We start from the raw sequence: 57,671 nt of genomic DNA, 5'->3' as shown, positions 1-57,671 counted from the left end.
GACGCCACTGCCCGGCGCAGCAATGATCGGCTCATCGAGCAGGTCATGCACGCTGACGCGGCTTTCGCCCGCGAGTCGATGGCTGGATGCCAGGCAGGCCACGCAAGGCTCGGCGACCAACGTGTGCAACTCGATTGCCGGCAGCCCCAACGGTGGGCGCAGCACCGCGACGTCCATGCCGGCATCGATGCCGGCCAGAGGTGAAGCGAAGTCGTACTCGCGCACCACCAGTTCGACCTCGGGGTAGCGCTTGGCGAACACGCTGAGGATCTGCGGCATCAGGTCGACCCCGGCGCCGATCAGGAAGCCCACGTTCAAGCAACCGCGCACACCGCGCGCGTGCTCGCGGGCGGTTTGCACCAAGCGGCCGACGCCATTCACAACTTCCCGCGCCTCCAGCAACAGCGCCTGGCCGGCGCCGGTCAGCGCAACGTTGCGGGTATTGCGTTCGAACAGTTGCACATCCAGCAGCGCCTCGAACTGGCGAATGGTCTGCGACAAGGCCGGTTGCGACACATGCAGGCGCGTGGCGGCGCGCACGAAGCTGAGCTCTTCGGCCACCACCACAAAGGCCTTGAGTTGACGGATGTCCACGCCGGAAGTCTGCATCGGCTCTCCTGTTGATCAGTTCGATGGCCCAGGTCGAGAATGGCACGAGTCAGGCGTCGGCGGATACGGCTTGCAGCCAGCCCTTGAACGCCAGCATCGCCGAGGTTTCGGCCCGCGACTGCAGACGCGTCAGCCAATAACTGCCGGTGGTAATGCCAACGTTGAACGGCTGGCGAATCACATCCGTCGCCAATTGCCGCGAGAACATCATCGCCGGGGCCAGCGCCACGCCGATGCCTTGCAGCGCCGCTTCCATCATTGCCAGCGACGAATCGAAGACGATGCTGCGCGGCACGACGGTGTCGGCGGGCAGGCCTGCGGCCTGGAACCATTGGGTCCACTCATCGGCGCGGTAGGAGCGCAGCAGCGTGTGTTTCAACAGGTCGGCCGGCGTGCGCAATTGCTCGGCCAGCGTGGGTGTACACAGCACGGTCAACGGCGCCGCCAGCAATTCACAGGCGTCGGTGCCGTGCCAGGCGCCGGCGCCGAAGCGGATCGCGTAATCCAGGCCTTCGGCGGCCACGTCGACACGGTTGTTGTGGGTGGACAGGCGCAGGTCGATAAACGGGTAGCGCGCCTGAAAGTCCGGCAGGCGTGGCAGCAGCCAACCCACGGTAAAGGTGCCCACCGCGCCTACGGTGAGCACTTCGCGGTAATGCCCGCCTTCGAACTGGCTGAGCGTCTGGGCAATGCGGTCAAACGATTCGCGCACCACTGGCAGCAGGGTCTCGCCCTCACGGGTGAGCATCAAGCCGCGTGGCAGGCGCTTGAACAAGGTGACATTGAGTTGAGTTTCAAGGCTTTTCACCTGATGGCTGACCGCCGCCTGGGTCACGCACAGCTCAATGGCGGCCCGGGTAAAGCTCAAGTGGCGGGCCGACGCCTCGAAGGCGCGCAAGGCATTGAGCGGCAGATGGGAACGCAGCATGCTTGACCCCAGATTTTCTAATGGCTGGTGCGAGATATGATCGTTTGATCGCGGCCGGCAAACTGCCTACATTTGCCCCGCCTGCGCAGGCTTTCTATTTAATCGATCACCTCATGGAAGCGACATCATGCCCCAACTTTCTCTGTTTGGAGTGCGTAAACTAACCGCCCTGGCCGTATTCATCGCTGCCGGCAACTGCGTTGCGGCAACTGACCTGCAGGCCGTGGTAGACGCCCGCGTAAAACCGTTGATGCAACAACAGGCCATTCCGGGCCTGGCGGTCGCCGTGGTCCAGAACGGCAAGGTGCAATACTTTAACTACGGCACGGCCTCAAAAGAGACCCAGCAGCCGGTCAGCGAAAACACCCTGTTTGAAGTCGGCTCGGTGAGTAAAACCTTCACCGCCACCCTCGGCGGTTACGCCCAGGCGACCGGCAAGCTCAAGCTCTCGGACACCGCCAGCCAGCACTTGCCCGCATTGGCCGGCAGCGCCTTCGACAAGATCAGCCTGCTGCAGCTGGCAACCTACACCGCCGGCGGCCTGCCCCTGCAATTCCCGGACGCGGCCGACAGCGCCGAGACCATGCTCGGCTACTTCCAGCACTGGAAACCGACTTACACACCGGGCGCACAACGCCTGTATTCAAACCCGAGCATCGGGTTGTTCGGCTATCTGGCGGCGCAAAGCCTGGGCCAGCCGTTCAACGTGGCCATGGAAAAAACCCTGCTGCCCAAGCTGGGCTTGACCAACACCCACGTCAGCGTGCCCGCGGACAAATCCGCGCTGTACGCCCAAGGCTACGACAACAACCAGAAGCCCGTACGCGTCAGCCCCGGCGCGCTGGACAGCGAAGCCTACGGCATCAAGACCAGCGCCCACGACCTGGCTCACTACGTGATGGTCAACCTGCACCCGCAAACCCTGGAAAAGCCGCTGCAACAGGCGATTGCCACCACCCACGCGGGCTACTACACCGTGAACGGCATGACCCAGGGCCTGGGCTGGGAGCGCTACCCTTACCCGGTCACGCTGCAAGACTTGCTGGAGGGCAACTCCACGCCTATGGCAATGGAGCCGCACAAGGTCAACTGGCTGTCGCCCGCACAGCCGCAACCGGCCAATGTGCTGTACAACAAAACCGGCTCGACTGGCGGTTTCGGGGCGTACGTGGTGTACGTGCCGAGCAAGGACATGGGCGTGGTGATGCTGGCGAACAAGAATTACCCCAACGCTGAACGGGTCAAGGTGGCGCACGCGATCTTGAGCGCGATGGATCACTAAAGCCTCGCACACATCAACTGTGGGAGCGGGCTTGCCCGCGATAGCGGTGTGTCAGTCGCCATATGCAGCGTCTGGCACGCCCTCATCGCGGGCAAGCCCGGCTCCCACAAAGTATTACTGTGTTGTTGAGTGTTACATCCCCAGCCAGTGCGGCAACGCCAGCGAAATGAACGGCAGGTAAGTCACCATAATCAGGAACACCAGCAGGATCATCAGCCACGGCAACGCCGCGCGGATGGTCTGCCCCAGGGTCAGGCCGGTCACCGCCGAGGTCACGAACAGGTTCAATCCCACGGGTGGGTGCACCAGGCCGATTTCCATATTCACCACCATCACGATCCCCAGGTGAATCGGGTCGATGCCCAACTTCATGGCAATCGGGAAGAAGATCGGCGCCAGGATCAACACGATGGCCGAGGGCTCCATAAAGCTGCCCGCCACCAGCAACACAATATTGACCATGATCAGAAAGCCGATCGGCGTGAGGCCTTCAGAGATCACCCAGGCCGTGATTTCCTGCGGGATCTGCTCGGTGGTCAGCACGTGGGCGAACAGCATGGCGTTGGCGATGATAAACATCAGCATGATCGCCAGGCGCCCCGACTCCAGCAACACCTTGGGGCAGTCGCGAAATTTCATGTCCTTGTAGATGAACAACGCCACGAACGCCGAGTACACCGCCGCCACCGCCGCGGCCTCCGTCGGGGTGAACATGCCGCTGTAGATGCCGCCGAGGATGATCACCAGCAACAGCAAGCCCCAGAATGCGCGGCGCGCGCAGGTCAGCCACTCACGAAAGGTCGCACGCGGTTGAGCCGGCAGTTTTTTGATGCGCGCAACGATGTAGATCGCGACCATCAACATCAAGCCCAGCAGCAAGCCCGGAATGACACCGGCCATAAACAGCTTGCCCACCGAGGTTTCGGTGGCCGCCGAGTACACCACCATCACAATCGAGGGCGGAATCAGAATGCCCAGGGTGCCGGCATTGCAGATGATCCCCGCGCCGAATTCCTTCGGGTAACCGGAGCGCACCATGCCCGCCACGGCAATCGAACCCACCGCTGCCACCGTCGCCGGCGATGAGCCCGACAGCGCGGCAAACAGCATGCACGCCAACACCGCCGCAATCGCCAGGCCGCCGCGGATGTGGCCGACACAGGCGTTGGCAAAGTCGATCAAACGCTGCGCCACGCCGCCGGTTGTCATGAACGCACCGGACAACAGGAAGAACGGAATCGCCAGAAAGGTGTAGGCGTCGGAGGTTTCAAACAGTTTGATCGCCAGCGAACTCACCGAGTCCTGGCTGAACATCAGGATCGACACCGCGCCGGACAGCCCGAGGGAAATCGCGATCGGCACGCCGAGGAACATGAACACGAACAGCAGCAAAAACAGACAGAGCACGGCCATCAGTGACGCTCCTCATGGCTGCCGGCCAACTTGCTGGCCTCGCCGGCCTCGTCGGCCAGGCCCAACCCGACCTGACGGTGGGTAAAGATGCGGTAGAAAATTTCCAGGTAGCGGATAAACACCAGGGCAAAACCGATGGGCACGATGATCACGATGTCGCCGACGTCCACGCCATATTGGTCGAGGTCTTCGGCGCCAATATGGGCGGTCATTACCGCGCTCACCCACTTGTAGCTGGCGACCATGAACAGCCCCGCGTAGGCCAGGCAGCACAGGCACGCGAGCATGCCGAGCAAGCGTTGCACCGGGCGCCTGGTCAGCTTGACCAGCGCGTCCACGCCAAGGTGGCCGGCGGTGCGCACACCGTAGGAGATGCCGAAGAAAATCAGCCAGCCGAACATGGCCTTGGTCAGCGCCACGCTCCAGGTCATGTCCTGGGCCCAGGTCATGGTGTGGTCGCCCAGGGCGTTGAAGAAGTTGCTGCTCCACGCCCACTTGTCCGCCAGGGAAAAGAACAGCGTGTAGATGTTGTTGAGCATGACGTAGACAAATGTCACCAGGGTCATGGCGGCCAGCAGGAAGGCGATAAAACCTTCCTCCAGGTGCTCCCAGACGCGCCTTAGCGTTTGCATGGCAAAACCTCGCGAAGCGGGAATGATGTCGGGGTGGAAATCGGCTCAACCTGTGAGAGCCGGGCTTGCCCGCGATAGGAGCAGCTCGGTTTTTCAGATACACCGAGTTGCCTGCATCGCAGGCAAGCCAGCTCCCACATAAAGCCCTTTGCACCGTGAGTCCGGGTGCTCGCCCAACTACTGGTTGGACGCGTCCGCCGCCTTGATCAGGTCGGCGCCAATCTCGCCTTCAAACTTCTGCCACACCGGGCGCATGGCTTCGCGCCAGAGCTGGCGTTGCTCGGGGGTCAGTTCGATGATTTCGCTGGTCTTGGCGTCGATGATCTTCTGCTTGGCCGACTGGTTCAGCGCCTCGGCCTGCTTGTTCACCTCCACAGTGACCTCGAGCATGATCTGGTCCAGGGTGGTGCGGATGTCCGGCGGCAGGCCGTTCCAGAACGTGGCGTTGGTGATCACCATGTAGTCGATCAGGCCGTGGTTGGACTCGGTGAAGTACTTCTGCACCTCGTTGACCTTTTGGCTTTCATAGTTCGACCAGGTGTTCTCGGTGCCATTCACAGTGCCGGTCTGCAGGCCTTGGTAGACCTCGGCAAAGCTCATCTTGCGCGGGTTGGCGCGGATCGCCTTGAACTGCTCCTCAAGCACGCTGGAGGCTTGCACACGGAACTTCAGTCCACGGGCGTCCTTGGGTTCGTGCAGGGCTTTGTTGGAGGAGAGTTGCTTGAGGCCGTTGTGCCAATACGCCAGGCCGAGGATGTTTTTGTCTTGCATCGAGGTCAGCAGGGCTTTGCCCTGCGCGGCCTGGAAGCGGTCGACGGCGGCCAGGTCGTTGAACAAAAACGGCAGGTCGTATATCTGCACTTGCTTGGTGTACTGCTCGAACTTGGCCAGGGACGGCGCCAGCATCTGCACATCGCCCAGCAGCAGCGCTTCCATCTCCTTGCCATCGCCGAACAGCGACGAGTTGGGGTACACCTCAACCTTGACGCGGCCCGGCAGGCGCTCTTCGGCGAGCTTCTTGAACAGCAGCGCGCCCTGGCCTTTGGGGGTGTTTTCGGCGACCACGTGGGCGAACTTGATCACAATCGGGTCCGCCGCCTGGGCCAGGCCCGCGGCAAACAACGTGGCGGCGCACAGCAGCGCCCGAGAAAGCTTGAGCATGGACAATCACCTTCTTATTGTTGTGTTGTAGGGCAAGGTGCCTGATGTCACGTGTGTAGTGAATTTCGAATTTTAGATACCTGCGTTCGGCTAGGACGAACGCCAATCTTCAGAACAATAAAGATCAAGTGTGGGAGCTGGCTTGCCTGCGATAGCGGTGTGTCAGGCAGTGGATTTATTAGCTGAACCACCGCAATCGCAGGCAAGCCAGCTCCCACAGTTTTTGATTCGGTTTCGTCAGCTATATCTTGGCCGCCAGCAACCTCTGCGCGCGCAGCAGCACCGGCGCATCCACCATCTGCCCATCAATCTGATAGGCCCCTGCCCCGTGTGCGCCGGCATCCACCACGCGTTTGGCCCAGGCCAAATCATCGGCGCTCGGCGCCAGGGCCTCATGGATCACCGCCACCTGCCTGGGATGAATACACAGCGCGCCGGCAAAGCCCATCTCGTAGGCGTGCCGGATCGAACGCCGTAAACCTTCAGGGTCATCGATAGCCGGGTGCACGCCATCCAGCGGCGCGACCAGCCCTGCTGCACGCGAATGCACGATCAACGCCAGGCGTGCCTGGTCGAGGGCGAACTGCGCGGCCGCGGAATGGCTGCTCAGGTTCAAGTCCAGCGCCAGGTCCAGGCCCCCGAACGACAGGCGCTCCACCTGCGGCGCCCGAGCGATTTCAGCCACCGCCAACAAACCCCGCGCACTTTCGATAATCGGCCAGATCATTTTGCCGGTGGCCGCCACCACCGCCACCTGCGCCGCGCTCTCGACTTTGGGCAATAGCACGCCTGCCACATTTGCATGGGCTTTGCAGAACGCCACGTCTTCGAAATGCTCGGCATGCTCCGGCGCGTTGATACGCACCCACACCTGCGCCTCGGGATGGCCTTGCAGAAACGCCCCAAGATTATCCCGCGCCTGGCGTTTGAGCGGCTCTTCGACCGCGTCTTCAAAATCGACAATCACCGCATCGGCGCCACTGGCCAACGCTTTGGCAAACCGCTCCGGGCGACTGCCGGGCACAAACAAGGCCGAACGAACCAAAGGCTTTGGCATCACTTGAATTCCTTATTAGATAACGCCGCGCGCACGCAGAGTGTCGATGGCTTCACCCGAATAGCCGAGCTGATCAAGGATGCTCTGGCTGTGCTGCCCGAGTGCCGGCACAGCGTCCATTCGCGGCGTGAACGCGGCATTACGCGCCGGTGGCAGCAGCGACGGCAACGGCCCGGCCGGGCTCTGGACTTCACGCCAGCTGTCGCGCGCCTTGAGCTGGGGATGGTCCCACACGCCCTGCATGTCGTTGACACGCGCACTGGCAATCTGCGCGTCTTCCAAACGCTGGATCACCGCCTCGGCGTCCAGCTGCGCAAAGCTATCGACAATGATCTGGCGCAGCACTTCACGGTTGGCCGAACGCTTGAAGTTGGCCGAGAAACGCTCATCGGTGGCCAATTGCGGCGTGAGCAGCACCTTGTCGCAGAACGCCGCCCATTCGCGTTCGTTCTGCAAACCAAGCATTACCGTGCCGCCGTCGCCGGTGGGAAACGGCCCATACGGGTAAATCGTCGAGTGCGCCGCCCCGGCGCGCGGGGGTTGCGGCGCGCCGTCGAACGCGTAATACATCGGGTAGCCCATCCACTCCACCAGGCTTTCCAGCATGCTCACATCGATGCGGCTGCCCTTGCCCGTTTTGCCGCGCAGCAGCAGCGCCGAGAGGATGCCGCTGTAGGCGTACATGCCCGCAGAGATATCGGCGATGGAGCAACCGGCCTTGGCCATCTGGTCGTCACCGGGGCCGCCGGTCACCGATAGAAAGCCGCCCTCGCTCTGGATCAGCAAGTCATAGGCCTTTTTCTTCTCGTAAGGCCCGCCTTCGCCATAGCCGGAAATATCGCAGACGATCAGCCGTGGGAAACGCGCGTGCAGCGCTTCAAACGACAAGCCCATGCGCGCCGCCGCGCCGGGTGCGAGGTTCTGCACCAGTACATCGGCGTCGGCCAGCAGGGTGTCGAGGATGGCGCCCGCCTCGTCCTGCTTGAGGTCCAGGGTCAGGCTTTCCTTGGAGCGGTTGGTCCACACGAAATGCGAGGCCAGGCCGCGCACGCGCTCGTCGTAGCCGCGGGCAAAATCACCGGCGCCAGGGCGTTCGATCTTGATGACGCGGGCGCCCAAATCGGCCAGTTGCCGCGTGCAGAATGGCGCGGCAATCGCGTGTTCCAGGCTGACGACAGTGATGCCGTCCAGCGGTCGTTGATTATTCATCACAAATCCTCAAAGCCAGTGGGCCATGGACGCGGCGTTACGCAGGTTCCAGGCCTTGTCGATCAGTGCATCCGCCTGGGCCGGCGTGCGGGCGCCGCTGAAGTGGGTCAGGCGCTGAAACTTGTCCGCCAGCGCCTCACGGCTCAAGGTGTTGCCCGGGTCGCCCTTGGGCTCATCGATGGCGCCGTGCAGCGTGCGCCCGTCGACCGTGGTGACGGTGACGCGGCCCAGCCAGCGTTGCGGGTAGGCGTCGTCCACTTCAGGGTCCAGCGTCATGCTGACCTTGTCGCGAAAGCTCGCAACGGCAGGATCGGTCAGCGCCAGTTGGTGAAACTCGGTGAGCCCGGCCTTGCCATGCACGGCGATCAGGCCGAGCACCGTGCCCATGGAAAACTTGGCCTGGTGCACGGTCGCGGGCACTGCCACGCGGCCCAGAACATCGATGGCGCCCTGGTGCACACGGGTTTGCACGCGGGCGATCTGCTCAGCCCCCAGCCCTTCGCGCTGCATCAAGTCCAACAGCGCATCGGCGGCAGGATGGGTGTGGCGGCACGAGGCGTGAAACTTGAACGAGGTTTCCAGCAGCGCCCAGCGCGTGCCCAGGTCAGCCGACAATTTGCTCGGCTGCGCATCACTGGACATGCCCGCCGCCAACCCTTGGTCGCCTTCAAGAATATTGCGCGCGCCGGTCAGGCCGTCTGCGGTCAGGTACGCGGCGAGCAAGCCATCGGCGGCAGCCTTGGCGGTGTGCAGTTGCTTGGAGTCGGCGGCATCGCGCAGGAACTCCCAAAGGCCGGCGGCCTGAGTGCCGGCGCTGCCGAGCAGGTTGATGAATTGTTCTTCGTTGAAATCCAGCAGCTTGCCCACCGCAACGGCCGCGGCCAGGGTGCCGACAGTCGCCGTGGTGTGGAAGATGCGGTAATGAGAACGCCCCATGAATTCGCCGATGCGAATCCCGGCTTCATAACCGGCCACCGACGCCAGCAGTAACTCGCGGCCGGATTTGCCGAGGTCTTGCGCGGCGGCCAAGGCAGCCGGAAACACCACGGTGGCCGGGTGCAGCACCGAGCTGTTGTGCAGGTCATCCTGCTCCACCAGATGGGACGCGGCGCCGTTGACCAGCGCGGCGAAATACGCGCTGCTGCTGGCGCCACTGACGATGATCTGCGCCGGGCCGCTGCTCGGGCCCATCTTGTGCGCATAGCGCTCGAACAAAGAAATCGGGTGCGCGCCCTTGCTCGCCAACGCAGAGGCGAGCCAATCCAGATACAGGTCTTCGGTGCGCGCCAGCACGTTGTCGGGCAACTGTTCGTAGTTCAACTCGGCGAGGAACCGACACAGGGCTTGGGTATGGCTCATGGTCAGGCCCTCAGAAGCTGCGTGGCAGTTCGAGCAAATGCTCGGCCACGTAGGACAGGATCAGGTTGGTGGAGATCGGCGCCACCTGGTACAGGCGGGTTTCGCGGAATTTGCGCTCCACGTCGTACTCGCAGGCAAACCCGAAACCGCCGTGGGTTTGCAGGCAGGCGTTGGCCGCTTCCCACGATGCCTTGGCTGCCAGGTACTTGGCCATGTTGGCGCTGGCCCCGGCATTCTGGCCGCTGTCGTACTCCGCGCACGCGCGCCAGCGCATCAGGTCTGCCGCTTCGATCTCGATGTGCGCTTCGGCAATCGGGAACTGCACGCCCTGGTTCTGCCCGATAGGTCGGCCAAATACCACGCGGTCGCGGGCATAAGCGCTGGCCTTCTCGATAAACCAGCGGCCGTCGCCGATGCATTCGGCGGCAATCAGCGTGCGCTCGGCATTCAGGCCGTCGAGGATGTATTTGAAGCCCTTGCCCTCCTCGCCGATCAGGCTGCCCTTGGGCAGCTCCAGGTTGTCGAAGAACAGCTCGTTGGTTTCGTGGTTGACCATGTTGGCGATGGGCTGCACGGTCAGGCCGTTGCCGATGGCTTCGCGCAGGTCCACCAGGAAGATCGACATGCCCTCGGACTTTTTCTTCACCTCGGTCAGTGGCGTGGTGCGCGCCAGCAGGATCATCAGGTCGGAATGCTGCACGCGTGAGATCCAGACTTTCTGGCCATTGATCACGTATTTGTCGCCGCGCTGAATCGCAGTGGTCTTGATCTTGGTGGTGTCGGTGCCGGTGGTGGGCTCGGTGACACCCATCGATTGCAGACGCAGTTCGCCGCTGGCGAGCTTGGGCAGGTAGAAGCTTTTCTGCGCGTCGCTGCCATGGCGCAGCAAGGTGAACATGTTGTACATCTGGCCGTGAACGGTGCCGGAATTGCCGCCACAGCGGTTCACTTCCTCAAGAATAACCGAGGCTTCGGCCAGGCCCAGGCCGGAGCCGCCGTATTCTTCCGGGATCATCGCCGACAGCCAGCCGGCGTCGGTCAGGGCTTTGACGAAGGCTTCGGGGAAGCCTTTTTGTTCGTCGACCTTGCGCCAGTAAGCGGCATCGAATTCGGCGCACAGGGCGCGCACGCCTTCGCGGATGGCATTGAGTTCTTCGTTGTCATTGGGGTTCATTAACGGCTCTCCGCCTGTTGTTCTGGTGTTATTCGAAATGCAGTTCGGCTGTTTGCGCCACGCCCTCGGCATTGCCGGCCCACAACTGCGCCACGCCGGGTGCCGTCACGCGCCCGCTCAGCGCAAACGGCTGCGGCGCGATCAACGGGCGCACGCCGCGATAGGCCAACCGGCGCAGGCTGGCTTGCGGATGGGCGCGGCAAAACGCGCGCAGGCTCAAGGTGGCGATCAACGGCCCATGCACCACCAGGCCCGAGTAGCCTTCGGTGCCGGTGACGTAGGGGTAGTCGTAATGGATGCGGTGGCCGTTGAAGGTCACGGCGCTGTAGCGAAACAGCAGGGTTGGCGTGGGGTCGACGGTCTCCTGCCATTCACCCTGGGCCAGTGCCTCGCCGCTGCCCTGCTTGGGTGGCGTGGGTTCGCGGTAGACAATGTCCTGTTCTTCGCGAATCGCCAGGCGACCGCCCTGGGAATAGTCATGGCGCACGGTGACAAACAGCAGCGAACCGGTGCGGCCGGTCTTTTCTTCGACCTGAGTGATGGTTGATTCGCGGGTGGCCGCCTCACCGGCGCGCAAGGCGTGCAGGAACTCGATGCGCCCACCGGCCCACATGCGATTGCGGTTGTCCGCCGGCGGCAGGAAGCCGCCACGCGCCGGGTGGCCGTCGGTGCCCAGGGCCGATTCGGGCAACGGGTCTTGAAAAAAACACCACTGCCACAACGGTGGAACGGCCTCGCCATCCTGGGGCACCGCTTCGCCGAAGGTCGCGGCAATACGCTTGAGCAGGTTATGGCTCAGGTGGTCGTGGGCGGTTTCACTTCGGCCGATCCAATCGGTGGCGCTCATCGGGTACACATCCTCTGGCAGTGGTGGTCTGCACCGGATCATGCAAGCGCCTGCCCGTTCTGAGAATTTGCATTTCAATAAACCAGCGTTCGGTTATGCTGAACGCCGACAATTTGATGCACACCCCCTATCCCTGTGGGAGCTGGCTTGCCTGCGATGGCGATGTATCAGGTTGCACATGCATTGCCCGATCCACCGCCATCGCAGGCAAGCCAGCTCCCACAATTGATCTTCACCGTTGCCGAATAGGTGTTCTGCATGCACTTCGATCTCGCCGACCTGCGCCTGTTTATCCATATCGCCGAATCCCCCAGCCTGACCCAAGGCGCGAAACGCGCGTTTCTCTCGCCCGCTGCCGCCAGTGCGCGGATCAAGGCGCTGGAAGGCCAGCTCGACACGCGCCTGCTGTACCGCGACAGTCGGGGCGTGGAGATCACCCCGGCGGGCGAACGCTTGCTGCACCATGCGCGGCTGATCATGCGCCAGGTGGATTACCTCAAGAGCGAGTTCACCCAATACGGCGTGGATTCGGCCGGGCATATCCGCATCTTCGCTAACACCACGGCGGTCACCGAGTTTCTGCCGGAGGTGCTGGCGGGCTTTCTGTCCCAGCGCCCCGGCGTGACCGTCGACCTGCAAGAGCGCCTGTCGCGCGATATCGTGCGCGGTGTGCTCGATGGCACCAGCGACATGGGCATCATCGCCGGGCCGGTTGAAGCGGCAGGTTTGCAGGTGCTGCATTTCAGCACCGATGAACTGGTGCTGATGGTGCCCGTGGGTCATCCGTTGGCTGACCAGCCTTCAGTGACGCTAGAACAAACCCTTGCCTACCAACATATCGGCCTGCACGAAGGCAGCACGCTGTTAACCTTTTTGCGCGAGCACGTGGAACGGCTCGGCAAGCATTTGTCGCTGCGTATCCAGGTGTCGAGCTTTGAGGCGATCTGCCGGATGGTCGAGGCTGGCGTGGGCATCGGCATCATTCCCGAGTCTGCCGCCGTGCGGCACAGCCGGACCATGCAGTTGGTGGCGGTCAAACTGGATGAACCCTGGGCCATTCGCGAGCGCAGTATTCTGGTGCGTGAACTGGAAGCACTGCCGGGCACCATTCGGGCGCTGATTGCTACCTTGATGCCGCAAAGCGCCTAAGCTGAACATTCACCTTGCCAGAGGAGACTGCCATGCAACTCGAAGGGTCCTGCCATTGCGGCGCCGTGACGTTCAGTCTGACCAGCCAGCACCCGTACCCCTACCAGCGTTGCTACTGCTCGATCTGCCGCAAAACCCAAGGCGGCGGCGGTTATGCGATCAACCTTGCCGGTGATACGCAAAGCCTGAAGGTTCAGGGGCGCAAACAGATTTCGATCTACCACGCCAGGCTCAAGCCCGGGGGCGCCAGCCGTGCACATGCGAGCACCGCCGAACGGCATTTCTGCTCGCAATGCGGCAGCGCACTGTGGCTGTTCAGCCCGCAGTGGCCGGAGCTGATTCATCCGTTCGCTTCAGCCATCGACACGCCGTTGCCGGTGCCGCCGGAACACACGCACTTGATGCTCGGCTCCAGGGCGCCCTGGGTTGAAGTCAGCGTGCGCAAAGGCGACCTGCAGTTCGACGAATACCCCGAAGAATCCATCGCCCAATGGCATGAGCGCCTCGGGTTGACCCGTTAACAGTCTTTAACCGTTTCCCAACAAAGCGCCCAAAGATTGTTGGCCCGCGCAGCCCTAGCATTCGAAGTGCATCAGGTAGATAGGTGTGCTGCTCGTTTGTACTCGGTCAAAGGTGGGAGCTGAACTCGGTCAAATTGTGGGAGCGGGCTTGCTCGCGAAAGCGGTATGTCAGTGACACATGAGCTGACTGAACCACCGCCTTCGCGAGCAAGCCCGCTCCCACAGTTGGATCTCTGTGCATCAGGTAGATGGGTGTGCTGCTCGTTTATACTCGGTCAAATGTGGGAGCTGGCTTGCCTGCGATGGCATCAACCCGGTGTACCTGATACACCGAGGTGCCTGCATCGCAGGCAAGCCAGCTCCCACAGAAAAGCAAAGCCGTGCGGTGATGGCAGCTGAACGCGGTGAACTTGTGGGAGCTGGCAAGGCCTCTCCCACATGGGCATTGCTGAATCCACGCCAAGCCTTACTCGGCATACGCCCAGGTCATTCGAAACGACGCTCCGCCCCACTCCGAATCCAGCACTTCCACTTGGCCGCCATGCCACTGGCTGACCCGTTTTACCAAGGCCAGGCCCAGGCCGAAGCCGCCTGTGCGGCGGTCGCGGCTGGCGTCGAGGCGCAGGAAGGGTTCGAAGATCTTTGCCCGCCCTTCCATCGGCACACCCGGGCCGTCGTCATTGACGCGCACTTCGTAACCGCTGCCAAAACTGATCAACGACACTTCAACACGGCGCTCGGCGTAGCGAATGGCGTTGCGCAGCAGATTGATCACGGCGCGCGCCATAAAGCGCGGTTCGATTTGGATAAAGTCGACCTCACAAGTACGCAGCGACAGCTGCACACCCGCCGCTTCAGCCTCCAGGGCTACGCTGCCGATCACGCTGTCGAGCCAACTGTGGGCCTCGATGTTTTCACGGGTAACCTGGGTGGCGCCGCGCTCCAGGCTGGCGTAGGTCAACAGTTCGGAAACCATTTCCTCCAGTTCGCCCAGGTCGGCGTACATGTCGGCGATCAGTTCACGGCTCTGGCGCGGGTCGGCCTGCTGCCTGAGTTGATCAAGCTCGAACGACAAGCGCGCAATCGGTGTGCGCAGTTCGTGGGAAACGGCGTTGGTCAGTTCGCGCTGGTTGGCGATCAGGCTTTCGATGCGTTCGGCCATCTGGTTGAAGTGCCCGGCCAGCTCACGCACGGTGGAACGGCGCGGCAGCAGGATGCGCGACGCCAGGTCGTTGTCGCCAAAGCGTTGCGCGGCCAGCCGGATATGCTCCAGGTCGCGCCAGTGCGGGCGAACCCAGAAATACAGGACGATGGCCAGGCACAAGCCGAGAAAACCATAGGCCCACAGGTACAGCCACTTGGGCTCTTCCGGCAGTTTGATTTCCAGCAGTTGCGGCCCGCCGTCGATATTGGTCAGGAACTCCATGAAATCCCCGCGCACCACCAGCAAGCCGTCGGCCAACAGCTGCTGTTCGCGCTCGGTCAGCGCCTGGGTGTCGCTCTGCACCAGTTTGAGGCGCAAACCATAATGAGGCTGCAGTTCGGCCAGGCGCGCCTGCCGGGCCTCGCCTTGCAAGGGCCGCAACTGCTCCACCAGGCCATAGGCCGGACCGCGCAGCGCCTCGCGGTTATAGGTTTCGTTGGCCTCGGGCAGTAACTCGTCGAAGGTGTAGTTGACCAGCCAGATCGCGCCCGCCAACCCCAGCGCCAGGATCACATACAGGCGCAGAAACAGCCGCAGCATCTAAACCTCCCACGCAAATGGATTGAACAGATAGCCCTTGCCCCAGATGGTCTTGATGCACACCGGCTCACGCGGGTTGTCATTGAGTTTGCTGCGCAGTTTGCTGATGTACACGTCGACGCTGCGGTTCAGACCATCGAAGGCAATGCCGCGCATGCGGTTAAGAATGTCGTCGCGCGAGAGGATCTTGCCCGCGCTGCTGGCCAGCAGCCAAAGCAGTTCGAATTCCATGGTGGTGAGGTCGATCTTTTCACCGGCCAGGCTGACCACCCGGCAACTGCGGTCAATCGCCAGCCGGCCAAACTCCAGCGAGCCGCGCACGGTGGGTTCGGGCACCTGGCGACGTTGCAGCGCACGCAATCGCGCCAGCAGCACCGGAGGTTTTATGGGTTTGATGACGTAGTCGTCGGCACCGGACTCAAGGCCGAGGATATGGTCCAGGTCGTCTTCCTTGGCGGTCAGGATCACGATGGGCGTGTCGGACAGGTTACGAATCCCGCGACACACGTGCAGGCCGCTCTGGCCGGGCAGCATCAGGTCGAGCACGACGATTTTCGGCTTGAAGTCGAGAAACGCGGCCAGGGCTTCATCACCGCGGTGCACCACATGCACCTCGAAACCGTGCTGCGACAGGAAGTGCGCGATCAGCCCTGCCAGCTTTTCATCGTCCTCAACGAGCAAGACCTTGCTCAGACCCAGGTTTTCCATAAATTCTCAGTGTGGCTGCGCGGATTGAAGTGCGGGCATTATAGGTGGCAAGCTGCTCAACAGAAGCCGCTGGCCATCAGTGGCCGACCAAGCTTCATGCTTTTAAGAGTTTTTAACAAATAGCCTGCAATCTTTAACGCCATTCACAGGGAGTTGTATGCGCAAGGATTACCTGGCGTTCTTTGTTTCGCTGTTTCTGTCGCGGCTGGCGGACCAGATTCTGTTGTTTATCGTGCCACTGATCGTGTTCCAGACCACCCAGAGTGTGTCCTGGGCCGGCCTGGCGTTTTTTGTCGAGTCGCTGCCGCGTTACCTGGCCTTCCCGGTGTGTGGCGCGGTGTGCGACAAGATTTCACCAGTGCGCATCCTGCATATCAGCCAGGTTTACCGGGCGCTGGCCTGCGTAGTGGCCGTAGCCTTGTACAGCGTGTTCGACGGCATTTACTGGATCGTCATGCTCTCGGCGCTGTGCGGCGTGCTGACCACCCAGGGCATCATGGCGCGTGAAGTGTTGATGCCGCATATTTTCAAGCAGTACACCTACGCCAAGACCCTTTCCTATTCACAAATCGCCGACCAGAGTGGCCTGGTGCTCGGCCCGCTGCTGGCGGCGCTGATGCTTGAAGTATGGGCCTGGCATTGGGTGGTGCTGGGGGTTGCCGGGCTGTTTGTGCTGGCGGACCTGGCCATGCTGCTGTGGCAGCACACCAGCGCGGTGAGCCTGCCAACCTTCGAGCAGCACCGGGACATCTGGCTGCAACCGCTGCGCATTGCCTTCGGGCATATCCGCACGCTCGCCGAATTGAAGCGGATCATCACCCTGGCGGTGGGCGTGAACCTGATTATTGGCGTGACGCTGGCCACGTCGGCGGCGATGGTCACCGGCCACTACGGCGCCGGCAAGGATACTTACGCCCTGCTGCAAGCTGCGGGCGCGGTGGTGACGATCGGGATTCTGTTTTACCTGGCGCGCGCAACCTTGCCGTTGAAAGTGCTGGGCGGCCTGTCGTATTCGATGATCGGCGTGGGCGCACTGATCACGGCCATCAGCCCCAGCGTATGGGCCTACACCTTTGGGTTCCTGCTGATCACCGGCTTCGACAAGATGTTTAACCTGTACCTGCGCAGCACCCGTCAGCGCGTGATTCCGGTACAGGATTTTGGCAAAACCGTGGGCGTGATCACGCTGCTCAACAACCTGTCGCAGCCGTTGGCGGGTTTGTTGATTGGCGTGCTGGCGGCGCCGCTGGGCACACAAACGGTGATCCTGCTGCTGACCGGGATCACCGCACTGCTGGGCGTGGCCGTCGCCTCAGGCTGGCACGCCACTGTGAAAGCGGAACTCGATGTCGGGTGATTCGATCAGCGCCTGCTCGGTCGCCCTGACCCGCTCGATCACCTGGGCGATGTCTTTGGCGTCGCCGTACTGGTAGGCCAGTTTCAAATAACCCTGGAAGTGCCGCGCCTCGCTTTTGAGCAAACCGAAATAGAACTTGCCGAGTTCTTCGTCCAAATGCGGCACCAGTGCTTCGAAACGCTCGCAACTGCGCGCTTCAATGAAGGCGCCGACCACCAGGGTGTCCACCAGTTTGACCGGTTCATGGCTGCGCACCACTTTGCGCAAACCCGAGGCATAACGGCCGGCGTGCAGTTGGCGCAGCTCGACTTTGCGCTTTTTGATCAGGCGCATGACTTGCTCGTGGTGCACCAGTTCTTCGCGCGCCAAGCGCGACATCATATTGATCAGGTCAACATGCGCGTGGTACTTGGCAATCAGGCTCAAGGCGGTGCTGGCGGCTTTGAATTCGCAGTTCTTGTGGTCGATCAGCAGGGTTGCCTGATCGGCCAAGGCAGCCTGGACCCAGGCGTCGGGGGTGCGGCAGCCGAGGAATTCGTGGATTTCGGGCAGGTTCATCGGGCTCACGGGCAAATAGATCACAAAAGGGCGCCGATTATACCGACCCCGCCGCAGACCACCAGCCACTGGCTTTGATGTGCATCAACATGACGTCTGGCGGGCAGCAACTATAGTTGTGCAAGGCCCCTTTTTTGCGTCTCTGGAGATCCGTCCATGCAAGCTATCCGCAGCATCCTGGTGGTCATCGAGCCCGAGCACTCGGAAAGCCTGGCGCTCAAGCGCGCCAAGCTGATCGCCGGGGTCACCGGCGCGCACCTGCATTTGCTGGTCTGCGACAAGAAACACGAGCATTCGGCGCTGCTGAGCCTGCTCAAGTCCGGCCTGCATGAAGACGGCTACAGCGTGACCACCGAGCAGGCGTGGAATGAGAGCCTGCATGAAACCATCATCGATGTGCAGCAAGCCGAGGGCTGTGGGCTGGTGATCAAGCAGCACTTCGCCGACAGCCCGCTGAAAAAGGCCTTGTTGACGCCGGCCGACTGGAAGCTGCTGCGCTATTGCCCAACGCCTGTGCTGCTGGTGAAAACCTCGACGCCGTGGGCCGACAAGGTGGTGCTGGCGGCAATCGATGTGGGCAACCACGACAGTGAACATCTGGCGCTGCACAACACCATCATTGATCACGGCTTCGAAATTGCGAGCCTGGCCAAGGCGCAATTGCACGTGATCAGCGCCCATCCCTCGCCGATGCTGTCGGCCAGTGACCCGACGTTTCAGCTCAAGGAAACCATCGAGGCGCGCTATCGCGAGCAGTGCAAGGCGTTCCAGGCCGAGTTCGATATCGACGACACCCATCTGCACATCGAAGAAGGCCCGGCGGATGTGCTGATTCCCCATGCGGCGCATAAGTGGCAGGCGGCGGTGACGATTATTGGCACCGTGGCACGCACGGGGATTTCCGGGGCGCTTATTGGCAATACGGCGGAAGTGGTGCTGGATGCGGTGGAAAGCGATGTGCTGGTGCTCAAGCCGCAGGAACTGATGGATCACCTGGAAGAACTGGCGACCAAAGCCTGACCCAAACCTTTCAGGCGACCAAGATCATGGTGGGAGCTGGCTTGCCTGCGATAGCGGTAGATCAGACAACGGTGTATCGACTGACAGGTCGCCATCGCAGGCAAGCCAGCTCCCACATTGCCCGCTACCGTCAGTGCCCCAACGCGTCTTTCAGGAAACCCGGGGCAATATAGCGCTGATAGTGCGCCTCCGAGAGGATAAAAAACTCCCGATCAATCGCATCGCGCAGCTCCGGCAACGCCCAGTCGCGAAACTCTGGCAGCAGCACCATGCCATAGGCTTCCAGGTTGGAAATCACCCGCGCGCCACGGGCGATCAATTGGTAGGCCCAGCAGTACTCGGACTGGTGCGGCACAAAGCGAATCTTGCGCTGCTCCAACTGCCCGCGCAGCATCTTGGGGTCGAACACTTCAAGTTTACCGGCCATCACCTGCACCAGCAGTTGCTCGAGCCGCAGCCAGACCGCGCGTTTTTCTTCCTCGTTATAGCCATTCCACAGGATCACTTCGTGGTGGAAGCGCTTGCAGCCACGGCACACGAGGTCGCCGTAAACCGTGGAGCACAGGCCGACGCAGGGGGTCTTGATGGTTTGGTTGGGCATAGGCAATGACACACAAATCCGCGAAACAATGCCGCATGTTAGCCCTTTGTCTAAGGTTGATCACCCAGCAAACTTGGTTAGGCAACTTACCTTTAGATTTTTTTTGCCGTAGAATCATCCGGCCTTGTAAGGCGCCAATAATCCGCTGGAAGCTGTTTTCAAAGCGTCACGAGCACAGTCGTTCCTTCAGAACGGTGTTGGCGATGGTTATTACCCGGTAGGTAAATGCCAGCGCCAACCCTCATCAGCTCCGTTCTGCAGGCGTAAAACTTTGAAAGCAGCTTCTGTGAGGAATGCCGGCAGCGCTGGCTTTGCGGCCCAAAAAGCCCCCGAGCGCATGCGTGCCGTTCATTTCTGGATGAGCGTCCCGTGGGACCACTGATGAGGGTAATAACTGTGCTTGAAGCCTACCGCAAACATATCGAAGAGCGTGCAGCACTGGGTATCGTTCCCCAGCCGCTTAACGCCGAACAAACCGCAGGCCTGGTCGAGCTGCTGAAAAATCCCCCGGCTGGCGAAGAAGAATTCCTCGTTGACCTGATCACCAACCGCATTCCACCAGGCGTTGACGAAGCTGCCTACGTCAAGGCCGGTTTCCTGTCTGCCCTGGCCAAGGGCGAAGCCACTTCTCCCCTGATCGACAAAAAACGCGCGGTTGAACTGCTTGGCACCATGCAAGGCGGCTACAACATCGTGACGTTGGTCGAGCTGCTGGACGACGCCGAGTTGGCGCCTGTCGCTGCCGCCCAACTCAAGCACACCCTGCTGATGTTCGATGCGTTCCACGACGTGGCTGAAAAAGCCAAGAACGGCAACGAGCACGCCAAAGCCGTGCTGCAATCCTGGGCTGATGGCGAGTGGTTCAAGAACCGCCCTACCCTGGCCGACAAGATCAGCCTGCGCGTGTTCAAGGTCACCGGCGAAACCAACACCGACGACCTGTCCCCTGCCCCGGACGCCTGGTCCCGCCCTGACATCCCGCTGCACGCCCTGGCCATGCTGAAAATGGCTCGCGAAGGCATCGTGCCGGACGAGCAAGGCAAGACCGGCCCAATGAAGCAGATCGAAGAGATGCGTGGCCAAGGCTTCCCGATCGCCTACGTCGGTGACGTGGTCGGTACCGGTTCGTCGCGTAAATCGGCGACCAACTCCGTACTGTGGTTCTTCGGCGACGACGTTCCTTACGTGCCAAACAAGCGCGCTGGCGGCTTCTGCTTCGGCAGCAAGATCGCTCCCATCTTCTACAACACCATGGAAGATGCCGGCGCACTGCCAATCGAATTCGACGTCACCAACATGAACATGGGCGACGTGATCGACCTGTACCCGCATGCTGGCAAAGTCTGCAAACACGGCACCGATGAAGTCCTGACCACCTTCGAAATGAAGACGCCGGTGCTGTTGGACGAAGTCCGTGCCGGCGGCCGTATCCCGCTGATCATCGGCCGTGGCCTGACCGAGAAGGCACGTGCCGAACTCGGCCTGCCGCCTTCGACCCTGTTCAAACTGCCGGAAGCGCCGGCTGAAAGCGACAAGGGCTTCACCCTGGCGCAAAAAATGGTGGGTCGCGCCTGCGGTCTGGCAGAAGGCAAAGGCGTTCGTCCTGGCACCTACTGCGAACCGAAGATGACTACCGTCGGTTCCCAGGACACCACCGGTCCCATGACCCGTGACGAACTCAAAGACCTGGCGTGCCTGGGCTTCTCGACCGATCTGGTGATGCAGTCGTTCTGCCACACCGCGGCTTACCCCAAGCCGATCGACGTGACCACCCACCACACCCTGCCTGACTTCATCATGACCCGTGGCGGTGTATCGCTGCGTCCTGGTGACGGCATCATCCACAGCTGGCTGAACCGTATGCTGCTGCCGGACACCGTCGGCACCGGTGGCGACTCCCACACCCGTTTCCCGATGGGCATCTCGTTCCCGGCCGGTTCCGGTCTGGTCGCGTTCGCCGCAGCCACTGGCGTCATGCCGCTGGACATGCCGGAATCGATCCTGGTGCGCTTCAAAGGCAAAATGCAACCAGGCATCACCCTGCGTGACCTGGTTCACGCCATTCCTTACTACGCGATCCAGGCTGGCCTGTTGACCGTAGAGAAGAAAGGCAAGAAGAACGCCTTCTCCGGCCGCATCCTGGAGATCGAAGGCCTGAACGACCTGACGCTGGAACAGGCTTTCGAGCTGTCCGACGCCTCGGCCGAACGTTCGGCTGCCGGTTGCACCATCAAGCTGTCGAAAGACTCCGTCACCGAGTACCTGAACTCCAACATCACCCTGCTGCGCTGGATGATCGGCGAAGGCTACGGCGATGCACGTACCCTGGAACGTCGCGCCCAAGCGATGGAAGCCTGGGTTGCCAACCCTGAGCTGATGGAAGCCGATGCCGACGCGGAATACGCCGAAATCATCGAAATCGACCTGGCTGAAATCAACGAGCCGATCCTCTGCGCACCCAACGACCCGGACGATGCCCGTCTGTTGTCCAGCGTTGCCGGCGAGAAGATCGACGAAGTGTTCATCGGTTCGTGCATGACCAACATCGGTCACTTCCGCGCGGCCGGTAAGTTGCTGGAACAGGTCAAGGGTCAGCTGCCAACCCGTCTGTGGCTGTCGCCGCCGACCAAGATGGACGCTCACCAACTGACCGAAGAAGGCTACTACGGCATCTACGGCAAGGCTGGCGCGCGCATGGAAATGCCGGGCTGCTCGCTGTGCATGGGTAACCAGGCACGCGTAGAACCGAACTCGACCGTTGTGTCGACTTCGACCCGTAACTTCCCGAACCGTCTGGGTGATGGTGCCAACGTCTACCTGGCCTCGGCTGAGCTGGCGGCAGTGGCCTCCACGCTGGGTCGCCTGCCGACCGTCGAAGAGTACATGGGCTACGCGGCCAAACTGGACACCATGGCCAGTGACGTCTACCGCTACCTGAACTTCGACCAGATCGCCGAGTTCCGCAAAATCGCAGCGAGCGCCAACATCCCGGTGATTCAAGCCTAAGGTGTGTTGACATAAAGGACGCCGCGTATCGCAAGGTACGCGGCGTTTTTTTATGCCTGGAATACAACCTCGACACCACCACAAAATACCTGTGGGAGCTGGCTTGCCTGCGATAGCTGTCCGTCAGTTGATGCATCTTTGGCTGACCTACCGCTATCGCAGGCAAGCCCGCTCCCACAGTTGACGTATTGCACACTCAGGACTGGTGCCGCAGCGCCAACTGCACCGCACCGTCGACGCTCAAGCCACTGAGCAAGACCTGTGGCGCAAGCGCCTCCGGCAAGGCTTGCAGCACGTCCAACGCCTCATGCCGCACGCGCGCCAGCACCAAGCGCTTGCCCTCCCCGCGCACCTGCGCGAAAAACGCCGCCAGCGCCTCGATACTGGTGCCATCCAGATCCGGAGATTCTTCCAGGCTCAGCACCACCGCCTCCACCGGCGACTGGCGCATCAAGCGCAATGCCGCACCCAGAATGCGTTCGGCATTGGCAAAAAACAGCGCCTCGCTGGGCCGCACGATCAGCAAGCCCGGCACTTCCACTGCATCGGCGTGGTGTTGACGATCGACAAAATCATGGCTGTCACCCAAGCGCCCCAGCACCTGGATATCAGCCGATGACATCTGGCGCAGCATCAGCACCACGCTGATCGCTACCGACACCAGCAAGCCATCCAGCACGCCTAGCACCAGCACTGCCGCCACGGCACAGATCACCAGCAGACGATCGCGCCGCCAGAAAAAGTAACGCCCCAGCGGCTGCAGGCTCAAGCCACGGCCCAGTGCGTAGATGACGATGGCGGCAAGCACCGGTTCCGGGGTCAGCGCGACATAGGGCAGCACGGTCAGCACGATCAACAGCACCACCAGCGCGGCAACGATTCCGGCCAGGCGTGAACCGGCACCGGCGGCCTCATTGGCCGAGGTTGCGGAATAGCCGGCACCGGCCGGCATGCCGTGAAACAGCCCGGAGATCAGGTTGGCCGCACCCAGCGCAAGCAAGTCGCGGTTGGATGTCACGCGGTCGCCGTGTTTAAGCGCGAACGAGCTGATGGAGCCGTAGGACTCCGCATACAGGATCATGACCAAGGCAAACGCCAGCTCACCCAGGCGCAGCCAATCGGCGAACGGCAGCACCGGCAAATGCCCGAACTCCAAGCGCAAGTCGATCAGACCGATCAACGCCACACCATGGGCCTGTAAATCCAGGTACTGCCCGGCAACAATGCCCAGGATCACCACCAGCAGCCCGCCCGGCAGGCGCGGAATACGCGCGCACAACCAAAGCACTCCCAACGCAATCGCCGCGACCAGCGCCGCCGGCCAGTTCCACCGGGGCAGCTGCTCCATCAGTTGCGGCAGGAAGCGGATCAAGTTGTTGTCGGTCAAGTGCACACCGACTACGTTGGCCAGCTGCTTGAGAATGATGGTCAGCGCCAGACCGAAGGCAAACCCGCGCAACACCGGTTTAGCGATAAACGAAGTAACACCGCCAAGCTTGAACAGCCCGGCCAGCAAGAACAACACCCCGGTGATCAACACCAACCCGAACGCCAGCGCCAGCCTCAGCGCCGAGTCACCGCCCGCCAGGCTGGCGGTGGCGGCGGCCAGTACTGCTGCCGAAGACGAGGTGGCCGAGACAATCGCAAAGCGGCTGGTGCCGAACAGGCCGTAACACACCAGCCCGGCAAACAGCGCAATCACCCCGGCCTGGGGCGGCAGCGCAGCGATGCTGGAATAGGCCACAGCCTCCGGCAGCAGCAAACCGGCAATGGATAACCCGGCGAGCAGGTCCTGGGTACGACTGGACGACGTCACATCAATTGCAGTTTTCAATCAGCCCATCCTGGCAAATAAAACCTGCGTCAGCTTAGCCTCCATTGCCCGTCAGCGGTTGAGCCAGGACAGGGTTTCCAGGCACAAAAAAAAGCCGATTCACGCAATGCGCGAATCGGCCTTGGGGTGTACAGCTCGGTGTCAGGACAGCAGCGAGTAGATCAGCGCGGTAATCGCGACCAGACCAACTGCGGTAACAAACACGTTGGACGCCTGCCCGCGGTACTTGGCCATGGCCGGTACCTTGCGGATCGCATACATCGGCATCAGGAACAGGATCGACGCAATGATCGGCCCGCCCAGCGTCTCGATCATGCCGAGGATGCTCGGGTTCAGCGTGGCGACGAGCCAGCACACCACCAGCATGAAGGCGGCGGTCATGCGGTCCAGGGACTTGGCCGCCGGGCGGCGACCGGTCTTGAGCACCAGGCCTTTGAGGCCTTCGCTGGCGCCGATGTAGTGGCCCAGGAACGACTTGGCAATCGCCACGAACGCAATCAACGGCGCGGCGAAGGCGATGGTCGGGTTGTCGAAGTGGTTGGCCAGGTACGACAGGATCGACAGGTTCTGTGCTTTCGCTTCGGCCAATTGCGCCGGCGTCAGGGTCAGCACACAGCTGAACACGAAGAACAGCACCATCACCACCATCAACAGGTGCGCGCGGCACAGGATCTGCGAGCTGCGCTCATCCGCGTTGGCGCCGTACTGGCGCTTCTGGTCCACCGCAAAGGCCGAGATGATCGGCGAATGGTTGAACGAGAACACCATCACCGGAATCGCCAGCCACAGCGTGTTGAGCAACGCCGACGGCGCCGGGACTTCACGGGCGGTGCTGAGAATGCCGCCGGTCCAGTGCGGGATCAGGTACACGGCCAGAAACAGCAACGCGACGATAAACGGATACACCATCAGGCTCATGGCCTTGACGATCACCTGCTCGCCGCAGCGCACCACGGCCAACAGGCCGAGGATCAGCACAAACGCCAGGATCGCGCGCGGCGGCGGCATGATGTGCAGTTGGTGTTCCATGAAGCTGCTGACCGTGTTGGTCAGGGCCACGCTGTAGATCAGCAGGATCGGGAAGATGGCGAAGAAGTACAGCAAAGTGATCAGTGCACCGGCCTTGAGACCGAAATGCTCTTCGACCACGTCGGTAATGTCAGAACCTTCACGGCCGGACAGGACGAAACGGGTCAGGCCACGGTGGGCAAAGAACGTCATCGGGAATGCCAGCAGTGCCAGGATCACCAGCGGCCAGAAGCCACCAAGACCTGCGTTGATGGGCAAAAACAAAGTACCGGCGCCGATGGCGGTGCCGAACAGCCCGAGCATCCAGGTGGTGTCCTGGCGGCTCCAGCCTGTGAGGGTTGCAGGTGTCGTTGCATAGCGTTCGTCGACGCTATTGGCCTGATCATTCATCCGGTCGGATCTCCGCATTTCCACAGCCGGGACGAGTCAGAAAAACCTGACAGGCAGCGCCCCGACCATAACAAGCGCGCGATTGTCCGGGATTCTCCTGAATAAGCAAAGACTTAGCTGAGGAACGGTGCCCCGGTGCAGATCAGTCGGGGTCGCTGCAGGCAGCGGTTCCAGAGGGCTGCAGCAGCGTCGAAGTAATACATGCCCAAACAAATCTATTTTGGAATCGCGGGCTTTGCTGTACTTTTCAGGCAATGCCCGCCTTTATTCTGAGAGCCCTGTCATGCCTCGCGTGTCCCGCAAACAAGCCGAACTCAACCGTGAAATCATCGTGGAGGCCGCCACGCACCTGTTTCGTGAGCGCGGGCTGCATGGCATCAGCCTGGCGGACGTGATGGCCGCCGCCGGCCTGACCCATGGTGGTTTCTACGGGCACTTTGCGTCCAAGGAAGCCCTGGCCACCGAGGCTTGCCAGCAGGCCTTTGAGCATTCGAACCAGGGCTGGCAGGAAAAAATCGAGCGCAGTGAAGACCCGCAATCGGCATGCGAGACCATCTTGCGCCACTACTTTTCGGCCACCCACCGCGACAATCCCGGCGACGGCTGCCCGATATCGGCCTTTACCCCGGACATGTGCCATGAGCCCGCCAACACGCAATTACAGCGCACCTTCGTCGCCGGTGTTGAACGGTCGCTGGAGATTTTTGCGCAGTTGCAGGCCCAAGACCGTCAGGCCATGCTGGCCAACTACGCGATGATGATCGGCGCCGTCACGCTTGCTCGTGCGACACGCGGCAGTAGCCTGTCAGACGAATTCCTGGAGGCTGCACGAAATACGCTGCTACCCGAGGCGAAATCGGACGCGCCCGTTGACAGCCCTGCGCCCGTCTCAGCATGATCGGGCCCATGAAGCCTATTGCGCTGCACCTCACCCGCACCACCACCACGACCGCTAATGGCGGGTCGTGCGGTGGCTGTGGGTGCTTGAACTAAAACACCTCGGATTCAACCCAAGGCCCCGCCAGCAATGGACGGGGCCTTTTTATTGCCCCGCCATCTGGCCACTGCAAGGAGCAAGACCATGGCAAACGCCCTGCTGATCATCGATATGCAAAACGGCTTGTACGACGGGCCCGACAAGCCTTTCGAGCGCGAACGGGTGCTGGGCACCATCAACCAACTCATTCAACGCGCGCGCAGCGCCCACGCGCCGATCTTCGTGGCCCAACACACCGGCCCCTCAGGCTCCCCGATTGAAGCCGGCAGCCCGTTGTGGCAGTTGTGGCCGGGCCTGCAGGTCGACGCCGCTCGCGACCATGTCTTCAACAAGACCCGCCCCAGCTGTTTCCTGGGAACTGGTCTGGCGCAGCAACTGGCGGCGGCGCAGGTCGATGAACTGGTGATTGTGGGGATGAAAACCCAGTTCTGCATCGACACTACCTGCCGAGTCGCAGTCGAACTTGGGTTTTCGGTGACATTGCCCGAGGACGGCCATACCTGCATGAACACCAACGCGTTGCCTGCCGAGGCGATCATCGAGCATCACAACGAAACCCTGGCCGGGGCGTTTGTGAAGCGGGTGAAAGCGCACAGCATCGCGTTCTAACGGCGTCTATGCGGGATTTTTCTGGCGGAACAAAACGTTCTGTCTTACAAATCCCGCATACTCACTCTTCAAACCCTTCAGGAAGAGCCTTCCGATGTCCACCACTGTTCTGGTCCTGGTTGAAACCATCAACGAATACCTGCAAATCATCGAGAGCAACGACTTTCACGTGATTCTGGCGCCGACGCCGGCCGAACGCGCCCAGGCGATCAAGGCGCATGGCGGGCAGATCAAGGCCGTGCTCACCCGTGGCCCGCTGGGGCTGTATGCGGAGGAAATCGCCGCATTGCCCTTGCTCGAGATCATCTGCGTGATCGGTGCCGGTTACGAGCATGTGGACCTGCAGGCGGCGAGCAATCGCGGGATCGTCGTCACCAACGGCGCCGGGGTGAATGCGCCGTCGGTAGCCGACCACGCCATGGCGTTGCTGCTGTCGCTGGTGCGCGGCGTCCCCCAGACCGACGCGGCCGTGCGGCGCGGCGAATGGCCGAAGGTGATGCGCCCGTCCCTGGGCGGCAAGCAGCTGGGGATTCTCGGGCTCGGCGCGGTCGGCATGGAGATCGCCAGGCGCGCGGCGCTCGGGTTCGGCATGGAGGTGAGTTATCACAACCGCCAGCCCCGCGATGACGTGGACTACACCTATTGCGCCACCGCCGTTGAGCTGGCGCGCACCTCGGATTTCCTGATTCTGGCCACGCCCGGCGGTGCAAGCACCCGTCACCTGATTGATCGCCACGCCCTGGATGCGCTGGGACCGAACGGCTACCTGGTGAACATCGGACGCGGCAGCGTGGTAGTCACGGCAGACCTGGTGGCCGCTCTTGAGCAAGGGCGTATCGGCGGCGCGGCACTGGATGTGTTCGACGACGAGCCCAAAGTGCCGGACGCCCTCAAGCGCCTGAGCAATACCGTACTCACCTCCCACGTGGCCGGCCTGTCTCCCGAAGCCGCCCACGATACGGTGCAGCGTGTGGCCGATAACCTAGTGGAATACTTTGCCGGCCGCCCAGTGCTTACACCGGTGACGCTGCCGCCGCGCAACTAGTAGCGAATAGCCAGCGCCGACGTAAAACCTGACTACACTGCTTTGCGGGGATGCTCAGGACGTCGGTGCATGACCGGCGAAGGAACGCAGAATGTTTGGCCATGGACTCGGCCCGGCCCGCCAGCGCGGCGCCATCGGTTTGATCGGCGCGGTGACCCTTGGGATTGCGCTGTTGTTTCTATTGCTGGTGGTCGACAGCGGCCGTTTGTACCTGGAGAAGCGCAAGTTACAGCGGGTGGTCGACACAGCGGCGCTCGAAGCGGTCAGCCGCAGCGGCACGTGCGCGGCGCCCACTAACAATGCGGCCCAGTTTGCGACTCAAAGCGCAGCGCGCAACCACTTCACTGTCGACGACAATCGCACCCTGGCCGTTGCCTGCGGCACCCTGGCCACCGGTGCCGACTTCATGCGCACCTTCAGCGCCGACCCTGCCAAAACCGACGCTATTCGGGTCATCGCCACCCACCGTGTGCACACCAGCCTCGCCCATGGCTTACTCACGCTGTTCTCGACTCAACCCCTCAACATGATGACGCTCTTGAGCGCCACCGCGGTCGCCGCCGCGCCAACCCCAACGGTGGCGTCACTCACCGTGCGCAGCACCTTGTTGACCGTCGACAGCACCAAGTCCGTGGCTCTCAACGCCTTGATCGGCGGCTTGCTGGGCGGCAAGTTGCAGCTCGAGGCGGTGGGCTGGAACGGTTTGATCAACACCGATATCAGTTTGCTCAAGTACCTGGATGCCCTGGCCATCCGCTTGAACGTCAGCGCCGGCAATTACGATCAGCTGCTCAAGACCGACGCCACCGTCGGCCAACTGGTCCAGGCCGCCATCGACGTGCTCAAGCTCGGTGGCGATGCGGTCACGCTCGTCATCAACAACCTCGAAGCCATCAAGCTGATTGCGCCGGGCACGCAAATCCTGCACTTGGGCGACCTGATCAATATCCAGAACGGCACGGACAAAAGTGCACTGGATGTGAAACTGCAGCTGTTCAACCTGATCCAGGGCCTTGTGCAGTTGTCGAACAAGGCCAGCGCCGTTGCCGTGGAGCTGCCGGTGGATGTGCTGGGGCTGCTCGGCGTCACCGTCTCGACCAAAGTGATCGAGCCTGGGCAACTCTCAAGCATCGGCGACCCGAAGAACATCGCCACGCAGCCCATTTATGTGCGCACCGCGCAAGTGCGCACCTTGATTTCGGTCAAGCTGCCGATCGTCACGCTGGTCAATAACGCGCTGGGGGGCGTGGTGCAGGCGCTCAATGACGTACTGAGCGGCTTGTTGGGGCTGCTTGACCCCAATTGTTGCCTGGTCACCAGCCTTGAGATCGGCGACACACTCGACATTGCCCTGGAGGCCGCCGGTGGCAGCGCCAAGGTCACGGATTACAGTTGCGACAGTGGCAAAAAATCATTGTCGGTGCTTGGCGAAACCTCGGCCCTGCACGCGATGATTGGCCAGGTTGACCCCAAAAACCTGTTTTCATCCACCCAAACGCTGCACGTCGACGAGTACCCGGTGGTGGATATCGGTACCAAGACCTGCAAGCGCGGCACCGGCGTCTGTGGCGACCGGCAAGCCTTTGCGGCAGGCGGGCTGGGCGTGCGCGTCGACAGCGATGTGGCCCGGACCGAACGCGCGCACACCTACACCCACCCGCCGGCGGTCAATCTGCCCCCGACGTATTATCAATTCGCCGCCTCGAACGTCGTCAGCAGCCTCAAGGAAACACTCACCGGCATCCAACTGATCAACCACCCGCCAAAAATCGCCAGCCTGTTGGGCGCTGTGCTGGGCCTGGTCACGGGCCTGCTCAATGGCTTGCTTTCAATGCTTGGGGGCGTGATTGGCGGGGTACTCGGCCCGCTTCTCGATCCCATCGTCAATAACCTGCTCGCCGGCCTTGGCGTTGACCTGGCAAAAGTCGAAATCGGTGCCAACCTGTCCTGCAACCCCGGTGGCCGGGCGATGCTGGTGATTTGAGCGCATCAGGCCCGCTGATCATCATCCAACACGCTAACCTATTAAGCCGCCCCGACCTTGTCGCTGGACGGCGGTGCGCATTAGATTAGCCAATAGTCCAAGGCCTTTAGAATAAGCAGAAGGGATAAGCATGGCGCTTAACGACCAATCGACCCAGATTCGCCCAGGCGAAGAACTTGATGCCAGCCTCATCGATCCCTACCTCAAGGCGCATATTGCGGGCCTGCACGGCGCGGTCAAGATCAGCCAGTTCCCCGGTGGCGCGTCCAACCTGACTTACTTGCTCGAATACCCGGACCGGGAATTCGTGCTGCGCCGCCCGCCCTTTGGCCACAAGGCCAAGTCCGCCCACGACATGGGCCGCGAATACCGCATTCTCAACCAGTTGAAAGATGGCTTCCCGTACTGCCCCAAGGCCTATGTGCATTGCACCGATGAGTCGGTGATCGGCGCTGAGTTCTATGTGATGGAGCGCGTCAACGGCATCATCCTGCGCTCCGACCTGCCGGCCGAACTGGGCCTGGACGCCACCAAGACCGAGGCGCTGTGCAAAAGCTTTATCGACAAGTTCGTCGAACTGCACCAGGTGGATTACGCGGCCTGCGGCCTGGCCGACCTGGGCAAGCCTGAAGGGTATGTAGAGCGTCAGATTCGCGGCTGGAGTGATCGCTACGAGAAAGCCCTGACCCCAGATGCCCCGAGCTGGGAGAAAGTGCGCGCCTGGCTCAACGACAAGATGCCGGCCGACCACCCGACCTCCAGCATCGTGCACAACGACTACCGCTTCGACAACGTGATCCTCGACCCGCAAAACCCTATGCAGATCATTGGCGTGCTGGACTGGGAACTCACCACCCTGGGCGACCCGCTGATGGACTTGGGCAACACCCTCGCCTACTGGATCGAAGCCGCCGACCCGGCACCGGTGCAACTCATGCGTCGCCAGCCAAGCAACGCCCCCGGCATGCTGACCCGCCGCCAGTTCGTCGATTATTACGCCGAGCGCTCGGGCCTCCAGATCGACAATTTCGATTTCTACTACACCTATGGCCTGTTCCGCCTGGCCGGCATCGTGCAACAGATCTACTACCGCTTCTTCCACGGCCAGACCCAGGACAAACGCTTTGCGCAGTTCATCCAAATGAACACGCTGCTGGAGCAAATGAGCCTGAACGTCATCGCCAAATCAGCCCTCTGACTGCAAGAACAAGGAACCCTTCATGTCCAAGACCCACCTGTTCGACCTCGACGGCAAGATTGCTTTTGTGTCCGGCGCCAGCCGCGGTATCGGTGAAGCCATCGCCAAGCTGCTGGCCCAGCAAGGCGCCCACGTGATCGTCTCCAGCCGCAAGCTGGAAGGCTGCCAGCACGTGGCAGATGCAATCATCGCCGACGGCGGCAAAGCCACGGCCGTGGCCTGCCACATTGGTGAAATGGAGCAGATCACCCAGGTGTTTGCCGGTATCCGTGAACAGTTCGGCCGCCTGGATATTCTGGTCAACAACGCCGCCACCAACCCGCAGTTCTGCAACGTGCTGGACACCGACCTCGGCGCCTTCCAGAAGACTGTGGACGTAAACATTCGCGGCTACTTCTTCATGTCGGTGGAAGCCGGCAAGCTGATGCGCGAGAACGGGGGCGGCAGCATCATCAACGTGGCCTCGATCAACGGCATTTCCCCTGGCGTGTTCCAGGGCATCTACTCGGTGACCAAGGCCGCCGTGATCAACATGACCAAGGTGTTCGCCAAGGAGTGCGCAGCGTTCGGCATTCGTTGCAACGCCCTGCTGCCGGGCCTGACCGACACCAAGTTCGCCTCGGCGCTGGTGAAGAACGATTCGATCCTGAAAATGGCGCTGGCGCAGATCCCGCTCAAACGCGTGGCCGACCCGAGCGAAATGGCCGGCGCGGTGCTGTTTCTGGCCAGCGACGCCTCCAGCTACACCACCGGCGTGTCACTGAACGTGGACGGCGGTTTCCTGTCCTGATCATGCATTCGGCGGTTGCTGGCGAAAGCTCACCGCCAGGCGGTTCCAGCCACTGATGCTGGACACCGCCATGGTCAGGTCCACCAATTCCTGCTCGCTGAACTCCACGCGCACTGCCGTGTAGAGTTCATCCGAGACACTTGAAGTCGGCAGCGTCGCCACCGACTCGCTCCAGGCCAACGCGGCCTTTTCCCGCGCGCTGAAAAACGGCGAATCACGCCATACGCACAGCGCAAACAGGCGTCGCTCACTCTCACCACGCTGGCGCGCTGCCATCGAATGCATGTCGGTGCAAAACCCGCAGTGGTTGAGCTGCGAGACGCGGATCTTGATCAACTCCAGCAGCGGTTTTTCGATGGACAGTTCAAAGGTCGCCGCCTCCAGCATCAACATGCCTTTAAGCGCTTGCGGTGAGGCGGTGTAGTAATCCAGACGGCGTTCCATGGGCGGTTCTCGGGCGGGCAAGTCAGTGTGCGCTAGCCTAGAGACCGCGTTCCATAAGCCCTATAGCCAATCGGGCGGTTTATGCGCAGACCATTTTGAGCGCGCTGCGCGAGCGAGTAGTCTTGGCCCAGAGTGAATGCCTTGGGATGAAACATGGAACTGCACGTGGTGATCAACGGCCGCAAAGACCTGGCCGAACAGCTGTACCGTCAGTTACGTGAAGCCATTGCGTCCGGACGCCTGGCGGTCGGCGCGCAACTGCCGCCCAGCCGTTTGTTGGCCGAGCAAATCGGCGTGTCGCGCAAAACTGTGTCCGACACCTACGCCACCCTGACGTACGAAGGCCTGCTGGTGGGCAAGACCGGCCGCGGAACCTTCGTCAACGCCCATACGGTGCAAACCGAACGCGTGCAAACCGCCGCCGACCTGGCTTGTGCCGCCAACCTGGGCAAATGGGCGGCGCTGCCCTCGCCCATGCGCCATCCCACGCGCGACAGCACCCTGCGCTATGAATTTATCGGAGGCGCCACCACCCGCAATCAGTTCCCTCAGGATGAATGGCGGCGTTGTACCCAGGATGCGTTGCGGCGTATCGCCCGAGACAGCGGCTTTTACAGTCAACCGGAAGGTTTGCCCGCGCTGCGTGAGGCCATCGCCGGGCACGTCGCGTTTTCGCGCGGGGTGAAATGCCGCGCCGACGACATCGTGGTCACCAATGGCGCGCAGCAGGCGCTGGACCTGATCGCCCGCGTGGTCCTCGAACCGGGCACCACAGTCGCCATGGAAGACCCCGGCTACAGCCCGGCGCGCCAGCTGTTCATGGCCATGGGCGCCCACGTTGCCGGCGTGCCGGTCGACGCGCAAGGCATTCAGGTCGACCTGATTCCGGACGGCACACGGCTGATCTACGTGACCCCGTCCCACCAATTCCCTTTGGGCATGCCCATGAGCCTGGCGCGCCGCGAAGCCTTGCTGGCGCGCGCGTTCGAGCTGGGCGCGATCATCATTGAAGACGACTACGACAGCGAATTTCGCTACGAAGGCCGCCCCACCGATTCCCTGCAAAGCATGGACAGCCGTGGCGTGGTCACGTACGTCGGGACCTTCTCGAAAACCCTGCTGCCGGAGTTGCGCCTGGGCTATGCGGTGCTGCCGCCGGCCATTTACGGCGCGGTGCTCAAGGCCAAGCAACTGACCGACCAGCACAGCTCTACCCTGCCGCAATGGGCACTGGCCAAGTTCATCAGCGAAGGCTACTTGCTCAAGCATATTCGCCGCTGCCACACGGTGTACGCCGGGCGCCGCGAACGCATCCTGCAGCGCCTGGCAGGCGACTTGGCGCCCTGGTTTGAAGCGGTGCCCAGCGTGGCGGGGTTTCACATGGCGGCGCTGTGCAAGGTGCCGGTGGATATCCCGTTGCTGATGGAACTGGCGCGGCGCGTGGAAGTGGGCGTGTACCCGGTGGATGTGTTCTTCCATGACGCCCCCGTGCGCCAAGGGTTGATCATCGGCTTCGGCGCCATCGAATTGCTCGACATCGACCCGGCGCTGGACCGGCTGCGCGATATTCTGCAGCAGATTGGCTAGCGGGTTTTCCCGCGCATTGGTCATTGGTCCGGTGCACTCGGCGGCGTAGGGTGAAGAGGTCTCGAACTTCTCGGAAACCTCATCATGAAACGACTGCTCGCTGCCACCCTGATGCTCACCTCGCTCAGCGCCCTCGCCCACGAGCCGGTTTACAACCAGGAATCCATCAAGGTGCTGCAGGAACATGCCTTGACCAACGTGCCCGGCAAGAAAACCATCATGCTCACCGTCGATTACGCCCCCGGCCAGGCCACCGTGCCGCACAGCCACACCGGCACTGCCGTGGCGTATGTGCTGGAGGGTGAGATCACCTCGCGGGTCAACGATGAAAAGGCGATTACCTACAAGGTCGGTGAGTCGTTCTATGAAGCGGCCGGCTCGCGACACTTTGAATCAAGCAACGCCAGCCAGACCCAGCCGGCCAAGCTGCTGGTGGTGATGGTGCTGGATGACAAGGCTGAGGTGCTGACGCCGCTGCCGCAGTAACCAGCCACACCACAAAACTGAATTGTGGGAGCTGGCTTGCCTGCGATAGCAGTACATCAGAAACAGATGTGTTGGCTGACTCAACGCCATCGCAGGCAAGCCAGCTCCCACAGTTTGAAGGGTGTTTGATCCAAGGATTCAGGGGCGTTTGAACTGGCGGCGCAGGTCCTCGATCTGCGCTCGGCAAGCGCAGCCTTCCAGGTGATCATTGACCATGCCCATCGCCTGCATCAACGCATACATGGTGGTGGGGCCGACAAAGGTCCAGCCGCGTTTTTTCAAGGCTTTGGATAAGCGCACCGACGCCGGCGACGTTGGGTTGCCGGTCCAGTAAGCCATGTCTACCACGGCCGGGCGCTCTTCCTCGGCTGGCTCGAACGCCCATATCCAATGGGCCAACGAGCCGGTTTCATCCACCAGTTCGCACGCCCTGCGCGCGTTGTTGAGGGTGGAGACGATCTTGGCCCGATTGCGCACGATGCCGGGGTCTTTCATCAGGCGGTCAATATCCGCCTCGCCGTACTGCGCCACGCGGCGAAAATCAAAGCCCTCGAAAGCTGCCCGAAACTGCTCGCGCTTACGCAGGATGGTGATCCACGCCATGCCGGCCTGAAAGCCTTCCAGGCAAATCTTCTCGTACAGTTGAATATCATCCGCCACCGGCACGCCCCACTCGTGGTCGTGATAGCGCGGGTATTCCGGCGCCGCCGTGCGCCAGGTGCAATGGGTCTGCCCTGTGGCGTCCGTGGTCAGTCCTGGTGCGTCCATCAATCACCTCGCGAATCAAGCCGCGATGATAAGCGAATTTTTTTCCAGCCCGCCAACCGCTCAAGCATCACGCTTGCCGACCAACTGGTCAGACCGGGAACTGTCAACCGCCGATTATTTACTTGTGATTTCAAAAAAACCCGGCGTAGACTGGCCGCGCACTGGACTTACCGGTAAGACCACAAAAATTAAGCCCTGGAACCACCAGGGCACCGAATAGAGATCCCTCCCATGCTCAGATGGTGCTCGCGTTCGATTTTCCTGCAAGTCGTGATTGGCCTGATGCTGGGCATTATCTGCGGCCTGGCCCTTCCCGAATTCTCCTCGCAACTCAAACCCCTGGGTGACGGCTTTATCAAGCTGATCAAAATGCTGATTGGCCTGATCGTATTCTGCGTGGTGGTCAGCGGTATTTCCGGTGCCGGCGACTTGAAGAAGGTCGGGCGCATCGGCCTCAAGTCAGTGATCTATTTTGAAGTGCTGACCACCGTCGCACTGGTGATCGGCCTGGTCATGGCGTTCAGTACCGGCATCGGCACCGGCGCCAATATTCACCTTGAGCAGTTGTCCTCCGCCGGCCTGAATGAACTGGCCGACAAAGGCCAGCACATCCGCGGCACCAGCCAGTTCCTGATGGACCTGATTCCCAACTCGGTGATCGGCGCCTTCGCCGACAACAACGTGCTGCAAGTGTTGCTGTTCTCGGTGCTGTTCGGCAGCGCGCTGAACCTGGTGGGCGAAGCCGCCTCGGGCATTTCACGGTTGATCAACGAGCTGAGCCACGTGATCTTCCGCATCATGGGCATGATCGTGCGCCTGGCGCCGATCGGCGTGTTCGGCGCCATTGCGTTCACCACCAGCACCTATGGCCTGGATTCGCTGCAACACCTGGGCAGCCTGGTAGGGTTGTTCTACCTGACCTGCTTTGTCTTTGTCGCGGTGGTGCTTGGCCTGGTGATGCGCGTGTCCGGCCTGCGCATGTTGCCGCTGCTCAAGTACCTGCGCGAAGAACTGCTGATCGTGATGGGCACCGCCTCCTCCGATGCGGTACTGCCGCAGATCATGCGCAAACTCGAGCACCTGGGTATTGGCAGCTCGACCGTAGGCCTGGTGATTCCGACGGGCTATTCGTTCAACCTCGACGGCTTCTCGATCTACCTGACCCTGGCCATCGTGTTCATCGCCAACGCCACCGGCACGCCGCTGTCGATGACCGACTTGCTGACCATCCTGCTGGTGTCGCTGATTACCTCCAAGGGCGCCCATGGGATTCCGGGCTCGGCACTGGTGATTCTGGCGGCGACCCTCACCGCTATCCCGGCGATCCCGGTGGTCGGGCTGGTGCTGGTGTTGGCGGTCGACTGGTTCATGGGCATTGGGCGTGCATTGACCAACCTGATCGGCAACTGCGTCGCCACGGTAGCCATTGCCCGCTGGGAAAAAGACATCGATATCCAACGCGCCAACAAGGTGCTCGACGGTCAGCAAGGCTATGCCTTCCAGGCCAAGAAGCCGGTGCTGCCGGCGCATCAGGAGTTCTAGCAACGCGATCCAACTGTGGGAGCTGGCTTGCTCGCGAAGGTGCAGGTTCAGCTTGCACATGGGGTGACTGACATTGCGCATTCGCGAGCAAGCCCGCTCCCACCTTTTGACCGTCGCCAGTTTGGCCATTGTATTCGCACCATCAAGGAGACGTAGACGTGATCAGCACCTCAACCGTCGTCAATTCAGTCGTAGAAAAACTGCGCGCCGCACTCAAGCGTGGCCAGTGGCGGCGTGGAGAAATGCTGCCCGGCCAGCGTGAACTGGCCGAACAGATGGGCATCAGCCGCCCGAGCCTGCGCGAAGCGGTCATCGTGCTGGAGACCCTTGGCCTGGTGCGCTCGATGCCCGGCAAGGGCGTGGTGGTGTTGGAAAACAGCATCAGCGAACCGCAGTCCAGCGACGCCGTGGCCGACGCCAGCCTCGAAGATATCCTGCAACTGCGCTACACCCTCGAGCCCTTCATCGTCGGCCTGGTTGCCCAATCCATCAGCAGCAAGGAGGTCGGCCAGCTGCGCCTGACCTTGATGGACATGCGCGAAGCCCTGGATGCCGGTGACGCCGAAGCCGGCATGAACGCCTACATCGGCTTTCACGAAGAACTGTTCGCGCTGACGTCCAACCCGATCTTCCAGAACGTGGTGCAGCAAACCAGCAACGCCCTCAAGCTGAGCGCGCAAGTCTTGCGCAACTCGCCGGAACATCTTGCCGAGCGTCTGCAAGAGAACGAAGCCGTGGTGCGCGCCATCCGCAACAAGAACAGTGCACTGGCCAGTGCCGAGATGCGTCGGCACATCCTCCAGGAAGGCCTGCGCATGGGCATTCGCTTGAACATCCCGGACGACCATCTGGGCAGCTGAATTTTTGGAGACCGGCCATGACCGCCCACGCGCTGCAACGCGATCCCATTCTCCCGGCCCTGCGCCTTGTGACCGGTAAAAAGCCCTCGGTGGACGACATCTACCCGCGCTTGTTCGATGCCATCCTCGAACAACGCATCGCCCCCGCCAGCCGGTTTACCGAAGAAGGTCTGGGCGAAACCTTTGGTGTGAGCCGCAGCGTGATTCGACGCGTACTGGCCAAACTGTCCCATCAGCAAGTGATCATCCTGCGCCCCAATCAGCGCGCCCAAGTGGCTGCGCCGGACGCCCAGCAGACGCGGCAGATTCTGGAAGCGCGGCGAATGACGGAAGTTACCGTGGTGCAGCTGGCCTGTGCCCAGGCCACACCCGCGCACATTCGGCAGTTACGTGAGTTGATCGCCGGTGAACGTGACTGTATTGACCGCGACCAGCGCGCCACGGCGATTCGCCTGTCCGGGGAGTTCCACCTGCAATTGGCCGCGATGGCACACAACGCGCCCCTGGCGCAGTTCCTCAACAGCCTGGTGCCGTTGACCTCATTGATCATTGCCCAATACGAGGCACACGCCTGCACGTACTGCGCGTGGCAGGAGCATGTGGCGATTGTGGATGCGCTGGAACAACGCGATGTGAACCGCGCGATCGGCCTGATGACCCAGCACCTGGATCATCTGGAGGCGAAATTGCTCACGCTCAACTGACGCTCGCCACCGCGTCGGTTGCCTGCGGCATCAGGTGTCTTCTCGCCTGATCCACTTGGGCACGTTGGGCGCCTGATAACTCAACACGGCAGCCAGCAAACGCTCCACGTTCGGTTCCACGATCAGCATGTTGCGGTGCACGGGTTTTAGAAACGCCTCACTGACAACCGAGTCGAGAAACGTGGCCAGGCCGTCGTAAAAGCCCCATTAAGCCGACCGAGGCGCCACCGTAGACCAGGCCGATACCCGCCTTGGCCAGCGCCTCACCCAATTGAGCCGCCATTTGCGCATACACCGGCAATCGGCCCGCGCTTGAACCCGAGAAAATACAAAGTCGCATACACCCTCGCTTGATCTGATTGTGTTGAGCACAGCCCCCATTTAACCATGCCAGGTCCAATGCGCAGAATTAGCCTTACCGGCCACCTTTAAGCATTACTTCGTAGATCGATCGTACAAAGATCCAATTGTGGGAGCTGGCTTGCCTGCGATCGCGGTGGGTCGGTTCGCACATCTTTCACTCAAAGACCGCCATCGCAGGCAAGCCAGCTGCCACACGTGGCCAAGGGTGTCTGGTAAAGCGTGGCGAAACAAAAAGCCCCCGCATCTCACGATACGGGGGCTTTTGTTTTACCGCAGGATCAAGCCGATTGCAGCACCGACTGACCGCTCAACGCCAGGTCCAGCAGTTCACGGTTGGCGACTGCATACATGGCGTAGTCCGTGCCGACCGCAGCACGGATTTCGACCATCATGGCGCGCCAGCGATCAGCCATGTCCTGATGCTGCTCAAGCCACAGTGCCACACGGGCTTCCATGTCGTGTGGCGCGTCGGCCATTTGCAGAACAGAGATGGTGATCGCGCGCTGCTGCCAGTCCACGTCATCTCGGAAGGCTTCGCGGGCCGCGGCCTGCCAGTTGTTGGCCACCGGCAGATCGCTGATCTGCTGCAAGTACCATGGCAAGTCCAGAGCGCTGCCGACGGCGAAGTAGGCCTTGGCCACTTCGGCGGCGTCATGCCCGGTCACGTCGGCGGCTTCGATGATTGGCAGCAGGGTGTACAGGTGAGTCGTGCCTGCAACCATGCGCGCCAACAACTCTGGCACACCCGCTTCGGTGTAGGCCTGGTAGCGGTTCTGCCAGCCTTCGCGGGTCGGGCCTTCCAGCAGTTCGTCGAGCTTGAGGCCCAGCGCTGCCAGGTGCGGACCGAAGTGCGCGGTGTCACGGCCAGCGTCCTGCTCGTTGCGACGGCTGCGCAGGAACCAGCGCGTGGCACGGCGGCCCAGACGCATCAGCTCGTCCATCAGCTCCAGTTGCACGTCAGCGGAAACCTGGTGGTCCAGGGCTTCGATCTGACGGAACCAGTGCGGGAGATGGAAAATGTCACGCACGATCACGTAGGCACCGGCCACGTTCGCCGGGCTCATGCCGGTCGACTCTTTGAGTCGCTGCACGAAGGTGATGCCCATGTGGTTGACCAGGTCGTTGGCGATCTGGGTGCTGACGATCTCGCGCTTGAGGCGATGGCGACGCATGGCTTCGCCGAACTTGGCGACCAGGCTCGGTGGGAACGCGGTCTCCATGTCACGGGTCAGGTAGTCGTCATCCGGTACCAGCGACTTGAGCAGGGCTTCCTTGAGGTCGATCTTGCTGTAGGAGATCAACACCGACAGCTCCGGACGGGTCAGGCCCTTGCCGCTGGAGGCGCGCTCGGTGAGCTGCTCCTCGGTCGGCAGGTACTCGATGGCGCGGTCCAGCTTGCCACGGCCTTCCAGGTCGCTCATCAGACGCTTGTACTCGGCAGCACGCTCGTAGGCACGGCGCGCAGCCAGGGACAGGGCCTGGGTCTGCTTGTAGTTGTTGCCCAACACCAGGTTGCCGACTTCGTCGGTCATGCTCGCCAGCAGCTGGTTGCGCTGCTTGTCGGTCATGTCACCGGCCTGCACCACTTCGTTGAGCAGGATCTTGATGTTCACTTCGTGGTCGGAGCAGTCCACGCCACCGGCGTTGTCGATGAAGTCGGTGTTGGAACCGCCGCCATTGAGGCCAAATTCCACACGGCCCAGTTGGGTCATGCCCAGGTTACCGCCCTCGCCCACCACCTTGCAGCGCAGCTCGTTGCCGTTGACACGCAACGCGTCGTTGGCCTTGTCGCCTACGTCGGCATGGCTTTCGGTGCTGGCCTTGACGTAAGTGCCGATGCCGCCGTTCCACAACAGGTCCACCGGCGCCTTGAGCAAGGCGTTCAGCAGCTCGGTCGGGGTCAGCTTGTCGGCCTGGATGTCGAAGCGCTCTTTCATCTGTGGCGAGATGGCAATGCTTTTCGCGCTGCGCGAGAAGATACCGCCGCCTTCGGACATGATGCTGGTGTCGTAGTCGGTCCAGGCCGAACGCGGCAGCTCGAACAAACGCTTGCGCTCGACGAAGCTGGTCGCCGGGTTCGGGTTTGGATCGATGAAAATGTGCAGGTGGTTGAAGGCCGCAACCAGTTGCAGCGTGTCGGACATCAGCAAGCCGTTACCGAACACGTCACCGGCCATGTCGCCGACGCCGACCACCGTGATGCTGTCTTCCTGCACGTTGATGCCGCGCTCACGGAAGTGACGCTGCACACCCACCCACGCGCCCTTGGCGGTGATGCCCATTTTCTTGTGGTCGTAACCGGCCGAACCACCGGAAGCGAACGCGTCGCCCAGCCAGAAGCCGTAGTCGATGGCGATGCCGTTGGCGATGTCGGAGAAGGTCGCAGTGCCCTTGTCCGCTGCCACGACCAGGTACGGGTCATCGTCGTCATGACGCACGACGTTGGCCGGTGGCACCAGGGCGCCGTCTTTGAGGTTGTCGGTGATGTCCAACAGGCCCGAGATGAAGATGCGGTAGCAGGCGATGCCCTCGGCCGCGATTTCGTCGCGGGTGCCGCCCAATGGCAGGCGACGCGGCAGGAAGCCGCCCTTCGCGCCCACGGGCACGATCACCGAGTTTTTCACTTGCTGGGCTTTTACCAGGCCGAGCACTTCGGTACGGAAGTCTTCTTCACGGTCGGACCAGCGCAGGCCGCCACGCGCCACGTTGCCAAAGCGCAGGTGCACGCCTTCAACACGCGGCGAGTAGACGAAGATTTCAAACTTCGGCACCGGCTTGGGCAGCTCAGGAATCGCGCGCGGGTCGAACTTGAAGCTGAAGTACGACTTGTTCTGGCCGTTGGCGTCGGTCTGGTAGAAGTTGGTCCGCAGGGTGGCCTTGATCAGGTCCAGGTAGCGACGCAGGATGCGGTCTTCGTTGAGCACCTGAACGTCGTCCAGGGCGGTGAGGATCGCTTGTTCCAGGCGTTGCTGCTTGTCTTCCAGGTCGTCGGCGGTGAGCTTGCGCGCCAGGTAGAAGCGGGTCTTGAACAACCGGGTCAACTCGCGAGCGATGTCGGTGTGGTTGTTCAGGGTGCTGGCGATGTAGCCCAGGTCAAAGCCCAGGCGGATCTGCTTCAAGTAACGCGCATAGGCACGCAGCAGCGCCACGTCGCGCCATGGCAGGCCGGCAGTCAGTACCAGGCGGTTGAACGCATCGTTTTCGGCATCGCCATGCACGATGTGCACGAATGCGTCCTGCAGGGTGTCGTTGAGCTGCTGGATATCAAGGTTCACGCCTTCGGCGGCGATGAAGGCGAAATCGTGAATCCAGAACTCGCGGCCATTGGCATGGCGCAGGCGGTACGGGAATTCACCCAGCACGCGCAGGCCGAGGTTTTCCAGGATCGGCAACACGTCGGACAGTGCCAGCGGCGTATCCGCGTGGTAGAGCTTGCAATGCAGTTCGCGCTGGCCGGAAACCTGGCCCAGCGGCTGGTAGAAGCTCATCACCAGCGGGTTGGCTTCGGTCAGGCTGTTCAGGTGTTGCATGTCGACCACGGCCGAATGCGCGGCAAAACGCTCGCGGTAGCCGGCCGGGAAGCCTTTCGGGAAATCCGCCAGCACGTTGGTGCCCTGGGCTTCGCCGAAGCTTTCGACCACAAGGCTGGAGTAGTCGTCCTGCCAGCTGCGGCAGGCCTGCACCACTTCTTTTTCCAGTTGCAGCGGGTCGATGTCCAGGCGGTTCTTGGGGTCAACCCGCAGAATCAGCTGGACACGGGCCAATACCGATTCAGAGAAGAAGGTCCAGAATTCGCAGTCCGAGGCTTTCAGGCGATCCATCAGCACTTGCTGGATCTTCTGGCGCACTTCGGTGGAATAGATGTCGCGCGGCACGTAGGCCAGGCAGTAGCAGAAACGACCGTACGGGTCTTTGCGCAGGAACACGCGGATCTTGTTGCGTTCCTGGATCTGCACGATCGACATCACGGTGCTGAACAGTTCGTCGACCGGGGTCTGGAACAGGTCGTCACGCGGCAGCACTTCAACCACTTGAGCAAGCTCTTTGCCCAGGTGAGCCTTGGGTTGGAAACCCGAACGGCGTTCGATTTCCGCGACCTTGCGACGGATGTACGGAATCACTCGCACGCTTTCGCCGTACACCGAGGAGGTGTAGAGGCCCATGAAGCGGTGTTCCTTGATGACCTTGCCGTCAGCGTCGATCTCGCGGATCGACACATAGTCCGGGTACGCCGGGCGATGCACGCGGCTTGGGTGCGCGGCCTTGGCGAACGACAGCACGGTCGGCTCACGCAGGTAAGCCACGGCGTAGTCTTCGATGCGCAGGTCTTCGGCGGTGAGGCCGGCACGCAGCAGCTTGGTCAGACCGAGGAAGGAATTGGCGTCATATTCGATATGCCCGCCGTCCGCCTCGTCACGTACCACGAACTCTTCATAGCCCAGGAAGGTGAAGTGGTTGCCCACCAGCCATTCGAGGAAGTTCTTGATCTCGGCTTTTTCTTCGCCGTCGATGCTGAACTGGCTGGCGTCGATACCGGCCAGCAGGTCCTGGACCTTGGCTTTCATCGGTTCGAAATCAGCCACGGCCACGCGCACTTCGCCCAGCACCTGCTCAAGCTCTTTGCTCAGCACGTTCAGTTCGGCGGCATTGGCGCAGCGGTCGATTTCCAGGTACATCAGCGATTCTTGCTGAATGCCTTCGCCCTGGGTGCCTTTAGGCAGGATTTCCAGCAACTCGCCCTTGTTGCCACGGCGCACGCTGAGCACGGTGGTTTGCAGGGTGTGGATGCTGTAGCCACGACGGTTCAGCTCGGTACGCACCGAGTCGACCAGGAAGGGCAAGTCATGGTGCAGCACTTCGACCGCGGTGTGCGTCGATTGCCAGCCATGACGTTCGTAATCGGGGTTGTAGACCCGCACCTGCGGTTGGGTGTGATCAAAGCGCTCAAGCAGGCGCCAGGCAGACAAGGTGCAACCGGCCAGGTCGGAAAGGCGACGTTGGGTCAGTTCGTCCAGGGAAATGATGCCGAAAAATTGTTCAGCAAACAGCGCCACTTGTGGCAGTGCCTGTTCACTGATGTGCTGCGCCAGTGCCGCTTGCAGTTGATGCTGGAAGTCGGCCTTGCTGGCTGCGGTGAAGAACGCCATCTGTGGTACTCCGCTTGGGCTTGTTATTGATGGAAGCGTCGCGTGTTATCCCCTTGCGGGGAGACCGTCAGCTCTGTTCGCGGTCTACAGTAACGAATTCAGAGTGACAGGTGGGTGAAGCTGGACAAGACAATGAGGTCACATACAACTTCCATAAGATGTACACCGTGCAGGGCGACGGTACGACGGGCAGGTCAGACTCCCGGCACAGGGCACATCCGTTGCGCAGCTTAACGAGTGTAGGAAGACAGCTGCTTGCGACGCTGCGACATATTCGGTCATCGGTACGCAGGCTTGGGGTTGCGACTTGAGCAACCCGGATTTTTCCGAGGAAAAACCGCCTGCTTTCAAGCTCGCGAGTACCGAAAGTGACTGGTATTGCCCGTCAGGTCATGCACTGCGTCTGACACACGATGCAGCACAAAATTCGCCGCAATGGCACAATTGGCGCGCTGCGCCCTCCCCCAGACAGGATTTCCCATGCTGCAACTGAACACTGACGCACTGATGGCCACCCCGTGCGACGACGAAGAAGACAACATGGCCATGCTCTGCTGCCACGGCAAAAACGGCGAGATGTTCATGCTCACCCGTTATCCGGATGAAGAGGAAGTCGAACTGACCTGGGATTACGAGCCGTCGACCCTGGATGGCCTGAAAGTCACCTTGAGCGACACAACGTTGCTGATTGAGCTGGCCGCCGGCGATGCCGATGCGCTGGGGGGCAAGGATCAGCTGGAAATTACCCACGCCACTGCCGCGTCGGATTTGGCTGAAGTTGAGGAAACCTTGCAGAACATTCTTAAGGGCACTGGTACGTTCACCCGAATCTAAGCTGCACCAACGATCAAATGTGGGAGGGGGCTCGCCCCCGATAGCAGTCGCTCAGTCACAGATGTGAAAACTGATCCACCGCTATCGGGGGCAAGCCCCCTCCCACATTGACCCTGTTCCCATACAAATTTCCTACAAGATTTGCCAAAAATACCCGTCACGCCGTTAGTCGCCACCCCCCTCGATGCATTAAAGTAAGCGCCCCAGGCCCGGCGCTTTTTATCAACGCCCGGTCAATCTCTCCAGGAACCGTCATCGATGGAACATCGTGAAGCGCTGCTCGCGCTGCGAACTTTTCTTTCTACGCAGATTCTCGGCCAGGAAAAACTCATTGATCGCCTGCTGATCGCCCTGCTGGCCGACGGCCACATGCTGGTCGAAGGCGCACCGGGCCTGGCCAAGACCAAGGCCATCAAAGAGTTGGCTGAAGGCATCGAAGCGCAGTTCCATCGTATCCAGTTCACCCCCGACCTGCTGCCCGCCGACATCACGGGCACCGAGATCTATCGCCCGGAAACCGGCAGTTTCGTGTTCCAGCAGGGGCCGATTTTCCACAACCTGGTGCTGGCCGACGAAATCAACCGTGCGCCGGCCAAGGTGCAGTCGGCATTGCTCGAAGCCATGGCCGAGCGCCAGGTCAGCGTGGGCCGCAGCACGTACGACCTGTCGCCGCTGTTTCTGGTAATGGCCACGCAAAACCCCATCGAGCAGGAAGGCACCTACCCGCTGCCCGAAGCCCAGCTCGACCGTTTCCTGATGCACGTCAAGATCGGCTTCCCGGACGCTGCCGTCGAACGGCGCATCCTGCAACAAGCCCGCGGCGAAGCCCTCAACGGTGAAACCAAACCCGAGCGCCGCGTCAGCCAGCAGGCAATCTTCGCGGCGCGCAAGGAAATCCTCGGCCTGTACATGGCCGACGCGGTGGAGGAATACCTGGTGCAGCTGGTCATGGCCACCCGCACCCCGGCCAAGTTCGACGCGGAGATGGCCGAGTGGATCGCCTACGGCGCCAGCCCGCGTGGTTCCATCGCTCTGGACCGCTGCGCGCGTGCCCACGCCTGGCTGGCCGGGCGCGACTTTGTGAGCCCGGAAGACATCCAGGCGGTGCTGTTCGACGTGCTGCGCCATCGCATCATCCTGTCGTTCGAAGCGGAAGCGGCCGGCATCGACCAGGACCGTGTGGTGCAACGCATTCTCGACGTCGTTGCCGTCGCTTGAACCCCATGAACGCAAGCGATGGCATCCGCGTCACACTCAGCGAATTGATTGAGATGCGCCACCGCGTGCGCGAAGTGCAGCTGTTTTCCACGCCGAGCCAGCGCAGCCCGCTGATCGGCCTGCACCATTCCAAGCTGCGTGGGCGTGGCGTCGACTTCGACCAGGTGCGCGTGTACCAGGCCGGCGACGACGTGCGCACCATCGACTGGCGCGTCACGGCGCGCACCCAGGAGCCGCACACCAAACTGTTCCACGAAGAGCGCGAACGCCCGATTTTCATCATGGTTGAGCAAAGTTGTCGGCTGTTTTTCGGCTCTGGCCAGATGTTCAAGTCAGTGCTCGCCGCGCAAGCCGCCAGCCTGATTGGCTGGGCAGCGCTGGGGCATAACGACCGCGTCGGCGGGCTGGTGTTTGGCGACAACGAACACTACGAAATCAAACCCCGGCGCAGCAAACAAAGCCTGCTGCAACTGCTCAACCGCCTGGTGCGCGTCAACCAGAGCCTGAACACCGAGAGCCGCCCCGAAGCCGATGCGCTGGGCATGGCGCTGCGCCGTGGCCGCGAAGTGCTGCGCCCAGGCAGCCTGGTGATTGTGATCTGCGACGAGCGCGCGCTGACCGAAGGCGCAGAGCAACAACTCAGCCTGCTGTCTCGGCACTGCGACCTGCTGCTGTTGCCGATTTCAGACCCGCTGGACCACGCCCTGCCCGCCGCCGGGCTCTTACGTTTTGCCGAGCGAGGCGCACAACTGGAACTCGACACGCTGAACTTTGACTTGCGCCAGGCCTACAAAGCCCAGGCCGAAGCCCGCATCGCGCGTTGGGAGCTGCTGGCGCAAAAGCTGCGAATCCTGCTGATGCCGTTGAGCACGCAAAGCGAAATGGTCGAGCAACTGCGCGAATACCTCAACCCGCAACGCCCGGTTAAAAAGCAATGAGCAGCCTCGACCAACTGCAACCCTTGATCGCCCCGCCGGCGATCGGTTTCTGGCCGCCTGCGCCGGGGTGGTGGCTGTTGCTGCTGGTGATTCCGCTGCTCGGCTGGGGGCTGTGGTCGCTGCGCCGTTTGCTGCCCAAGCGCCGCCCGGTGGCCCGCGCCGAACAACCGCTGGACCCACTGCGCATCGCCGCCCTCGCCGAGCTGGCGTTGATGCCCAAACCCTACGACGGCGCGCCCGCCGGTGCCTGGCTGCAGCAACTCAACGGCCTGCTCAAGCGCCTATGCCGCAACGATTACCCCTACAGCCAGAGCCACACCCTCAATGGCCGCAAATGGCTGGCGTTCCTCGACAACCGCTGCCCGGCTGCCGGCCTCACGCGCTGGATGGTACTGGTGGAAGGCGCTTACAAACCCGAATGCAAACTCGACGACAAGGCCATCGCCGGCCTGACCCAAGCCGTCGACACCTGGATTCGCAAACATGTTTGAGTTCGCCTGGCCGTGGATCTTCGCCCTGTTGCCATTGCCCTGGTTGATGCGACTGGTCTTGCCGGTGGCCGACAGCGGTGAGCCGGCGTTAAAGGTCAGCTACCTCGCCGACCTCGAAGGCCTGGCCCGCCGCCGCGCACGCGTCAACCTGCCCGGCTGGCGCCAACAGGCGCCGTTTGTGGTGATGTGGTTGCTGCTGTTGACCGCCGCCGCGCGCCCGGAATGGCTCGGCGAGCCGCTGCCGATTGCCGCAAGCGGCCGCGACCTGCTGGTGGCGGTGGACGTGTCCGGCTCGATGGACTTCCCCGACATGCACTGGCAGGACGAGGACGTCAGCCGCTTGAGCCTGGTGCAACACTTGCTCGGCGACTTCCTTGAAAGCCGTGAAGGCGACCGCGTCGGCCTGATCCTGTTTGGCAGCCAGGCCTACCTGCAAGCGCCGCTGACCTTTGACCGGCGTACCGTGCGCGCCTGGCTCGACGAAGCGCGCATCGGCATCGCCGGCAAGAACACCGCCATCGGCGACGCGATCGGTCTGGCCCTGAAACGCCTGCGCCAGCGCCCGGCGCAAAGCCGCGTGCTGATTCTGGTCACCGACGGCGCCAATAACGCCGGGCAGATAGACCCGCTGACCGCCGCGCGCCTGGCCGCTGAAGAAGGCGTGAAGATTTACCCGATCGGCATCGGCGCCGATCCGGCGCAAACCGGTTCCCTGGGCATTCTGGGCGTCAACCCGAGCCTGGACCTCGACGAACCCGCGTTGAAGGCCATCGCCGACGCCACCGGTGGCCGCTATTTCCGCGCCCGCGACGGCGACGAGTTGCTCAAGATCAAGCAAACCCTCGACCAGCTTGAGCCCGTTGCCCAGCAACCGACCCAGGCGCGTCCGGCCCTGGCGCTGTACAGCGCGCCGTTGGCCCTTGCGTTGGTTCTGAGCCTGTTGCTGGTGATCCAGGAACGCTGGCCCAACAACGCGCTGCAACGCGCCTTGCATAAACTCTCGACCAAGGGCAATTTCCTGCAACAGCACCCTGAATGGCGTCAGCGCCTCAAACGCCTGCGATTGCGGAGGCGTCGATGATCGACCTCTGGCCGCACTGGTTCCGCCCTTGGTGCGTAGTGCTGTTGCCGTTGCTCGGCTGGCTGCTGTGGCAGCTGTGGCATCGGCAAAAGCGCGCCGGGCGCTGGCAGATCATTTTGCCGCCGGCGTTTCATGCGGTGCTGCTCAGTGGCGGCAATGGCCGCGAGAGCAAATCGCCGTGGGTGGTGCTGGGCATCGCCTGGCTGCTGGCCGTGTTGGCGTTGCTCGGCCCCAGCTGGCAACGGGTTGAACAGTCCAGCCAGAAACCCGCCGACCCGCTGGTGGTGCTGCTGGAATTGACCCCGGAAATGCTTGCCACCGACAGCCCGCCCAATCGCCTCGAACAAGCTCGGCGCAAACTGTATGACTTGCTGCAGGCACGCGCCGATGCACCGACCGCCATCGTCGTGTATGCCGGCAGCGCCCACACGCTGGTGCCGCTGTCGGATGACTTGGCCACCAGCCGCAACCTGCTCGAAGCCCTGCGCCCCTCGATCATGCCCGAGCCAGGCCATCGCGCCGACCTCGCCGTGGAGAAGGCCCTGGGCTTGCTCAAGCAAGGCGGTCTGGGCCAAGGGCGCCTGTTGTTGGTGGGCTCATCGCTGTCCAAGCAGGAGCGCCAAGGCATTCGGCTGCAGCTGCAAGGGGCCCAGGCGCCGAGCTTGTCGATCCTCGGCATCGGCAGCCGCGAAGGCACGCCGGTGACCCAGGAAAGCGGCGAGTTCCTCAAGGACGACCAGGGCGCGATTCTGGTACCGCGCCTCGACAGCCCGACCCTCAAGGCGTTTGCCAGCGAAATGGGCGGCCGCTACCGCGCCGCGCGCCTGGACGACAAGGACCTGCGCCAACTCAACTTGCTCGATGGCCCGCAGAACCTGCGCAACGACGGCCAACTGCTGCACCTCGATGCCTGGGCCGACCAGGGTTATTGGCTGCTGCTGCCACTGTTGCTGCTCGCGGCCTGCGCCGGGCGCCGCGGCTGGCTGTTCTGCCTGCCGTTGCTGTTAATGGGCGCGCCGCAGCCCAGCTATGCCTTCGATTTCCAGGACCTGTGGCTGCGTCCCGACCAACAGGGCCAGTACCTGCTGAAGAAAAAACGCCCGGCCGAAGCCGCCGAACACTTCGAAAACCCGCAATGGCAGGGCGTTGCCTTGTACGAGGCGGGAAATTACGCCGAGGCGATCAAGCGTTTTGCGCTGAGCAATGACGCCTATTCCCACTACAACCGCGGCAATGCCCTGGCCAAGTCCGGCGAACTGGAAGCCGCGATTGATGCCTACGAACAGGCGCTGGAAGCCCAACCTGACCTGCAACCGGCGTTGAAAAACAAAGCGCTGGTCGAAACCCTGATTCAGGAAAAGGCCCAGCCCGAGCCCGCCAAGCCGGCAAAAAAGGAAGATGACGAAACCACCCAACCCGGCCAAACTGCGCAACCGGGCACTAGCGGGCAAAGTGCCACGGGTGGCGAACAATCGCCCCAAGGCCAGGGCGAGGCCGGCACCGGCGATACCCAGACCGGCAGCACGCCCAAAGCTGGCGGCAACGACGTACCGGGCAGCGAACTGGGTGATGAACACACCACCACCCCGCCGCTGCGCCCCGCCGATGCCAACATTGACGGCGAACATCGCCAGGCCCTGGAGCAATGGCTGCGGGAGATCCCGGACAACCCCGGCGAACTGCTGCGGCGCAAATTCTGGTACGAACAGCAACAACATCAGGACAAGACTCGATGAGCCGCCGCACCACCCTTCTGCTCCTGCTCGCGTTAACGGCAGGCCACGCCCAGGCGGCAAACCTGGTCGCCAGCGTCGACCGCAGCCGCCTCAATTCCGGGGAAACGGTGGAACTGACGGTCGAGTCCAGCGACGTCACCCAATTCGGCAAGCCGGACCTGGCGCCGCTGGATGCGCAGTTTGAAGTCAGCGGCACCCGCCAGATCAACCAACTGACCACCCTGGGCGGCGACAATCACGCCACCACGCGCTGGATCATCACCCTGCTGCCCAAGGAAAACGGCACCGTGGTGATTCCGCCGCTGCAAGTGGGCGAGCTCAAGACCCAGCCGATCAGCCTGCAGGTGGTCGAAACCGCGAGCCAGAACACCAGCGCCGAACTGGCCCCGGTGTTCATCGAGGCCAACCTCGACCAGAGCAGCGTGTACGTCCAGGCCCAGGCGCTGCTGACCGTGCGCGTGTACCACTCGGTGTCGCTGTATGACGACAGCAGCCTCACGCCGTTGCAGATTCCCGATGCGCGCATCGAGCAATTGGGCGAGTCGCGCACCTATGAAAAAGTCATCAACAGCATTCGCCATGGCGTGATCGAAACCCGCTATGCGATCTACCCGCAACACAGCGGCGCCTTGGTGATTCCAGGGCAGACCTTCAGCGCCACGCTGGTGGAATCGCGTCCGCCGCAGGAAAACACGCTGCAGGGCACCAAGCCGGGCAAGCTGATTCACGTCAGCTCAGCCGAAATTGCGCTGACGGTCAAACCCAAGCCGGCGCTGTACCCGGCCGACGCGCCGTGGATACCGGCCCGCAGCCTCAGCCTGACGCAAGCCTGGAACCCAGAGCCTGAGCACGTGCAAGTCGGTGACTCGCTGACCCGCAGCCTCACGGTCAAGGCCGAAGGGTTGTCCAGCGCGCAGCTGCCGGCCCTGCCCAGTACCGACATCAATGGCCTGCGCCGCTACCCCGACCAGCCGGTACTGGGCAATCAGAACAACGACCACGGCCTGACCGCCAGCCGCGAAGACCGCGAAGCCCTGGTGCCGACCCGCGCCGGCGCCATCGAACTGCCTGCCGTCGAGGTGGTGTGGTGGAACACCCACGAAGACCACCTCGAACGCACCAGCCTGCCTGCCCGCACGCTGCAGGTGGCGACCAACCCGAGCCTGGTGGTCGACACCCCCGCCACGCCGACCGTGATCACCGCACCAGACGATGACCGCCTGTGGCTGTGGCAGCTCAGCACGTTGATCTTTGCCTGCACCACGCTGCTGGGCTTCGGCCTGTGGTGGCGTGCGCGTCGGCAACCGGCCGTGCAACGGGCCGCTCAAACGGGCCCGAGCCCGCGCTCACTGCTCGACGACCTCAAGCGCGCCACTCAGGCCAACGACCCACAGGCCACGCGTCAGGCGCTGGATGCCTGGGCGCGGCAACAGCCGGAGACCTTGGCCGACATGGCGGCGCGGTTTGTGCCGTTGTCCGATGCGCTGGACGGGTTGAATGGTGCGCTCTACAGCGAAAGTGGTCATTTCTGGTTGGGTGAAGACCTTTGGCGTGCGGTCAAGGCCATCCCGGTCGCCGAGCGAGAGCAAGACCCGGCGACGGATACCACCAGCTTGCCGCCGCTGTATCCCAAGTAGGCCCTGGGTGTGCGGTGTATTTACCCATGCTGTTTGGACCGTGGTTGGCGCGGGGTCGCTGGGTGTATATCCGTTATTTGGGTGATGGCGGGTATCGGTTCCGCTCTTACAGCGGGTCACTTTTGAAAAGAGCCCAAAAGTAACCAAAAGGCTCTTGCCCCACCACTCGGCACCTCGCCTAGGCTCGGTGTGCCCTCACGCAGACTTGAATCCGTGGGCCGCCGCGACGGGCCATCCATGGCCCAACGCGGCTAACCCGGCGTCCTGCCGGGTTACCCACGGATTCAAGCCTGCGCGAGGCCAGCGTGGTTTAACGGGGCGCCTAAGATCAAAGTCAAAAGCAGATCAAGATCAAAAGCAAAAGCACGGCGGCCTAGTAGCCGACCTGAGTGGTTAGATCAAAAGCGAAAGCGAGGCGGCCTGACAGCCGACCTGATTCTGGAAGCTGAACTCAATCAAAGGTGGGAGCGGGCTTGCCTGCGATGGCATCAACTGTGTGTCACTGATACACCGAGGTGCCTGCATCGCAGGCAAGCCAGCTCCCACAGAAAAGCAAAGCAGTGCGGTGGTGGAGGCTGAACTCGGTCAAATTGTGGGGGCGGGCTTGCTCGCGAAGGCGGTGGGTCAGTCAGCTTATGTGTCACTGACACACCGCATTCGCGGGCAAGCCCGCTCCCACATTTGGATCTCAGTGGATCAGATGGATCAGATGGATCATGTGTTGCTGTGCTTTTGATCCGCTTTTGCTTCTACCACTCAGGTCGGCTGTCAGGCCGCCGTGCTCTGCTTTTGATCTTGCTTTTGATCTGACAGGCCCCGTCAACCACGCTGGCCGAACGCAGGCTTGAATCCGTGGGTAACCCGGCAGGACGCCGGGTTAGCCGTGTTGGGCCATGGATGGCCCGTCGCGGCGGCCCACGGATTCAAGCCGGAGTGAGGGCATGCCGAGCCTAGGCGAGGCACCGAGTGGTGGGGCAAAGACCTTTTGGTTACTTTTGGGGCGTTTGCCAAAAGTGACCCGCTGTAAGAGCGGAACCGCCAGCCGCCGTGACCGCAGCAACGGATATGTACTCAACCACCCCCGCCCCCACGGTAGATCAGTGCCGCCTGATCGACACGCATTGTTAAAGGCCAGCAATCCACATCCCTTTAATTTGCGGGAAGTTTCCTAGACAATCCTTCGGCCTTGCGCCTGCTCACCCCACTGGCTAGCCTTCGCTCCGTCGCTGCATATCAGCGATCGGGTGTGGAAACCTGTGAACGAGTAGGCGTCATGATCGTATGAAAACGCTCAATGGCGGCTGTACGCGGGCAGACTTCGGTCTGGCCGAGTCCTACTACTCGGTTTTCCACCCCGCGTATGGCTGCCACCCAATTCGTCGTGTGGAAACGGCACAGGGTGGCTCCCCAATCTAGTAGGAGCTTATTCATGAACAAAATCGTCCCCGACCCACCCCGCGAAATTTTTGAGCGTGCCCTGCGCCATTACTTGCAACCCGACTCACTGCCGTCCTTCGTCGCCCATCACGACCTCAGCTTCGAAGACGCCCTGGCCCAAATCTGCGACCTGCTGCGCTGCGCCGCCGCCACCGCGGCCAGCACCACGCAAACGCTGCTCGGCGATGAACGCGACATGGCGAGCGCCACCGAACACCTGATCAACAACGCCAAAACCTTGGCCGACCGCGCGCTGAACTGCCTGCACGCCGCATAACCCCTGTGGGCGCTGGCGTGCCTGCGATACAGGCACCTCGGTCTTTCAGTCAAACCGAGGCGATACCATCGCAGGCAAGCCAGCTCCCACAGTTGATCTGGGCCAGCCGCGGGCACCGAACCTGCTTTTACAGGTAAACTCCCCTCCTTTTCATCTTCTCCCCGGAGTTCGCCTTGCGTCTGTTCCACACCTCCGACTGGCACCTCGGCCAAAACCTGCATGGCCAGGAACGCGACTTCGAACACGCCTGTTTCCTCGAGTGGCTGCTGGGCCAATTAAAAGCCGAGCAGCCCGATGCGCTGTTGATAGCCGGCGATATCTTCGACACGGTCAACCCGCCGCTCAAGGCCCAGGAGCGGCTGTACGACTTCATCATCAGCGCCCACGAACACAACCCGAAACTCACGATTGTGATGATCGCCGGCAACCACGACTCCGGCTCGCGCATCGAATTGCCCGCGCCGTTGATGCGCCGCCTGCGCACGCATGCCTTGGGCCGCGTGCTGTGGCTGGATGACGGCCAACTGGATGCCGAGCGCCTGCTGATCCCGCTGCCTGACGCCAAAGGCAAGATCGCCGCCTGGTGCCTGGCGCTGCCGTTTTTGCGCCCGGCGGAAGTCACCGGCGCGCACTTGGGCGACGACTACCTGCGCGGCATCGGCCAGGTGCATGAATGGCTGATCGCCGCCGCCAATGCCAAACGCAAAAAAGGCCAAGCGCTGATTGCCATCAGCCATGCGCATATGGCCGGTGGTTCGGTGTCGGAAGACTCCGAGCGCAGCCTGATCATCGGCAATGCCGAGGCGCTGCCCGCCAGCCTGTTCGATGCCAGCGTGAGCTATGTGGCCCTGGGCCATTTGCACAAGCCGCAAAAGGTGAACGGCGAAGAACGCATTCGCTACAGCGGCTCGCCGATTCCCCTGTCGTTTTCCGAAATCGGCTACAAGCATCAAATTCTCGATGTGATCTTCCAGGGCCAACGCCTGGTCAGCGTCGAGCCGCGCCTGATTCCGCGTTCGGTCAACCTGCAACGCCTGGACGCTGCGCCGTTGGCGGAGATCCTCAAGCAACTGGCGGATCTGCCCGACATCGACCTGCTCGCCGAGACCCAACGCCACCCGTGGCTGGAAGTGCGGGTGCGCCTGGACGCGCCGCAACCGGACCTGCGCCAGCAAATCGAAACCGCCCTGCAAGGCAAGGCCGTGCGCCTGGTGCGCATCGCCGCCGAATATGCCGGCAAGCGCGGCAGCGACGCCACCGACGACGAGCGCCTGGTCGAACTCGACCAGCTCACGCCCCAGGAGCTGTTCAGCCGCGCCTGGCAGGACAACTACGGCAGTGAAGTGGATGAACAGACCTTGAAGGATTTCGCCGTGCTGCTCCAGGAAGTGCAACAGGCGGGTGAACAGCCATGAAGATTCTTGCCATCCGCCTGAAAAACCTTGCCTCACTGGCCGGCCCGTTTGAAATCGACTTTACCGCCGAGCCCCTGGCCAGCGCCGGGTTGTTTGCGATCACCGGGCCGACCGGCGCGGGCAAAAGTACCTTGCTCGATGCCTTGTGCCTGGCGCTGTTTGGCGCGGTGCCACGCCTGGGCGATACCGGCCAGGCCAAGATGCCGGATGCCGACAGCGACATTTCCATCGGCGACCCACGCACCCTGCTGCGCCGCGGCACCGGCGGCGGTTATGCCGAGGTGGACTTTGTCGGCGTCAACGGCCGTCGCTACCGTGCGCGCTGGGAAGCCAACCGCGCCCGCGACAAGGCCAGCGGCAAGTTGCAGAACAGCCGGCAAAGCCTGATCGACCTGGACAGCGACCAACTGCTGGCCAGCCAGAAGACCGAATACAAGACCCAGCTGGAACTGGCCCTGGGCCTGAATTTCGAGCAGTTCACCCGCGCGGTGCTGCTGGCGCAAAGTGAATTCAGCGCGTTCCTCAAGGCCAACGACAATGAGCGCAGCGAACTGCTGGAAAAGCTCACCGACACCGCGCTCTACACCCAGCTTGGCCGCCGCGCCTTCGACAAGGCCAAAGATGCCAAGGACGCGCACAAACAACTGCAAGACCAGGCTACCGGCGTGGTGCCATTGGCCGCCGAGGTCCGCGCCGAACTGGATCAACAGCTCGCCACGGCGCAGCAGCAGCTCAAGACCCAGCAGGCCCAGCTCAAGCAGTTGGAGTTGCAGCACACCTGGCTCAAGGAGTTGCGCGAATGGCAGGAGCGCCAACAAAGCGCGACTGAGCAACTGCAACGCGCGCAAGCCGATTGGGATGGCCAAGGCCAGCAACGCCAGGACCTGAGCCGCCTGGAGCACTTGGCGCCACAACGCCATCAGTTTGCTCGACAGGCTGAACTCGGCACGTTGTTGACGCCGCTCGCCGCGCAGATTCAGCAGCACAGCGAGCAGCAAACCGCGCTGCACACGCGTCAGGAGCAGGCGCAAGCCCAGCAAGCGGCGGCCCAGGCGGCACTGGCTGAGGCGCTGAAACACCAGGCCGACGCCGTGCCCTTGTTGCGCCAGGCCTTTGAAGCACAAAGCACCCTCGCCCACTTGACCAAGGACCTGGCCAAACGCACCGAGGACCAACAGCAACACGAAGTCGCCTGCACCCAAGGCCAGACCTTGTTGAAGGGCTTGCAGGACAAACACACCCACGTTGCCGAACGCCTGCAACGCCTGGCTGCCGAGCTGGAGCGCAGCGCCGCCCTGGCGCCGCTGAGCGATGCCTGGAGCGCTTACCGCGACCGTCTGCAGCAGTTGATGCTGATCGGCAATCGCTTGAACAAAGGCCAGAGCGAACTGCCGCAGCTGGAACAACGCGCCACCACCGCCGCCGAGAAATTCGCTCAGCAACGTGACGCGTTGGACCTGTTGTATCAGGAAGCCGGCGCCGAGCCACACGCGGTCGCCGAGCAGATCCAGCTACTGGCGAGCCTCCTGCAAGACAACCGCAAACAGCAACGCGCCTTTGAAGACCTGACGCGCCTGTGGGACAACCAGCAGCAGCTGGATCAACAGGCCGCCAGCCTGACGCAGAAACTTGCGGACGCGCAGCAACGGCGCGAACAACTGAACCAGACCGGTCTGCAAACCAAGGCCGAGCTGGCCGTCGCCGAACAAACCTTGACGGTGACCAAGCAACTGCTCGAACGTCAACGCCTGGCCCGCAGCGCCAGCGTCGAGGAATTGCGCGAGCAGTTGCAGGACGACCAGCCCTGCCCGGTGTGCGGCAGTCATGAGCACCCCTATCACCAGCCCGAAGCCTTGCTGCAAAGCCTCGGCCGCCATGATGAGAACGAAGAAGCCACGGCGCAGAAAGCCGTCGACGTGCTCAAGGAAAAACTCACCGAGCTGCGCGGCGAAGTGGGCGGTTTGATCGCGCAACAAAAGGAGTTCCTGCAACAGCAGGAGCACCTGACGACGCAGCAACAGGCGCTCAAACCCAGCCTGGATGCACACCCGCTGTCGGCCTCGCTGTTCAACCAGGACGCCGCCAAGCGCAGCACCTGGCTGGCCCAGCAACTGGCGCAGCTGACGCAAAGCATCACCCAGGACGAACAACGCCAGGGCGCCCTGCTCAACCTGCAACAAAATGCCGGGCGTTTGCAGCAGCAGTTGCAAGCCGCCCAGGATGCGAGCCAGCAAGCCCGGCAGTTGCTGGTGGACCAGCAACGCGAGCTGTCCAACGACCGCGAACGCCTCGACGAAGAGCTGCATGCCTTTGCCAGCCTGCTGCCCGCCGAAACCCTCGAAGGCTTGCGCCGCGAACCGGCCGCGACCTTTATGCAGCTCGACCAGCAGGTCAGCCAGCGCCTGGAACAGCTGGGCCATCAGCGCGATGAACTGGCCGAGCAGCAGGAACGTCAACAGGCCATCGAGAAAGAACAGACCCATCAGCAGCATCGC

At 62.0% G+C, this 57,671-nt stretch carries 46 protein-coding genes (2 of these 46 only partly in view); 27 read left to right on the top strand and 19 right to left on the bottom strand.

Annotated features, from left to right (window positions below; all coding sequences use genetic code 11):
- Positions 1-609: the 5' portion of a LysR family transcriptional regulator gene (locus ACM530_RS24065; protein ID WP_416363339.1), read on the bottom strand. The gene continues 285 nt to the left of window position 1, outside the view; only the first 609 of its 894 coding nucleotides appear in the window; it begins with the start codon at positions 607-609; its stop codon lies off the left edge, out of view.
- A gap of 49 nt (positions 610-658) precedes the next feature.
- Positions 659-1,537 carry a LysR family transcriptional regulator gene (locus tag ACM530_RS24060; protein WP_416363338.1) on the bottom strand — a complete coding sequence of 293 codons (879 nt, stop codon included), beginning with the start codon at positions 1,535-1,537 and terminating at the stop codon, positions 659-661.
- A gap of 127 nt (positions 1,538-1,664) precedes the next feature.
- Between ACM530_RS24060 and ampC the strand changes: the two genes are divergently transcribed.
- Entirely contained in the window at positions 1,665-2,819 is a 1,155-nt protein-coding gene (gene ampC, locus ACM530_RS24055) for a class C beta-lactamase (protein ID WP_416363337.1), read from the top strand.
- Positions 2,820-2,951: 132 nt separating this feature from the next.
- On the opposite strand, the gene dctM is transcribed toward ampC, so the two are convergent.
- From dctM to ACM530_RS24015, 8 genes are all read right to left on the bottom strand, one after another.
- Positions 2,952-4,232, bottom strand: a complete 1,281-nt coding sequence (gene dctM, locus ACM530_RS24050; RefSeq protein ID WP_071487261.1) for a C4-dicarboxylate TRAP transporter large permease protein DctM — start codon at positions 4,230-4,232, stop codon at positions 2,952-2,954.
- Positions 4,232-4,864 carry a TRAP transporter small permease gene (locus tag ACM530_RS24045; RefSeq protein ID WP_242198250.1) on the bottom strand — a complete coding sequence of 211 codons (633 nt, stop codon included), beginning with the start codon at positions 4,862-4,864 and terminating at the stop codon, positions 4,232-4,234. The genes dctM and ACM530_RS24045 overlap by 1 nt, the downstream gene beginning before the upstream one ends.
- A gap of 177 nt (positions 4,865-5,041) precedes the next feature.
- Positions 5,042-6,025 carry a TRAP transporter substrate-binding protein gene (locus tag ACM530_RS24040; RefSeq protein ID WP_145161183.1) on the bottom strand — a complete coding sequence of 328 codons (984 nt, stop codon included), beginning with the start codon at positions 6,023-6,025 and terminating at the stop codon, positions 5,042-5,044.
- Positions 6,026-6,266: 241 nt separating this feature from the next.
- On the bottom strand, positions 6,267-7,082 hold the full coding sequence (locus tag ACM530_RS24035; RefSeq protein ID WP_416363336.1) for an HpcH/HpaI aldolase/citrate lyase family protein: 816 nt from the start codon (positions 7,080-7,082) through the stop codon (positions 6,267-6,269).
- A gap of 15 nt (positions 7,083-7,097) precedes the next feature.
- Positions 7,098-8,291, bottom strand: coding sequence for a CaiB/BaiF CoA transferase family protein (locus tag ACM530_RS24030; protein WP_416363335.1), 1,194 nt, complete (start codon positions 8,289-8,291; stop codon positions 7,098-7,100).
- Between the two features lie 9 nt (positions 8,292-8,300).
- Positions 8,301-9,650 carry an MmgE/PrpD family protein gene (locus ACM530_RS24025; RefSeq protein WP_416363334.1) on the bottom strand — a complete coding sequence of 450 codons (1,350 nt, stop codon included), beginning with the start codon at positions 9,648-9,650 and terminating at the stop codon, positions 8,301-8,303.
- A 10-nt stretch (positions 9,651-9,660) separates the two neighbouring features.
- On the bottom strand, positions 9,661-10,824 hold the full coding sequence (locus ACM530_RS24020) for an acyl-CoA dehydrogenase family protein (RefSeq protein WP_416363333.1): 1,164 nt from the start codon (positions 10,822-10,824) through the stop codon (positions 9,661-9,663).
- Positions 10,825-10,852: 28 nt separating this feature from the next.
- Positions 10,853-11,671, bottom strand: coding sequence for an FAS1-like dehydratase domain-containing protein (locus tag ACM530_RS24015; RefSeq protein WP_416363332.1), 819 nt, complete (start codon positions 11,669-11,671; stop codon positions 10,853-10,855).
- 258 nt (positions 11,672-11,929) lie between these two features.
- Here ACM530_RS24015 and ACM530_RS24010 point away from each other — a divergent pair, with 258 nt between their 5' ends.
- Entirely contained in the window at positions 11,930-12,820 is an 891-nt protein-coding gene (locus tag ACM530_RS24010; protein ID WP_145161196.1) for a LysR family transcriptional regulator, read from the top strand.
- A gap of 32 nt (positions 12,821-12,852) precedes the next feature.
- A complete protein-coding gene (locus tag ACM530_RS24005; RefSeq protein ID WP_416363331.1) occupies positions 12,853-13,341 on the top strand; it encodes a GFA family protein in 489 nt (162 codons plus the stop codon).
- Positions 13,342-13,807: 466 nt separating this feature from the next.
- Here ACM530_RS24005 and ACM530_RS24000 read toward each other — a convergent pair whose 3' ends face one another.
- The gene (locus ACM530_RS24000) at positions 13,808-15,085 is read right to left on the bottom strand and encodes an ATP-binding protein (protein ID WP_416363330.1); all 1,278 of its coding nucleotides are present in this window, start codon (positions 15,083-15,085) and stop codon (positions 13,808-13,810) included.
- Positions 15,086-15,793: a winged helix-turn-helix domain-containing protein gene (locus tag ACM530_RS23995; protein ID WP_416363329.1), complete on the bottom strand. Its 708-nt coding sequence runs from the start codon at positions 15,791-15,793 to the stop codon at positions 15,086-15,088.
- A 157-nt stretch (positions 15,794-15,950) separates the two neighbouring features.
- Here ACM530_RS23995 and ACM530_RS23990 point away from each other — a divergent pair, with 157 nt between their 5' ends.
- Entirely contained in the window at positions 15,951-17,150 is a 1,200-nt protein-coding gene (locus ACM530_RS23990) for an MFS transporter (protein WP_416363328.1), read from the top strand.
- Here the strand turns inward: ACM530_RS23990 and ACM530_RS23985 are convergent.
- A complete protein-coding gene (locus tag ACM530_RS23985; RefSeq protein WP_145166050.1) occupies positions 17,106-17,708 on the bottom strand; it encodes a tRNA-(ms[2]io[6]A)-hydroxylase in 603 nt (200 codons plus the stop codon). The genes ACM530_RS23990 and ACM530_RS23985 overlap by 45 nt on opposite strands.
- A 156-nt stretch (positions 17,709-17,864) precedes the next feature.
- Between ACM530_RS23985 and ACM530_RS23980 the strand changes: the two genes are divergently transcribed.
- A complete protein-coding gene (locus ACM530_RS23980) occupies positions 17,865-18,728 on the top strand; it encodes a universal stress protein (protein WP_242198267.1) in 864 nt (287 codons plus the stop codon).
- Positions 18,729-18,858: 130 nt separating this feature from the next.
- Here the strand turns inward: ACM530_RS23980 and ACM530_RS23975 are convergent, their stop codons facing one another.
- Complete coding sequence (locus tag ACM530_RS23975; protein ID WP_262211026.1) at positions 18,859-19,329, bottom strand: DUF1289 domain-containing protein; 471 nt, start codon at positions 19,327-19,329, stop codon at positions 18,859-18,861.
- 396 nt (positions 19,330-19,725) lie between these two features.
- On the opposite strand from ACM530_RS23975, the gene acnB reads away from it, so the two are divergent.
- Positions 19,726-22,335, top strand: a complete 2,610-nt coding sequence (gene acnB / locus ACM530_RS23970; RefSeq protein WP_106580470.1) for a bifunctional aconitate hydratase 2/2-methylisocitrate dehydratase — start codon at positions 19,726-19,728, stop codon at positions 22,333-22,335.
- 196 nt (positions 22,336-22,531) lie between these two features.
- Here acnB and ACM530_RS23965 read toward each other — a convergent pair whose 3' ends face one another.
- Positions 22,532-24,169, bottom strand: coding sequence for a SulP family inorganic anion transporter (locus ACM530_RS23965; RefSeq protein ID WP_416363327.1), 1,638 nt, complete (start codon positions 24,167-24,169; stop codon positions 22,532-22,534).
- A gap of 141 nt (positions 24,170-24,310) precedes the next feature.
- Positions 24,311-25,588 (bottom strand): serine/threonine transporter, encoded by a 1,278-nt coding sequence (locus tag ACM530_RS23960; RefSeq protein WP_145166046.1) that lies wholly within the window; start codon positions 25,586-25,588, stop codon positions 24,311-24,313.
- 283 nt (positions 25,589-25,871) lie between these two features.
- Here ACM530_RS23960 and ACM530_RS23955 point away from each other — a divergent pair, with 283 nt between their 5' ends.
- The 6 genes from ACM530_RS23955 to ACM530_RS23930 all read left to right on the top strand — a co-directional run bounded on the left by ACM530_RS23955 (position 25,872) and on the right by ACM530_RS23930 (position 32,211).
- Positions 25,872-26,486 (top strand): TetR/AcrR family transcriptional regulator, encoded by a 615-nt coding sequence (locus tag ACM530_RS23955; protein WP_416363326.1) that lies wholly within the window; start codon positions 25,872-25,874, stop codon positions 26,484-26,486.
- 183 nt (positions 26,487-26,669) lie between these two features.
- Positions 26,670-27,194 carry a cysteine hydrolase family protein gene (locus tag ACM530_RS23950; RefSeq protein WP_416363325.1) on the top strand — a complete coding sequence of 175 codons (525 nt, stop codon included), beginning with the start codon at positions 26,670-26,672 and terminating at the stop codon, positions 27,192-27,194.
- A 94-nt stretch (positions 27,195-27,288) separates the two neighbouring features.
- A complete protein-coding gene (locus tag ACM530_RS23945) occupies positions 27,289-28,239 on the top strand; it encodes a 2-hydroxyacid dehydrogenase (protein ID WP_416363324.1) in 951 nt (316 codons plus the stop codon).
- Positions 28,240-28,330: 91 nt separating this feature from the next.
- Complete coding sequence (locus tag ACM530_RS23940) at positions 28,331-30,223, top strand: pilus assembly protein TadG-related protein (protein ID WP_416363323.1); 1,893 nt, start codon at positions 28,331-28,333, stop codon at positions 30,221-30,223.
- A 130-nt stretch (positions 30,224-30,353) separates the two neighbouring features.
- Positions 30,354-31,421: a phosphotransferase family protein gene (locus tag ACM530_RS23935; protein ID WP_416363322.1), complete on the top strand. Its 1,068-nt coding sequence runs from the start codon at positions 30,354-30,356 to the stop codon at positions 31,419-31,421.
- 22 nt (positions 31,422-31,443) lie between these two features.
- Entirely contained in the window at positions 31,444-32,211 is a 768-nt protein-coding gene (locus ACM530_RS23930) for an SDR family oxidoreductase (protein ID WP_094952746.1), read from the top strand.
- On the opposite strand, the gene ACM530_RS23925 is transcribed toward ACM530_RS23930, so the two are convergent.
- The gene (locus ACM530_RS23925) at positions 32,212-32,655 is read right to left on the bottom strand and encodes a carboxymuconolactone decarboxylase family protein (RefSeq protein ID WP_124417691.1); all 444 of its coding nucleotides are present in this window, start codon (positions 32,653-32,655) and stop codon (positions 32,212-32,214) included. It abuts the gene before it with no gap.
- A 153-nt stretch (positions 32,656-32,808) separates the two neighbouring features.
- Here ACM530_RS23925 and ACM530_RS23920 point away from each other — a divergent pair, with 153 nt between their 5' ends.
- Positions 32,809-34,242, top strand: a complete 1,434-nt coding sequence (locus ACM530_RS23920) for a PLP-dependent aminotransferase family protein (RefSeq protein WP_242198289.1) — start codon at positions 32,809-32,811, stop codon at positions 34,240-34,242.
- A gap of 84 nt (positions 34,243-34,326) precedes the next feature.
- Positions 34,327-34,728, top strand: coding sequence for a cupin domain-containing protein (locus ACM530_RS23915; RefSeq protein WP_416363321.1), 402 nt, complete (start codon positions 34,327-34,329; stop codon positions 34,726-34,728).
- A 138-nt stretch (positions 34,729-34,866) separates the two neighbouring features.
- Here the strand turns inward: ACM530_RS23915 and ACM530_RS23910 are convergent, their stop codons facing one another.
- The gene (locus tag ACM530_RS23910) at positions 34,867-35,496 is read right to left on the bottom strand and encodes a DNA-3-methyladenine glycosylase I (RefSeq protein ID WP_416363320.1); all 630 of its coding nucleotides are present in this window, start codon (positions 35,494-35,496) and stop codon (positions 34,867-34,869) included.
- Positions 35,497-35,712: 216 nt separating this feature from the next.
- On the opposite strand from ACM530_RS23910, the gene ACM530_RS23905 reads away from it, so the two are divergent.
- From ACM530_RS23905 to ACM530_RS23895, 3 genes are all read left to right on the top strand, one after another.
- Positions 35,713-37,038 (top strand): C4-dicarboxylate transporter DctA, encoded by a 1,326-nt coding sequence (locus ACM530_RS23905; RefSeq protein ID WP_416365117.1) that lies wholly within the window; start codon positions 35,713-35,715, stop codon positions 37,036-37,038.
- 158 nt (positions 37,039-37,196) lie between these two features.
- A complete protein-coding gene (locus ACM530_RS23900) occupies positions 37,197-37,898 on the top strand; it encodes a FadR/GntR family transcriptional regulator (protein WP_416363319.1) in 702 nt (233 codons plus the stop codon).
- Between the two features lie 17 nt (positions 37,899-37,915).
- The gene (locus ACM530_RS23895) at positions 37,916-38,602 is read left to right on the top strand and encodes a GntR family transcriptional regulator (protein ID WP_416363318.1); all 687 of its coding nucleotides are present in this window, start codon (positions 37,916-37,918) and stop codon (positions 38,600-38,602) included.
- Positions 38,603-39,243: 641 nt separating this feature from the next.
- Here ACM530_RS23895 and ACM530_RS23890 read toward each other — a convergent pair.
- Positions 39,244-44,112 carry an NAD-glutamate dehydrogenase gene (locus ACM530_RS23890; protein ID WP_242198293.1) on the bottom strand — a complete coding sequence of 1,623 codons (4,869 nt, stop codon included), beginning with the start codon at positions 44,110-44,112 and terminating at the stop codon, positions 39,244-39,246.
- Between the two features lie 480 nt (positions 44,113-44,592).
- Here ACM530_RS23890 and ACM530_RS23885 point away from each other — a divergent pair, with 480 nt between their 5' ends.
- From ACM530_RS23885 to ACM530_RS23840, 10 genes are all read left to right on the top strand, one after another.
- Complete coding sequence (locus ACM530_RS23885; protein WP_262207708.1) at positions 44,593-44,946, top strand: hypothetical protein; 354 nt, start codon at positions 44,593-44,595, stop codon at positions 44,944-44,946.
- A gap of 258 nt (positions 44,947-45,204) precedes the next feature.
- Positions 45,205-46,164 carry an AAA family ATPase gene (locus ACM530_RS23880; protein ID WP_034106117.1) on the top strand — a complete coding sequence of 320 codons (960 nt, stop codon included), beginning with the start codon at positions 45,205-45,207 and terminating at the stop codon, positions 46,162-46,164.
- A gap of 5 nt (positions 46,165-46,169) precedes the next feature.
- Positions 46,170-47,102 carry a DUF58 domain-containing protein gene (locus tag ACM530_RS23875; protein ID WP_094952755.1) on the top strand — a complete coding sequence of 311 codons (933 nt, stop codon included), beginning with the start codon at positions 46,170-46,172 and terminating at the stop codon, positions 47,100-47,102.
- Positions 47,099-47,593 carry a DUF4381 domain-containing protein gene (locus ACM530_RS23870; RefSeq protein WP_145166030.1) on the top strand — a complete coding sequence of 165 codons (495 nt, stop codon included), beginning with the start codon at positions 47,099-47,101 and terminating at the stop codon, positions 47,591-47,593. Before ACM530_RS23875 ends, ACM530_RS23870 begins: the two co-directional genes overlap by 4 nt.
- Positions 47,586-48,674 (top strand): vWA domain-containing protein, encoded by a 1,089-nt coding sequence (locus ACM530_RS23865; RefSeq protein ID WP_416363317.1) that lies wholly within the window; start codon positions 47,586-47,588, stop codon positions 48,672-48,674. The genes ACM530_RS23870 and ACM530_RS23865 overlap by 8 nt, the downstream gene beginning before the upstream one ends.
- Positions 48,671-50,410: a tetratricopeptide repeat protein gene (locus tag ACM530_RS23860; protein WP_416363316.1), complete on the top strand. Its 1,740-nt coding sequence runs from the start codon at positions 48,671-48,673 to the stop codon at positions 50,408-50,410. Before ACM530_RS23865 ends, ACM530_RS23860 begins: the two co-directional genes overlap by 4 nt.
- Complete coding sequence (locus ACM530_RS23855; RefSeq protein WP_416363315.1) at positions 50,407-52,047, top strand: BatD family protein; 1,641 nt, start codon at positions 50,407-50,409, stop codon at positions 52,045-52,047. Before ACM530_RS23860 ends, ACM530_RS23855 begins: the two co-directional genes overlap by 4 nt.
- Before the next feature lie 1,429 nt (positions 52,048-53,476).
- The gene (locus tag ACM530_RS23850) at positions 53,477-53,761 is read left to right on the top strand and encodes a DUF6124 family protein (RefSeq protein WP_416363314.1); all 285 of its coding nucleotides are present in this window, start codon (positions 53,477-53,479) and stop codon (positions 53,759-53,761) included.
- A gap of 173 nt (positions 53,762-53,934) precedes the next feature.
- Positions 53,935-55,176, top strand: a complete 1,242-nt coding sequence (locus ACM530_RS23845) for an exonuclease SbcCD subunit D C-terminal domain-containing protein (RefSeq protein WP_416363313.1) — start codon at positions 53,935-53,937, stop codon at positions 55,174-55,176.
- A protein-coding gene (locus ACM530_RS23840; RefSeq protein WP_416363312.1) for an AAA family ATPase crosses the window boundary here: on the top strand, positions 55,173-57,671 show its 5' portion. Its footprint extends 1,140 nt past the window's final position; 2,499 of the gene's 3,639 nt are visible here — the first part of the coding sequence; the start codon lies at positions 55,173-55,175; the stop codon falls past the right edge of the window. Before ACM530_RS23845 ends, ACM530_RS23840 begins: the two co-directional genes overlap by 4 nt.

Source organism: Pseudomonas sp. NFX183 (assembly GCF_047943075.1).
GTDB lineage: Bacteria > Pseudomonadota > Gammaproteobacteria > Pseudomonadales > Pseudomonadaceae > Aquipseudomonas.
Note: the sequence above shows the minus strand (reverse complement) of the source record. Positions and strands in the feature narration are given on the sequence as shown.

What these genes read in the sequence shown, in the direction of transcription:
- ampC (WP_416363337.1), top strand. Translation starts at nt 1,665, where the DNA reads ATGCCCCAACTTTCTCTGTTTGGAGTGCGTAAACTAACCGCCCTGGCC.
- ACM530_RS24060 (WP_416363338.1), bottom strand. Translation starts at nt 1,537, where the DNA reads ATGCTGCGTTCCCATCTGCCGCTCAATGCCTTGCGCGCCTTCGAGGCG.
- ACM530_RS23995 (WP_416363329.1), bottom strand. Translation starts at nt 15,793, where the DNA reads ATGGAAAACCTGGGTCTGAGCAAGGTCTTGCTCGTTGAGGACGATGAA.
- ACM530_RS23955 (WP_416363326.1), top strand. Translation starts at nt 25,872, where the DNA reads ATGCCTCGCGTGTCCCGCAAACAAGCCGAACTCAACCGTGAAATCATC.
- ACM530_RS23975 (WP_262211026.1), bottom strand. Translation starts at nt 19,329, where the DNA reads ATGCCCAACCAAACCATCAAGACCCCCTGCGTCGGCCTGTGCTCCACG.
- ACM530_RS23985 (WP_145166050.1), bottom strand. Translation starts at nt 17,708, where the DNA reads ATGAACCTGCCCGAAATCCACGAATTCCTCGGCTGCCGCACCCCCGAC.
- ACM530_RS23910 (WP_416363320.1), bottom strand. Translation starts at nt 35,496, where the DNA reads ATGGACGCACCAGGACTGACCACGGACGCCACAGGGCAGACCCATTGC.
- ACM530_RS24045 (WP_242198250.1), bottom strand. Translation starts at nt 4,864, where the DNA reads ATGCAAACGCTAAGGCGCGTCTGGGAGCACCTGGAGGAAGGTTTTATC.
- ACM530_RS23940 (WP_416363323.1), top strand. Translation starts at nt 28,331, where the DNA reads ATGTTTGGCCATGGACTCGGCCCGGCCCGCCAGCGCGGCGCCATCGGT.
- ACM530_RS23865 (WP_416363317.1), top strand. Translation starts at nt 47,586, where the DNA reads ATGTTTGAGTTCGCCTGGCCGTGGATCTTCGCCCTGTTGCCATTGCCC.
- ACM530_RS24010 (WP_145161196.1), top strand. Translation starts at nt 11,930, where the DNA reads ATGCACTTCGATCTCGCCGACCTGCGCCTGTTTATCCATATCGCCGAA.
- ACM530_RS24000 (WP_416363330.1), bottom strand. Translation starts at nt 15,085, where the DNA reads ATGCTGCGGCTGTTTCTGCGCCTGTATGTGATCCTGGCGCTGGGGTTG.
- ACM530_RS23895 (WP_416363318.1), top strand. Translation starts at nt 37,916, where the DNA reads ATGACCGCCCACGCGCTGCAACGCGATCCCATTCTCCCGGCCCTGCGC.
- ACM530_RS23915 (WP_416363321.1), top strand. Translation starts at nt 34,327, where the DNA reads ATGAAACGACTGCTCGCTGCCACCCTGATGCTCACCTCGCTCAGCGCC.
- ACM530_RS23850 (WP_416363314.1), top strand. Translation starts at nt 53,477, where the DNA reads ATGAACAAAATCGTCCCCGACCCACCCCGCGAAATTTTTGAGCGTGCC.
- ACM530_RS24030 (WP_416363335.1), bottom strand. Translation starts at nt 8,291, where the DNA reads ATGAATAATCAACGACCGCTGGACGGCATCACTGTCGTCAGCCTGGAA.
- ACM530_RS23925 (WP_124417691.1), bottom strand. Translation starts at nt 32,655, where the DNA reads ATGGAACGCCGTCTGGATTACTACACCGCCTCACCGCAAGCGCTTAAA.
- ACM530_RS24005 (WP_416363331.1), top strand. Translation starts at nt 12,853, where the DNA reads ATGCAACTCGAAGGGTCCTGCCATTGCGGCGCCGTGACGTTCAGTCTG.
- ACM530_RS23860 (WP_416363316.1), top strand. Translation starts at nt 48,671, where the DNA reads ATGATCGACCTCTGGCCGCACTGGTTCCGCCCTTGGTGCGTAGTGCTG.
- ACM530_RS23870 (WP_145166030.1), top strand. Translation starts at nt 47,099, where the DNA reads ATGAGCAGCCTCGACCAACTGCAACCCTTGATCGCCCCGCCGGCGATC.
- ACM530_RS23885 (WP_262207708.1), top strand. Translation starts at nt 44,593, where the DNA reads ATGCTGCAACTGAACACTGACGCACTGATGGCCACCCCGTGCGACGAC.
- ACM530_RS23950 (WP_416363325.1), top strand. Translation starts at nt 26,670, where the DNA reads ATGGCAAACGCCCTGCTGATCATCGATATGCAAAACGGCTTGTACGAC.
- ACM530_RS23945 (WP_416363324.1), top strand. Translation starts at nt 27,289, where the DNA reads ATGTCCACCACTGTTCTGGTCCTGGTTGAAACCATCAACGAATACCTG.
- ACM530_RS23875 (WP_094952755.1), top strand. Translation starts at nt 46,170, where the DNA reads ATGAACGCAAGCGATGGCATCCGCGTCACACTCAGCGAATTGATTGAG.
- dctM (WP_071487261.1), bottom strand. Translation starts at nt 4,232, where the DNA reads ATGGCCGTGCTCTGTCTGTTTTTGCTGCTGTTCGTGTTCATGTTCCTC.
- ACM530_RS24025 (WP_416363334.1), bottom strand. Translation starts at nt 9,650, where the DNA reads ATGAGCCATACCCAAGCCCTGTGTCGGTTCCTCGCCGAGTTGAACTAC.
- ACM530_RS24015 (WP_416363332.1), bottom strand. Translation starts at nt 11,671, where the DNA reads ATGAGCGCCACCGATTGGATCGGCCGAAGTGAAACCGCCCACGACCAC.
- ACM530_RS23935 (WP_416363322.1), top strand. Translation starts at nt 30,354, where the DNA reads ATGGCGCTTAACGACCAATCGACCCAGATTCGCCCAGGCGAAGAACTT.
- ACM530_RS23920 (WP_242198289.1), top strand. Translation starts at nt 32,809, where the DNA reads ATGGAACTGCACGTGGTGATCAACGGCCGCAAAGACCTGGCCGAACAG.
- ACM530_RS24020 (WP_416363333.1), bottom strand. Translation starts at nt 10,824, where the DNA reads ATGAACCCCAATGACAACGAAGAACTCAATGCCATCCGCGAAGGCGTG.
- ACM530_RS23880 (WP_034106117.1), top strand. Translation starts at nt 45,205, where the DNA reads ATGGAACATCGTGAAGCGCTGCTCGCGCTGCGAACTTTTCTTTCTACG.
- ACM530_RS23990 (WP_416363328.1), top strand. Translation starts at nt 15,951, where the DNA reads ATGCGCAAGGATTACCTGGCGTTCTTTGTTTCGCTGTTTCTGTCGCGG.
- ACM530_RS23930 (WP_094952746.1), top strand. Translation starts at nt 31,444, where the DNA reads ATGTCCAAGACCCACCTGTTCGACCTCGACGGCAAGATTGCTTTTGTG.
- ACM530_RS23855 (WP_416363315.1), top strand. Translation starts at nt 50,407, where the DNA reads ATGAGCCGCCGCACCACCCTTCTGCTCCTGCTCGCGTTAACGGCAGGC.
- ACM530_RS24040 (WP_145161183.1), bottom strand. Translation starts at nt 6,025, where the DNA reads ATGCTCAAGCTTTCTCGGGCGCTGCTGTGCGCCGCCACGTTGTTTGCC.
- ACM530_RS24035 (WP_416363336.1), bottom strand. Translation starts at nt 7,082, where the DNA reads ATGCCAAAGCCTTTGGTTCGTTCGGCCTTGTTTGTGCCCGGCAGTCGC.
- ACM530_RS23890 (WP_242198293.1), bottom strand. Translation starts at nt 44,112, where the DNA reads ATGGCGTTCTTCACCGCAGCCAGCAAGGCCGACTTCCAGCATCAACTG.
- ACM530_RS23980 (WP_242198267.1), top strand. Translation starts at nt 17,865, where the DNA reads ATGCAAGCTATCCGCAGCATCCTGGTGGTCATCGAGCCCGAGCACTCG.
- ACM530_RS23960 (WP_145166046.1), bottom strand. Translation starts at nt 25,588, where the DNA reads ATGAATGATCAGGCCAATAGCGTCGACGAACGCTATGCAACGACACCT.